Source organism: Micromonospora sp. NPDC020750, from assembly GCF_044334565.1.
Classification (GTDB): Bacteria; Actinomycetota; Actinomycetes; order Mycobacteriales; family Micromonosporaceae; genus Micromonospora.
This window is the reverse complement of the sequence record NZ_JBIRTH010000007.1, coordinates 56,819-113,447: the sequence shown is the minus strand read 5'-3', so window position 1 is coordinate 113,447 and position 56,629 is coordinate 56,819. Positions and strand designations below refer to the sequence as shown.

Here is a 56,629-nt window from a genome sequence, read left to right as displayed (position 1 = left end):
CGCGGCTCGGCGGCCACGATCGCGGCCGGCTCGACGACCACCACGTGGTCGTACTCCAGGCCCTTGACCAGGGTGGCGGGGACGACGGTGACCCGCGCCGCGGTCTCCACGTCGTCGGCGGTCGCGGTGTCGATCCCCGCGCCGGCCAGCGCCGCGCGCAGCCCGGCCACCGCGTCGTCGGCGGCGATCACGCCGACCGAGCCGTCGTGCGTCAGCGCCGCCCGCACCTCGGCCACCGTCGCCGCCGGCAGGTCGTCCACCGTACGCACGTCCAGCGCGCCGTCGCGGCGCAGCGACTCGGCCGGGGGCACGTCCACCTCCAGCGCCGGCAGCAGCCGGTTGGCGAACGCCACCACGGCGGCGGGGACCCGGAAGCCGATGCTCAGCGGCACCACCACCGCGTCCGGCTTGCCCAGGTGGGCCAGGGACTCCCGCCAGTCGCGGGCGGCCCACGGGGCGGTGCCCTGGGCCAGGTCGCCGAGCAGGGTGATCGAACCGTGCTCACTGCGCCGGGCGAGGGCCCGGCACTGCATGGGGGACAGGTCCTGCGCCTCGTCGACCACCACGTGCCCGAAGCCGGCGGGGCGCTCCAACAGCCCGGCGGCCTCGTCGACGAGCACCGCGTCGGCGGCCGTCCACTTCGTAGCCTTCGGGGTGCGCGCCGGTCTCGCCCAGGTCAGCAGCGCCTGCTCGGCGTCGGTGAGCACCCCGTCGGCGGCCGTCGCGAGCGCCGCCGGGTCGGCGAGCAGGGAGTACACCAGCCCCTCCGGGGTGAGCGCCGGCCAGGCCGCGTCCAGGAAGTCGGCGACCGGGCGGCACTTGCCCATCCGGCGCAGCCAGGCGTCACCCGGCGACTCGGCCCGGCGGGCCTCGGACTGGCGTTGTAGCAGGCCGACCACCCGGGCCCGGACCCGCTCCCGCCCGGTGGCGTACGGCAGCCCCTCCCGGCGGGTCTCCTCGACCAGCCGGTGCAGCGGGTCGAGGCCGATCCGCCAGCGGAACGACCCGTCGGAGACCATGATCGGCTCGGTCGGCGCGGCGATCCGCGACTCGACCGCCCGGCTCAGCACCTCGGCCATCCGCGGATCATGCTTGAGGATCGCCACCGCCGGGTCCTCGCCCGCCCATACCGGCATCCGGGCGATCAGGTCCTCCACGGTCGCCTGCTCGACCTCGACCTCGCCGAGCGCCGGCAACACCGCCGCGATGTACGACAGGAACGCCCGGTTCGGCCCCACGATCAGCACCCCGGAGCGGCGCAGCCGTTCCCGGTGCAGGTAGAGCAGGTACGCCGCCCGGTGCAGGCCGACCGCCGTCTTCCCGGTGCCCGGCGCCCCCTGCACGCAGATCGAGTCGGCCAGGTCGGCGCGGACCAGTTCGTCCTGCTCCGGCTGGATGGTGGCGACGATGTCCCGCATCGGCCCGACGCGGGGGCGCTCGATCTCGGCGGTGAGGATGCGGCTGGTCGTACCCAACTCCTCGCCCCGGTCCAGCCGCTCGTCCTCGAAGCTGGTCAGCGCGCCACGGTCGAAGCCGAAGCGGCGTCGCACGGTGACGCCCTGCGGGTCGCGGGCGCTGGCCCGGTAGAACGCCCGGGACACCGGCGCCCGCCAGTCCAGCACCATGGGCTCGCCGAGGTCGTCGGTGACGTGGCGGCGGCCGATGTGGTGCTCCTCGTCGCCGAACGTGAGCCGGCCGAAGAACAGCGGGGTGTCGGGTTGGTCGGCCAGTTCAGCGACGCGGCGGGACAGGGTGCGTCCCAGCATCTCGGCCGTGTACGCGTCTCCGGCGACGTTGTGGCCGGTGGCGAAGAGCGCCTCGGTCCGTTCGCGCATGCGGGCCAGCGCGGCGCGGGACACGTCCAGGTGGGCCCGTTCGGCGGCAAGTTCGGTGTCGAGTGAAACGGGTGCGTGCAGGGTCATCCGACGTACTCCTCGGCGCGGGGAACAAACGCTGCCGCTCGCGTTTCCGGCGCAAAGGCCGGCGCGGGGACGTCCGCTGCGGTGTTCGACACCGCGGCCGTCGGCGGGGCGAGCAGTCTACGCCCCGTCGGGCTGGCCCGGCAGGCGGTTTACCGGGACGAGTCATCGGTTGGCCGGGCCGCCCCTGCGCCGGGATCATGGGGCCATGACCGAGGCACGGCCCGAGCGGCAGCGGGTGACGATCAGCGATCCGCAGGTGATGCGGGCGTTGGCCCACCCGGCCCGGCTCGCGATCATGGAACATCTCGCCTCGCTTCCGGGTGGGGCCACCGCCACCGAGTGCGCGGAGCTGGTCGGGCTCTCGCCGAGCGCGACCAGCTACCACCTGCGCGCGCTGGCGAAGTTCGGCCTGGTCGAGCAGGCGCCGAGCCGGGGGGACGCCCGGGAGCGGGTGTGGCGGGCGTTCAGCCCGTCCTACTACGTGGAGGCGGGCCAGGCGGCCGACTCCGAGGCGCGGGCCGCCGTCCTGGCCCTCGTGGAGGCGCACATCGCGCGGGACACGCAGCGGACCCGGGACTGGCTCCGCCGGGCGCCCGAGGAGTCCCGGGAGTGGTACGCCGCCGGCTCGTTCAGCGACAGCGTGCTGCTGCTCACCGCCGAGGAGCTGGACGCGCTCAACAAGGCCGTCCAGGGCCTGCTGGCGCCGTACCGCCGCCGGCTGCGGTCGGACCCGCCGGCGGGAGCGCGCACCGTCGCGGTGCAGTGGCGGTCGGTGCCCATCGACTGAGCGGGGCACGGCGGGCGGTAGGGATTGCCAGCGGCAAGTGTGAAGGATTATTTTCGAAGCATGTCCTTCGCATCTGACCGGTCGCGCTGGTCCGACGTCTGGCTCGCCACCGTCGCCCGAGGCGTCTCCAGCTGCGGGGACTTCCTTGCGGCGAGCGCCCTCACCCTGGCCCTACAGTCCGCGGGGGCCGGCGGGACGGCCGTGTCGGGGCTGCTGATCGCGGCGACCCTGCCGCTGGTCGCGCTCGCCCCGCTGACCGGGCGGCTCGCCGACCGGGTGAGCTCCCGCACCCTGCTGGTGGGGGCCGGTCTGGCCCAGGCCGCGATCTGCCTGGCCCTCGCGTACACCCGGCACCCAGCCCTGGTGATCGGCTTGGTGGCGCTGCTCGCGGCCGGCCTCGCGGTCACCCAGCCGGTGCTCTCCGCGCTGGTGCCGGCGATGGTGCGGCCGGCGGACCTGCCCCGGGCCAGCGCCCTCAACCAGACCGCCGGCACCCTCGGCGCGCTCGCCGGCCCCGCGCTGGCCGGTCTGCTGGTCGGCGGGTTCGGCACCCGCCTGCCGCTGCTCGTGGACGCCGCCAGCTACCTCGTCCTGGTCGCCGCCGGCCTGCTGATCCGGACGCGCCGGGGCGGCGCCCGGTCCACCGCCCGGGTGAAGCCCGGGGCGGGGCCGACGCCAGGGGCGGAGCCGGCGACGCACGGGGCCGGGCCGACCGCAGAGGCCGGGCCGACCGCAGAGGGCTGGCGGCTGCGTCGGGACCGGCTGCTCGTCGCGATGGTGGCCTCGCTCGCCGGGGTGATCGGCGCGGTGGGGGCGATCAACGTGATCGAGGTGTTCTTCATCCGGGAGACGCTGGGTAGCTCCACCACGGTCTACGGGCTGGTCACCGGGTCCTGGACGCTCGGCGTCGTGCTGGGCGCGTGGGCGTTGACCCCGCTGGCCCGCCGGATCACCGACGACGGCCGGCTGCTCGGCACGGGCCTGCTCCTGCTCGGCGGCTGCTGCGTCGCGGTGCTGGTCTCCGCCGCGGTGCCGTCCGCTTGGCTGCTGGTCCCGGTCTGGCTGCTCGGCGGGGTGGCCAACGGCGGGGACAACGTCCTGAACAACGTGCTGCTGGCGCGTCGGGTGCCGCAGGTCGCGCTGGGCCGGGCGTACGCCGTGTTCGGGGCGGCCACCCAGGGTGCCTCGATGGTCGGGTTCGCGGCGGGCGGCCTGCTGCTGGAGCTGGCCGAGCCCCGACCGCTGGTGGCGGCGTGCGGCCTCGCGGGGACGCTGGCGGTCGGGGCGTTCGCCGTCCCGGTCGCCCGGGCAGCTCGCGCGGAGCGTGTCGCCGCCGCCCGGCGGGGCGGGGCGGTCCCGGGGGCGGATGCGGAATTGGCCACTTCGAGAGCCGCCCGCTGAGCCCCGGACGGGCTGCGGGGATACGGTCGCAGCATGGCTGACCGCATCGCCCGCCCCCGCGTCGGACACATCCAGTTCCTGAACTGCCTGCCGATCTACTGGGGTCTGATGCGCTCCGGTGCCCTGATCGACGTCGACCTGCACAAGGACTCGCCGGACCGGCTCAGCGCCGCGCTCGTCGCCGGAGACCTGGACATCGGGCCGATCTCGCACGTCGAGTACCTGCGCCACGCCGACGAGCTGCTGCTGCTGCCCGGCCTCGCGGTGGGCAGCGACGGCCCGGTGCTCTCGGTCAACGTGGTGTCGACCCGGCCGCTGGCCGAGCTGGACGGCGGTCGGGTGGCCCTCGGCTCGACCTCCCGCACGGGCGTGCTGCTGGCCCGGCTGCTGCTCGGCGAGCGGTACGGCGTGAACCCCGAGTACTTCCGCTGCCCGCCCGACCTGACCCAGATGCTGCTGGAGGCGGATGCCGGAGTGCTGATCGGCGACGTGGCGCTGCGGGCGCTCTACGAGGCGCCCCGGCGCGGCCTGGAGGTCACCGACCTCGGCCAGGCCTGGCGGGACTGGACCGGCCTGCCGATGGTCTTCGCCGTCTGGGCGGTACGCCGGGACTTCGCCGCCGCCCACCCCGGCCTGGTGAAGGAGGTGCACGAGGCGTTCCTGCGCTCGCGTGACCTCTGCCTCGCCGAGCTGGACCAGGTCGCCGAGGCCGCCGCCCGCTGGGAGCCGTTCGACGCCGAGACCCTGGCCACGTACTTCCGGGCGCTGGACTTCTCGCTCGGTGAGCGGCAGGTGGCCGGGCTGCGCGAGTTCGCCCGCCGGGCGGCCGAGATCGGCGAGGCCCCGGCCCTGCCCGAGGGCGGCCCGGAGTTCTTCGCCGGCTGACGGCGCGGCCTGTACGCGTGCGCGGCTACCCGTACGCGCCCGGCCTGGGCCGCCTCGGGCTCGGGCTGGTCTCGGCTGGGCCGGCTTGTGGCTCGGGTTGGTTTGGGTTGGTTTGGGACCGGCTCGGGTTGGTTTGGGGCTGGCTCGGGTTGGTTTGGGACTCGGCTCGGGCCGCCCCGGGCCGGCCAACCCTCCTCCGTTGCCGCATGTGGAGCTGCCCCGTTCGTGCTACCGCCGCCCCGGTAGCGCAAACGGGGCAGCTCCACATGCGGTGCCGAGCGGCACCCCGTGGTCCGGCCGCGAGGGGGCCGAGGGGCCCGCCGTCAGGTGGTCGAGCGCAGTACCGCCTCGGTGATCTTCTGACAGTTCTTCATGCCGTACTCGTAGCCCATGTTGATCGGGTAGCGGACCATCACGCCCATCGTCCAGTTGTCGCCGATGGCCAGGCAGTTGATGTGCATCTCCTGCTCCTTGGTCCGGTCGATCCAGCCGTTCTTGATGGCGATCTTCTTCCGTTCCGCCTCCGGGAACGCCTTGCGGATGCCGAAGTCACCGGCACCCCGGACGAGCCGCATCTCGTTGATCAGCCACTTCGTCCATTCCGGGCCGGCTGCGCGACCGTCGGAGATGCACGCGCCGAGTCGCGCGGTGTCCCGGGGGGAGAGGGCGGTCCGGCTCCAGCCCCCGTCGGCCGCGACGCTGCTGTCGGTGGTCTTGCAGATGGAGATCAGCCGCTTGATCGACGCGGACCGGCCGACGGAGTTGTAGAACTGCTCGGCCCGGGTGTTGTCGCTGTCCCGGATGATCCGGGTGGCGTCGGCGAGCTTCGCGTCGCTCGGCGCCTGCCCGGCCTTGTCGGCCAGGCGCAGGTAGTCGGCGACGATCCAGGCCTTGATCAGCGACGCGGTGGTGTTGGTCTCGTCCATGTTCTCCGAACCGATGATCTTCCCGGTCCGGGTGTCCAGCACGCTCCAGGCGTACCAGCCCTTGATGTCGAGGTCGATCTGCTTGTCGGCGAACGGCAGCGGCTCCGGCGACGGCGACGGCGACGGGCTGGCCGTGGGGCTGGGACGCGAGCTGCGGTCCGGTGCCTCGGCGGCCGCGCGGTCGACCGGGGCGGACGGGTCACCCCACTCGGCGGTGGCGGCTGAGGCCAGCGGGGAGCCGGGCATCAGCCGCAGCGACACCAGCACCAGCCCGATCAGGACGACGGCGATCACGATCAGCCGCAGCGGAGAGGCGTCCCCGTCGCGGGCCCGGCGGCTGCCCGCCATCAGAGCTTCCCGATCGGCTGCTGCGGCACCTTGAGCGCGGCACCCGGCTGCGGGGTGACCAGCTGGGTCGCCACGCCGGCGCAGACCTTCGCGCCGTAGGACAGACCGCTCTTCTGCGGGTAGCGCAGCATGACGGCGAGGCTCCACTTCTCGGTGACCGTGAGGCAGTTGACGTGCCAGTTCCCGTCGTAGTTCAACGGCGTCCAGCCGTTTTTGATGCTGACCGGGCCCTGCGCCTTGATCTCGGCGGGCAAACCGTCGACGATTCCCCACCTGCCGCCGCCGGACTTGAGCTGCTGCTCCTTGACGCTGCCGCGGACCTTGCTCATCTCGTCGAGCACCCACTTGGTCCACTTCGGCCCGGCCGCCTTGCCGTTGGCGATGCAGTCGCCGAGCCGGACGGCGTCCCGGGGGGACATCCGGGTGAAGCTCCAGTAGCCCTCGTACCCGGAGACGTTGCCGCGCTTGGTGTCGGTGAGGCCGCAGATGCTGATGGCCCGCTTGATCACCGGGTTCGGCTGGCCGTTCGGATACACCTTGTACGAGCCGCCCGCCGCGCGGTGGACGGCGTTCGCCGCGTCGTCGTTGCTGTCCCGGATGGCCAGGCTCGCCTGCTTCTTCAGCGTGGCGGAGGGCTCCTTGTCGCCGAGCTGGCGCAGGTAGTCGGAGACGATCCAGGCCTTGATCATCGACTCGGTGGAGTTGGTCGAGGCCAGGTTCTTCGAGCCGGAGATGGTGCCGGTGGTTCGATCCAGCAGGGCCCAGGAGAAGAACTCGCCGGAGAAGTTCATCGTGACCGGGCCGGCGGCCAGGGTCGGCGGCGGCGGGGCGGTCGGCTCGGGTGCCGCCACGCTCTGCGTGCCCCCGCCTGATCCGCCGGTGTCGTCGTCGGAGAACTGGGCGTAAGCGGCGGGAACCAGCATGGCGCTGCCGAGGAGGACCGCCACGACGGCGAGCACCATGGCCACGCGAGGTCGCATGAGTGGATGAGCTCCAGATGTCAGGGCCGGGGGGCCCGGTCGTTTTCCGAAAGGGTCGGCGTGATCGCCGAGGCCGGGGGAAGCGGCCTCCGTCTGGCGCTGGCAATCGTCGGCAGCCGATCGGTGTGACCGGCAAAGTCTACGTCCGGACGGCCCTGACGCCAGGATCCGACGCCTGTCAGGTTGCTATGAAGGCGGGATAATCGCCCGCTTTGCCGTCCTTGGTGGCTTTCACCTTCGTTTAGTGACCCATGTCATAGCCCCGATTCGACCTGCGCCGACACCGAAAGTGACAGTCCGTGACGGAAGGTGTCTTCGGAAACCTATGACACCCTCTGGTGCCAGAAGTTGCGAGCTGTAACACTTGCTGTCATGTATGGCAACGACTTCCCCGCCCCGGACGACGCGCCCGGCGGCAGCCTGCTCGGCGAGGTGGAGGCGGCGGAGGCGGCGCTGCGGGAGGCGGCGGCCCGGCGGCGCGGTGGCGCCCCCGGCCCGGACACCGACCTGGAGGCGTACTTCGCCGACGTGATCGACGCCGACCAGAAGATCGAGCCCCGCGACTGGATGCCCGAGGCGTACCGGAAGACGCTGATCCGGCAGATCGCCCAGCACGCGCACTCCGAGATCATCGGGATGCAGCCGGAGGGGAACTGGATCAGCCGGGCGCCCTCGCTCAAGCGCAAGGCGATCCTGCTTGCCAAGGTGCAGGACGAGGCCGGGCACGGCCTCTACCTGTACGCCGCCGCGGAGACCCTCGGCATCAGCCGGGACGAGCTGGTGCGGCTCCTCCTCGACGGGCGGCAGAAGTACAGCTCGATCTTCAACTACCCGACCCTGACCTGGGCGGACGTGGGCGTGGTCGGCTGGCTGGTGGACGGCGCGGCGATCGTCAACCAGGTCCCGCTCTGCCGCTGCTCCTACGGGCCGTACGCCCGCGCGATGATCCGGGTCTGCAAGGAGGAGTCGTTCCACCAGCGGCAGGGCTACGAGATCCTGCACATTCTGGCCCATGGCACCCCCGACCAGAAGGCGATGGCGCAGGACGCGGTCGACCGCTGGTGGTACCCGTCGCTCGCCATGTTCGGCCCGCCGGACGGCGACTCCACCCACTCCGCGCAGTCGATGGCGTGGAAGATCAAGCGGTTCTCCAACGACGAGCTGCGGCAGCGCTTCGTCGACATGTGCGTGCAGCAGGCCGAGATCCTCGGCCTCACCCTGCCCGACCCCGCCCTGCGCTGGAACGACGAGCGGCAGGCGTACGACTACACCCAGCCCGACTACGACGAGCTGATGCGGGTGATCAAGGGCCAGGGGCCGTGCAACCGGCAGCGGATGGAGCACCGCCGCCGCGCCCACGCCGACGGCGCCTGGGTGCGCGAGGCTGCCACGGCGTACGCCGCCAAGCAGGCGGAGAAGAAGGAGAAGGTAGCCGCATGACCGAGCAGTCCCCGCTCTGGGAGGTGTTCGTGCGGGCCCGGCGCGGGCTGGCGCACACCCACGTCGGCAGCCTGCACGCCCCCGACGCCGAACTGGCCCTGCGCAACGCCCGGGACCTGTACACCCGTCGCCAGGAGGGCGTCTCGATCTGGGTGGTGCCGGCCGGCGCGATCACCGCGTCCAGCCCGGACGAGAAGGACGCCTTCTTCGACCCGGCGGCCGACAAGGTCTACCGCCACCCCACCTTCTACGAGGTCCCGGACGGGGTGGCCCACCTGTGAACGGCCCCTTCGACTTCGCCCTCGCCCTCGGCGACGACGCGCTGGTCGCCGCGCAACGGCTCGGGGAGTGGACCACCCGCGCCCCCGAGATGGAGGAGGACATCGCGCTGGCCAACGTCGCCCTCGACCAGCTCGGCGCGGCCCGGCTGCTGCTCACGTACGCGGGCGAGCTGGAGAGCGCCGGCCGGGACGAGGACGCGCTGGCGTACCTGCGCGACGACCGGGAGTTCCGCAACTGCCTGCTGGTGGAGCTGCCCAACGGCGACTTCGCGGTGACCGTGGCGAAGCTGTTCTTCCTGTCGGCGTACCAGCTCCCGCTGTACGCCGCGCTGGCCGGCTGCGCCGACGAGCGGCTCGCCGCGATCGGGGCCAAGACGCGCAAGGAGTCCGCGTACCACCTCGACCACGCGTCGCTCTGGGTGCGGCGGCTCGGCGACGGCACCGCCGAGTCGCACCGCCGGATGCAGGCCGCCGTCGACCAGGTCTGGCCGTACGTCCACGAGCTGTTCGCGCCGTTCCCGGGCGCGCCGGTCGACCCGACCACCCTGCGCGCGACGTTCGACGCCGCAGTGGACCCGGTGCTCGCCGAGGCCACGCTGTCCCGGCCGGCGGACGGCTGGGCGCCGGCCGGCGGGCGGGACGGCCTGCACACCGAGCACCTGTCGTACCTGCTCACCGAGATGCAGGTGCTGCACCGCGCCCACCCGGGGGCGAACTGGTGAGCGCGAGGAGTGCAGCGAAGCGGAGCCCCGCAGTCGGGAACGGCGGGCGGCCGTGGTGAGCGCGAGGAGTGCAGCGAAGCGGAGCCCCGCAGTCGGGAACGGCGGGCGGCCGTGGTGAACGCGAGGAGCGCAGCGAAGCGGAGCCCCGCAGTCGCGAGCGAAGCGTGGCACCGGTGAGTCCGAGGGAGGCCGTGGCGGCGGTGGTGGACCCGGAGATCCGGGTGATCACCATCGACGAACTCGGCATTCTGCGGGCGGTCGACGAGGACCCGGCCACCGGCCGGGTGGCCGTCACCATCACCCCCACCTACACCGGCTGCCCGGCGATGGACGTGATCCGCGCCGACATCCGCCGGGCGCTCGCCGCCGCCGGCCACCCCGACGCCGAGGTCCGCACGGTCTACAGCCCGGCGTGGAGCACCGACTGGATCTCCGAGACCGGTCGGGCGAAGCTCGCCGACGCCGGCATCGCGCCGCCGGCCCCGGTCCCGTCCGGTCCGGTCGTGCCGCTGACCCTCGCCGTCCGCTGCCCGCGCTGCGGCTCCCCGGAGACCGAGCAGATCAGCCGGTTCGGCTCCACCGCCTGCAAGGCGCTCTGGCGCTGCCGTTCCTGCTCAGAACCCTTCGACCACCTGAAGGCGCTGTGACTGTCACGATCACCCGCCCGGCCCGTCGCCGGCCGGCCTTCCACCCGCTGCCCGTCGCCGCCGTCGACCGGCTCACCGCCGACGCCGTGGCGGTCACCTTCGCCGTGCCCGAGGAGCTTCGGGAGACCTTCGCGTTCCGCGCCGGCCAGCACCTCACCGTGCGGCGCGTCGGGGAGGACGGCGAGGACGTGCGGCGGTCGTACTCGATCTGCTCGACGCCCGACGATCTGGCCCGGCACGGCCGGCTGCGGATCGGGGTGCGGGAGATCCCCGGCGGCGCGTTCTCCGCGTACGCCTGCGGTGCGCTGCGGCACGGCGACACCGTCGAGGTGCTGCCCCCGCTCGGGCACTTCACCACGGCGTTCGCGCCGGACCGGGCCCGCCGCTACGGCGCGGTGGTCGCCGGCTCCGGCATCACCCCGGTGCTCGCGCTGGTCGCCACCGCCCTGGCCATCGAGCCGGCCAGCACCTTCACCCTGGTGTACGGCAACCGCTCGGCGAACTCGGTGATGTTCGCCGAGGAGTTGGCGGACCTGAAGGACCGGTACCCGACCCGGCTGCACCTGGTGCATGTGCTCTCCCGCGAGCGGGGCGAGTCGCCGCTGCTGTCGGGCCGGATCGACGCCGGGCGGCTGGGTTGGCTGCTGGAGACCATCGTGCCGGGCGACGCGATCGAGGAGTGGTTCCTCTGCGGCCCGTACGGGATGGTGGTCGACGCGAAGGCGGTGCTGGCGGAGCGCGGCGTGCCGGAGTCGGCGGTGCACACGGAGTTGTTCCACGTCGCCGAGGCCCCCGCGCCGCCGCGCCGCCCGGCCGACCGGCCCGGTGCCGGGGCGGAGGTGACGATCGTGCTCGACGGCCGGTCGTCGTCTTTCACGATGGGTCGTGAGGAGCGGGTCCTCGACGCGGCGCTGCGGGTGCGCGGCGAGCTGCCGTACGCGTGCAAGGGCGGGGTCTGCTCGACGTGCCGGGCGAAGGTCGTCGACGGCGAGGTCACGATGGCCCGCAACTACGCGCTGGAGCCGGACGAGGTGGCGGCCGGATACGTCCTGACCTGCCAGTCCAGCCCGGTCACCGACACCCTCACGATCGACTACGACGCCTGACCTGCTTGTCAGGTCGTCGCGAGAGCTGCGGTGGCCGACGGTCAGCTGCGGGCGGGTGCTGCAGCTCTCGCATCGTCAGGGGGAACGTGGTCGCTCTCGGTTTCCTCCCTTTCCCGCACTTGGGATGAGCGGATTGCCGTGATCGCTGCTGCGGATGCGGCGGCGAGGAGTGCGAGTGCCAACCAGGGCAAGGGTGGCGGTCAGCCGCCGTGGCGGACGTGGGCCGAACGGGGGCACGCCTCGGAACGATTGCGGGACCTGGCGGCTGCGGGTGGCATGGGGGTGCGAGTGGCTGGCGGGGGAACAGCAGTGCCCCGGCAAAGTCGCGGATTGTCCGCCCCGCCCTGCCCGCCCTCGCCGAACCCGCCCAAGCTGTCCATATTCTGGGAATTCCGTTCCGCAGTTTAGGATGACCGGAGATCTTGGTAGCAAATGGCCCCTCCAGGGGCCACTTCGTTCCAAGATCTCCCGCGCGGTCAGTCATGGCCTGGCCTGGCGTCGAAAGTGGGGCTCCTGGTCGTGGTGCATGGCATGAGGGCCTGGGCCTCGGTTCGAGAACTCGATGACCTTCTGGAGCGGTGCTGCCTGCGCTCCCATCGGGCGCACCGGCAGTCGGGGTTCTCGCACAGCCCGGACGGAACCGGTTCCGCCGGCCGACGATCTTCATCGATCCAGGGCCGAGGATGAGCATCCCTGAGCTGTCGGGCGCGACCTGGCGCAAGTCCACCCGCAGCGGCTGCAACGCCGACTGCGTGGAAGTGGCCACGCTGGCGCGCCCCGCCGCCGGTTGCGCTCAGGCCAGCAGCGGGGTGAGCAGGCGTGCCGGGTCGACGGTGGTGGGCCGGTCGCTCACCTGGCCGTCCCCCAGCTCGATCACCCGCCACACCCCGTCGTCGCGCAGCGCCAGGTCGACCGTGACGAAGGGCAGTCCCAGGCCGGCCACCAGCGGCGCGACGGCGGTCAGGTCGGGGTCGACGGCGGGGGGTCGGTCCGGGGTGTCCGGGTGCGGGCCGACCAGCACGCACCGGCCGTCCCGCCACCAGGTTCGCACCTCCGCCGAGGTGAACAGCTCGAAGCGGCGCAGCACGAAACCGCCCACGAAGTCGTCCTCGCGGAGCTGCCTGAACCGGCGGGCCACCGCCCAGGCGGCCTCGGGGTCGGCCAGATCGGGTACGAAGGCCGCCTCGTCCCAGTGGTGCTTCATCGACTTGCAGTAGTCGCGGAGCACGGCCGGGCCGTCGCCCAGCGTGGCGCGGGCCCGGTCGAACGCGCCCCGCCCGTCCCCCACGGTCCACGTCGTGGCCGGCGTCACGGGCCTCAGCTCCGGGTACCAGCCGGGCAGTTCGTGCGCCCGCCGGTACTGCTCGGCGCCGGTACGCAGCGTGACGCCCCGCGCGGCCAGCGCGTCCGCGAAGGCGGCGTACCGCTCGGAGCGGAGCATCCAGCCGCGGTAGACCGCCTCGGTCTCCTCGGGCAGTTGTCGCAGGGCGGCGTCGGCGTCGCCCCGGGCGAGCGCGTCGTGGTCGACGACCGAGACCGGCACGCCGGCCTCCCGGGCGGTCGTCGCCTCCGGCGCGAAGTGCGGTTCCGGCCGGCGGGGCCGGAGCGGGTCGGCGGGTACCAGCAGCAGCATCCCGCCATCCTTCCCGGGCCCCGCCCCCGCCTGGCGTCAGCTCGGGGCCTTGACCTGGCCGTCGAAGGCGATGCTGCGCCACAGGTCGAACTGGCGGTCGTTGCCGACCAGGGGGTTGCCGACCAGCGCGACGGCGGCGGTCACCTCCTCGTCGTTGCGGAGCTGGCGGAAGTAGCCGGCACCGACCAGTGCGATGCCCCGGCCGGGTGACTGGATCAGCCTCATGTCGTCCTTCCAGAGGTCGAGCGGGGGTGGGGTGGTCTGCCCGCGGGCCCGGGCGATGAGCGCCTGCGCGGTGGCCTGCGCGGCGTCGTAGCGGTCCGGGAAGGCGGAGCGCTGTACGCCCTGCGCCACCCGCCCGGCCGACCAGCCGGGGTTGGCGGCGGCCAGCGGGACGGCCCGGACGAAGAACGAGTTGGCCGCGTACGCCACGTTCATGATCTGCGCGGGGGTGCCCCAGCCCTGGGAGGGACGCTGCTGGAACACGCCCAGCGAGTCGGAGTCGCCACAGGGCAGGTTGTTCATCCGCGACTCCACCCAGCCGGCCTCGAAGCCGGCGAGCAGCACCCGATCGTTGACCGACAGCCCGGTGGCGACCTGGTAGACGGCGGTCAGGACGGCGTCGTCGGCGTTCGGTGGGATCGACGAGCAGGCGGCCTGGGCAGGCTCGCCGGAGGCCGCCTGGGACAGCCCGACGCCAGTGGCGACCAGGGTGGCTCCGCTGGACACCAGGGCGAGCGCCTGGCGGCGGGAGTATGTGTTCATCGTCGGTGTCAGGCCGACGGGGCCTTGACCTGGCCGTCGAAGGCGATGCTGCGCCACAGGTCGAACTGGCGGTCGTTGCCGATCAGGGGGTTGCCGACCAGCGCGACGGCGGCGGTCACCTCCTCGTTGTTGCTGAGCTGGCGGAAGTAGCCGGGGCCGACCAGGGCGATGCCCCGGTTGGTGGACTGGATCAGCCTCATGTCGTTCTCCGTGAGGTCGAGAGGTGGGTTGCCGGCGAGCTGGCGGGCCACGTCGGCGCGCATCGAGTCGAGGTCGATGAAGGAGGGGTCGATCTTGCCGCTGGTGCTGGTCTCCCGGTGGCCCCGGGCGTAGCTGGCGTCCCGGCCGAGCCGTCGCAGCACGGCGGCGGTCGCGAGCACCGAGGCGGAGTACTGGGCGTTGGTCATGGCCTGGTTGACCCCGTTGTAGTCGATCTCCCAACCGACCATCAGGGTGTTACCGTCGCCGGCCGGGATGGGGCCGCTGCCCCGGCTGACGCCGGCGTGGTTGGCCCGTCCGCCCGAGATGACGTGGAAGACGCCGTTGTAGTCGACCAGCGCCTGACAGAGCGGGCCGGGCAGGTCGGACCGGCCGTTGATGCAGATGTTCAGGGCGGGGTGCGGGTTGGCGGCGCTGGAGGTGGACGCGGTGTGGTGCCAGAGCACGCCGATCGGGGCGAACGAGCTGCCGGCGACCCGGCCGAGCCAGTTGCCGTGTTCGACCACGGTGACGCCGGCGCCGCGGAGCACGTCGGCGAGCCAGGGGATGGTGGCCATCAGGCCGTGATCAGGTCGGCGAGACACTCCGGGGCCGGGGTGGTCGCTGCCTGTGCCGGCTGGCTCACCGTCGCCAGGGCCAGCGCGGTCGCCGCGAGAGGCACGAGGGCGAGCAGCGTCCGGCGGGGTAGTGGGCGAGGGGCGGGGGGAGTCAGGTCCGTGATCATTCACGCATGCTAATTGATCGATCAATCCCGGGTAAGTCCCCCGCGCTTGCGGTCGCCCGGGGCGGGCTGTGTCCTGGTCGACAGGAGTCCGGTCCGGCCGGCCGGGGGCGGGGCGACGTAGGCTCGGGGGCGTGAGTGTGAGCCGGGAGATCGACGACATCCTGCAGCGCGGCGCGGACGGCGGGCGGATCACGCCCGAGGAGGCCCTGCTGATCTACACCGAGGCGCCCTTCCACGCCCTCGGTGAGGCGGCCGACGCGGTGCGTCGGCGGCGCTACCCCGACGACATCGTCACGTACCTGATCGACCGCAACATCAACTACACGAACGTCTGCGTGACGGCGTGCAAGTTCTGCGCCTTCTACCGCGCCCCCAAGCACAAGGAGGGGTGGACCCACCCGACCGAGGAGATTCTGCGCCGCTGCGGCGAGGCGGTCGAGCTGGGCGCCACCCAGGTCATGCTCCAGGGCGGCCACCACCCCGACTACGGGGTGGAGTACTACGAGGAGCTGTTCTCCTCGGTGAAGAAGGCGTACCCGCAGCTCGCCATCCATTCGATCGGGCCGAGCGAGATCCTGCACATGGCCAAGGTCTCCGGCGTCGGCCTCGACGAGGCCATCGCCCGGATCAAGGTGGCCGGGCTGGACTCGATCGCCGGCGCCGGCGCCGAGATGCTGCCGGACCGGCCGCGCAAGGCCATCGCGCCGCTCAAGGAGTCCGGCGCGCGCTGGCTGGAGGTCATGGAGCTGGCCCACCGGCAGGGCCTGGAGTCGACCGCGACGATGATGATGGGCACCGGCGAGACCAACACCGAGCGGATCGAACACCTGCGGATGATCCGCGACGTGCAGGACCGCACCGGCGGGTTCCGGGCCTTCATCCCGTGGACGTACCAGCCGGAGAACAACCACCTCAAGGGCCGCACGCAGGCCACCACGCTGGAGTACCTGCGGCTGGTCGCGATGGCCCGGCTGTTCTTCGAGACCGTCCCGCACCTCCAGGCGTCCTGGCTGACCACCGGCAAGGACGTCGGCCAGCTCGCCCTGCACATGGGGGTGGACGACCTCGGCTCGATCATGCTGGAGGAGAACGTCATCTCCTCGGCTGGCGCCCGGCACCGCTCCAACCTGCACGAGCTGATCGGCATGATCCGCTCGGCCGACCGCATCCCGGCCCAGCGGGACACCCTCTACCGCCGGCTCGCGGTGCACCGCACCCCGGCCGACGACCCGACCGACGACCGGGTGGTCTCGCACTTCTCGTCGATCGCCATGCCGGGCGGCGGGGCTGGCCGGCCGCTGCCGCTGGTCGAGGTCAACTGACCCACCGCGCACCGGCGGACACGCTGGGCGAGCGCTCACCGGCCGGTCGGCCGGTGAGCCGATCGGCGGTCCGGACAGTTCTGCTCGGCCTGTCGGACCTGGTGTGCGTCTTGTCGTCCGAAAGGGTCGCGCAGGCCAGCGCGGGTCGCTAACGTCCCCCGCGACGTGGTCCGAGGCTCAGTCCTCCATCGGCCCGTGGGGGCCGTTCACATAGAGCACGGCGGTGGGGGCGGGATGGTCGACCATCCCGCCCCCACCGTCTTGACGGCCGGGGCCGGACGGATGAATTGCCGTGCCAGCTCCTGGCGCAATCGATCTACCTCGGATAACGTCCGCTCGGTTCCGCAAAAACCCTCCTTCTTCCCTAACCCCGGGGGATCAATGACCTCGTTCCACCGTTCGGCCCTGGCCCGTGTCGGCGCCGTGGCGCTGCTGGCCGCCGGCGGCCTGGCCACCGTGGCGGCCCCGGCCCAGGCGGCCGACCAGGCCGACCTGGCGCTGGTCCCGCTCAGCCAGAACCTGGCCAAGGGCGTCGAGGCGGCCAAGGCCAAGCCGTTCAAGTTCACCGTCGACAACACCCGCAGCTCGGTCGCGGCCCGCGACGTCCGGGTCACCGTGGAGACGAAGGGCCTGACCAAGCGGGTCGGCTTCGTCGTCCCCGACGGCTGCGAGGTCTCCGGCACGGCCTTCACCTGCCTGCTCGGCGACCTGGCCGGCGGCACCAGCGAGGACTTCGGCATCCCGCTGTTCAGCGCCGGCGGCCGGGGCAAGGGCGGCGCGCTGAAGGTGACGGTCGCCTCGTCGACCGCCGACCCGGACACGGACGACAACAGCGAGACCGTCGACATCACCGTCACCCGCCCCGGCTACGACCTCACCTCCTGGGTGCAGGACGGGTACGCCAACGTCGTGGTCGACGGCGCGCAGAGCAACGAGCCGGACCTGAAGCCGATCCCGCGCGGCGCGACCGCCCCGCTGGACTGGGCGATCTACAACGACGGCAGTCGCCGGGCGACCGGCGTCTTCTACGCCATCACGCTGCCGGCCAAGGTCAGCTTCGCGAAGCTGCCCGAGAACTGCGTCGAGCAGGAGTTCGGCGGCCTGGCCCAGGCGTTCTGCGAGGACGCCGGCGCGGTGATCCGGCCGGGCGAGTACTACACCGACGACGTACGGGTGAAGGTCGCGGACGACGCCGACCAGCCGGTGCTGCGCATCGGCGAACTCTTCGCGTACGGGCTGGACGAGGCGCAGGGCGCTCCCGAGGAGGAGTCGCAGGTCGCCTCGGCGGCCCAGCGTCGCGCCTTCACCGAGACGGACGAGGTCGACAACCAGGCCGTCTTCGACGTCTTCGTGGACCTGTCCGCCCAGCCCACCCCCACCCCCACCCCGACGCCGACCGGCGCTCCGACCCCGGGCCCGTCCGCCGAGCCGAGCGCGACCACCTCGCCGGGCACCGGCGGTGGCGGTGGCGGGCTTCCGGTGACCGGCGTGCAGGCCGGGCTGATCGGTGGCATCGGCGGCGCCGTGCTGCTGGCCGGAGGGGCGCTGCTGGTGCTCTCCCGCCGCCGCCGGGTGCTGCTGGTGACCCCGGGGGACGAGAGGTCGAACGCCTGACCGTCGGGAACGACTGACGCGACGCGCCGGGACGGGCGGGGTGGGTGACCACCCCGCCCGTCCGCGTACCTCCGCCGTGCGCCGCCGCCCCGGAATCGGTGGGTGGGGTGTCGGCTGGCAGAGTGGAGGGGTGAGCCTTACCCCGCAGGGCCAGCGCGCCAGCCTGGACAAGCAGCCGCACGAGGTCGCCGCGATGTTCGACGGCGTGGCCGCCCGCTACGACCTCACCAACACCGTCCTCTCCTTCGGGCAGGACCGGTTCTGGCGGCGGGCCACCCGGGGGGCTCTCGGGCTCGGCCCCGGCGACCGGGTGCTGGACGTCGGCGCGGGCACCGGCGTCTCGACCGAGGAGCTGGCCCAGTCCGGCGCGTACGCGGTCGGCGCTGACCTCTCTCTCGGCATGCTGCACGCCGGCAAGCGGTCCCGCCCGACGATGCCGCTGCTGGCCGGGGACGCGCTGCGGCTGCCCTTCGCGGACGCCAGTTTCGACGCGGTGACCATCTCCTTCGCGCTGCGCAACGTGTCGGACACCGACGCGGCCCTGAGTGAGCTGGCCCGGGTCACCCGGCCCGGTGGCCGGCTGGTGGTCTGCGAGTTCAGCACCCCGGTCAACCCGGCGTTCCGCACGGTCTACCTGTCCTCCCTGATGCGTTTCCTGCCGGGGGTGGCCCGCACGGTGTCCAGCAACCCGGACGCGTACGTCTACCTCGCCGAGTCGATCCGGGCCTGGCCGGACCAGCAGGCCCTGGCGGCGCGGATCGGCTCGGCCGGCTGGGGCCGGGTGGCCTGGCGCAACCTCACCGGCGGTGTGGTCGCCCTGCACCGCGCGGTTCGGGACTGAGTCATTCCGACGCGTTTGTCGGATGCGCGTAATTAGTCCACTTTGCCCGATAGGCTTGCTCCGTGACGGGAGCAGAGCCGGCGCGCGCGACGCCGAGCGAGGACGCCGCAGAACTCGTCGCCCAGCTCAGGGAGTTGGCGGGGGTCGACCCGGCCGACGTCCGTCAAGTGGTGGCGGAGGTGCTGGCGGCCCTGGACCGCGCGGCCGGCGGCGCACTGCGTGACCACCTGCCGGAGGCCATCCGGGTCGATGCGGGTCTGGACGGACCCACCTCCGCGCCGCTTTGACCCCTTTGTGGATCCCGGCGGCTCCCACCTCGGCAAGTTAGGTCCACCTAACCCGGCAGGGAGGTAGCGCCGGTCATAGACTCCACCCGACCGGCTTGTGAAGGATTTCACGAGCACGCGGGAGGAGGCCCAGATGACCGCGGTGGAGAACGACGCCGACGTGATCGTCGTGGGCGCCGGTCCTGGTGGCTCGGCGACGGCGTACCACTTGGCGCAGCACGGTGTGCGGGTGCTGCTGCTGGAGAAGACCGAATTCCCACGGGAGAAGGTCTGCGGCGACGGGCTGACCCCGCGCGCGGTCCGGCAGCTCATCCGGATGGGCGTGGACACCTCGCCCGAGGCGGGCTGGCTGCACAACCGGGGCCTGCGGGTGATCGGCGGTGGCGTCCGCCTGGAGCTGGACTGGCCGGACCTGGCCAGCTTCCCCAACTACGGCCTGGTCCGCACCCGGCTCGACTTCGACGACCTGCTCGCCCAGCGCGCCGTCTCGGCCGGGGCGAAGCTGCGCACCAACGTCAACGTGATCGGTCCGGTGCTCGACGCCGACAACCGGGTGGTCGGGGTGGAGGCCGAGGTCGGCCCGGACAAGGAGCCCGCCACCTTCCGCGCCCCGCTGGTGGTCGCCGCGGACGGCGTCTCCGGCCGATTCCCACTCGCCCTCGGGCTTGCCAAGCGGGAGGACCGGCCGATCGGGGTGGCCGTCCGGCGGTACTACCGCTCGCCGGCCAAGCACGACGACGACTACCTGGAGTCGTGGCTGGAGCTGCGCAGCAAGGCCAGCGGCGACAACCTGCTCCCCGGGTACGGCTGGATCTTCGGTCTCGGCGACGGGCGGGTCAACGTCGGCCTCGGTGTGCTCAACTCCTCGACCGCCTTCGGCAAGACCAACTACCGGCGGCTGCTCACCGACTGGCTGGCCAACACCCCCGAGGACTGGGGAATGACCGACGAGTCGAACGCCGAGGGGCCGATCCTCGGCGCGGCGCTGCCGATGGGCTTCAACCGGGTGCCGCACTACACCCGCGGCGTCATGCTGGTCGGCGACTCCGGCGGCATGGTCAACCCGTTCAACGGCGAGGGCATCGCGTACGCGATGGAGTCCGGAGAGCTGGCCGCGGAGGTCGCGGTGCAGGCCCTCGCCCGGCCGGCCGGTGCCGAGCGGGAGCGGGCGCTGATGGCGTACCCGCAGGAACTGAAGGCCCGGTTCGGCGGCTACTACCGGCTCGGCGGGATCTTCGTGAAGCTGATCGGCCGTCCGGAGATCATGCGGATGGCCACCAAGCACGGCATGCCGCATCCAGCCCTGATGCGGTTCGTGCTCAAGCTGCTGGCCAACCTGACCGACCCGCGCGGCGGGGACGCGATGGACCGGGTCATCAACGCGATGACGAAGGCGGCGCCAGCCGTGTAGCACGAGGAGTGCGCGTGAGCCCGCAGGTCGCCGAGGAGTGCGGGGCTCCGGCCGGGCGGTCGACGAAGACCGCAGGCTGGACAGGGATCGACCCCGCCGACAGCCGTCGTGAGGGACGTGAATAGTGTGATTTTGGCCAACCACCGCCGAGGGCAGGGAAGGACGAGCAGGAGACCACAATGACGCTCTCGCCTTACGCACCCATCATCGGGCTGTTCGCCCTCGCCGCGGCGTTCTCGCTGTTCTCCGTGGCCGCCGCCCGCTTCGCCGGCCCGCGCCGGTACAACAAAGCCAAACTCGAGGCGTACGAGTGCGGCATCGAGCCCAGCCCGCAGCCCGTCGGGGGCGGCCGGTTCCCGATCAAGTTCTACCTGACGGCGATGCTCTTCATCGTCTTCGACATCGAGATCATCTTCCTCTACCCCTGGGCGGTCTCGTTCGACGCCCTGCCGATCTTCGGCTTCGTGGAGATGGTCCTGTTCATCGTCGCGGTCTTCGTCGCATACGCCTACGTGTGGCGGCGCGGCGGCCTGGACTGGGACTGAGGGAGACACGCAGATGGGTATCGAGGAGAAGCTTCCCGCCGGCATCCTGCTCACCTCCGTGGAGTCGCTGGTCAACTGGTCGCGGAAGACGTCCTTCTGGGGCGCCACCTTCGGCCTGGCCTGCTGCGCCATCGAGATGATGGCCGCCGGTGGCCCGCACTACGACCTGGGCCGCTGGGGCATGGAGGTGTTCCGCGCCTCGCCCCGGCAGGCGGACCTGATGATCGTGGCCGGCCGGGTGAGCCAGAAGATGGCACCGGTCCTGCGCCAGATCTACGACCAGATGGCCGAGCCCCGCTGGGTGCTCTCGATGGGCGTCTGCGCCAGCAGCGGCGGCATGTTCAACAACTACGCCATCGTGCAGGGCGTCGACCACATCGTGCCCGTCGACATGTACCTCCCGGGCTGCCCGCCCCGGCCGGAGATGCTCATCGACGCGATTCTCAAGCTCCGCGAGAAGGTCATGCACGAGCCGCTGGGCCCGAACGGGCGCAAGATGCACGAGGCCCGCTTGGCGCGGGGCGACCTGCCGGTCGTCCCGTACGGCTCGATGCCGTCGTCGTACCGCAGTGACAAGGCCCGCCGCGCCGAGTGGACCAAGGCGGTCCGCGAGGGGCGCGAGGAGCAGCTGCGGATCGAGAACTGGATGAAGGCCGAGAACCACCTCCACCCGCACGGGGGTATCAAGTGAGCGCGAGGAGTGCAGCGAAGCGGAGCCCCGCAGTCGCGAACGGAGGGCAGGCACGGTGAGCGCAGCTTCGAACACCGGCGGCCTGCCGGTGCCGGTGACGCCGGCCGGGGCCAGCAGCGGCGCGCCCGCCGAGCACCCGCCGGCCGGCCCGGCCGGGCGCGGCATGTTCGGTATCCACGGCTCGGGCGACGTCTCCGGCTTCGGGGGCCTGGTCCGCCCGCGTCAGCCGGTCGAGGAGACCCCCCGGCCGTACGGGGGCTACTTCGACGAGGTCCGCGACGCGCTGGAGGAGGCCTACCCGGCCTTCGGCGACGCGATCGAGAGGATCGTGGTCGACCGGGGCGAGCTGACCCTGCACGTCCGCCCGGAGCGGATCGCCGAGGTCTGCCAGGTGATGCGGGACGACCTCGCGCTGCGCTTCGAGCTGTGCTCCTCGGTGTCCGGGGTGGACTACCTCGGTGCGCACGAGCGCCGGCTGCACGTGGTCTACCAGCTCACCTCGATGACGTACCGCCGCCGGGTGCGGCTGGAGGCCGCGGTGTCCGCCGAGGACCCGCACCTGCCGAGCGTCACCAGCGTCTACCCGACCGCCGACTGGCAGGAGCGGGAGGCGTACGACATGTTCGGCATCATCTTCGACGGCCACCCCAACCTGACCCGGATCCTCATGCCGGACGACTGGGAGGGGCACCCCCAGCGCAAGGACTATCCGCTCGGCGGCGTCCCCGTCGAGTACAAGGGCGCGGAGATCCCGCCGCCGGACCGACGGAGGTCGTACCAGTGACGACGTCGAACTACGCGACCGAGCGCGAGACCACCGAGGGCAGGGTCTTCACCGTCACCGGTGGGGACTGGGACCAGATCGTCTCCGGCACGGACCCGATCAACGACGAGCGGATCGTCGTCAACATGGGTCCGCAGCACCCGTCCACCCACGGCGTGCTCCGGCTGATCCTCGAGTTGGAGGGCGAGACCGTCCGCGAGGCGCGGTCGGTCATCGGGTACCTGCACACCGGCATCGAGAAGAACCTGGAATACCGCAACTGGGTGCAGGGCACGACCTTCGTGACCCGGATGGACTACCTCGCGCCGCTGTTCAACGAGACGGCGTACAGCCTCGCGGTGGAGAAGCTGCTCGGCATCACCGACGACATCACCGAGCGGGCCACCACGATCCGGGTCCTGATGATGGAGCTGAACCGGATCGCCTCGCACCTGGTCTGGGTGGCCACCACGGCCATGGAGCTCGGCGCGATCAACATGATGCTGTACGGCTTCCGCGAGCGGGAGTACATCCTCGACATCTTCGAGAGCATCACCGGCCTGCGGATGAACCACGCGTACGTCCGGCCGGGCGGCGTGGCGCAGGACGTGCCGGACGAGGCGATCGTCAAGATCCACAGGTTCCTCAAGATGATGCCGAAGAGGCTCAAGGAATACGAGGATCTCCTCTCCGGCCAGCCGATCTGGATCGAGCGCACCACGAACGTCGCGGTGCTCGACGCGACCGGCTGCCTCGCGCTGGGCGTCACCGGCCCGGTGCTCCGCTCCGCCGGCCTCGCCTGGGACCTGCGCAAGACCATGCCGTACTGCGGCTACGAGACGTACGAGTTCGACGTGCCGACCCACACCGACGGCGACGTCTGGGGCCGCTACCTGGTCCGGCTCGCCGAGATCCGGGAGTCGCTCAAGCTCGTCGAGCAGGCGCTGGACCGGTTGAAGCCGGGCCCGGTGATGGTCGCCGACCGCAAGATCGCCTGGCCGGCGCAGCTCGCCATCGGCGTCGACGGCATGGGCAACTCGCTGGAGCACGTCGCGAAGATCATGGGTCAGTCGATGGAGTCGCTGATCCACCACTTCAAGCTGGTCACCGAGGGCTTCCGGGTCCCGCCGGGCCAGGTGTACGTCGGCATCGAGTCGCCCCGCGGCGAGCTGGGCGTGCACGCCGTCTCCGACGGTGGCACCCGCCCGTACCGGGTGCACTACCGGGAGCCGAGCTTCGTCAACCTCCAGGCCCTCCCGGCGATGTCCGAGGGCGGCCTGATCGCCGACGTGATCGCCGGCGGCGCCTCGCTGGACCCCGTGATGGGTGGATGTGACCGATGAGCTTCACCGAAACGACTCGTGAGCGGGCGCGGGAGATCGTCGCCCGGTACCCGGCCGACCGGTCCCGCTCGGCGCTGCTGCCGCTGCTGCACCTGGTGCAGTCGGAGGAGGGGTACGTCTCCCCGGCCGGCGTCGAGTTCTGCGCCGACGTGCTCGGCCTGAACAAGGCCCAGGTCGGCGCAGTGGCCACCTTCTACACGATGTACAAGCGCAGGCCGACCGGTGACTACCTGGTCAGCGTCTGCACCAACACGATGTGCAACGTGCTCGGCGGGCAGGAGGTCTACGACACCCTGGCCGAGCACCTCGGCGTCGGCCACGACGAGACCACCGCCGACGGCAAGGTCACCCTGGAGCACGCCGAGTGCCTGGCGGCCTGCGACTACGGCCCGGTGATGACCGTCAACTACGACTTCTTCGACGGCGTCGACCCGCAGACCGCCCTCGGGGTGGTCGAGGAGCTGCGTTCCGGTGGCCGGCCGATGCCGACCCGGGGCGCGCGGCTCTGCACGCTGAAGGAGATGGCGGTGCAGCTCGCCGGCTTCGCCGACGAGCGCGAGGGCGCGGTCGCCGACGGCGGCCCGGGCGAGCCCACCCTGCGCGGCCTGCGGCTGGCCGAGCAGCACGGCATCTCGGTGCCGGGCTACGACCCGAACACGCCGATCCGCAGCAAGGCGGAGGCGGACGCCGCCGCGGCGAGGGCGAAGGCCGCGGAGCAGGCGAAGCCGGCCCCCGCCACCACGGCGACCGGCAGCACCGCTCCCGACGTGAAGGCGCCGGACGCCAAGTCGCCCGAGGTGCGGGCCGCGGAGACCCGGCAGCCGGACGCCCGGACCGCCGTGCCGGACGCACCCGGCACCAAGCTTCCGGCCGACCCGACGCCCCCGGCGCCGCGCGACGCGCGGGAGGCCGAGGCCGCCGGCGTCGCCGCGAACACACCGGCCGGTGACGGCAAGCCCGCCGGCGACGAGGCCGGCGCGCAGGAGCGCTCGCTCAAGGAAGCGGCGGCATCCGCGGGTGCGAGGAGTGAGCTTGCGAGCCCCGATCGCCCGCGCGAGGAGCGAGCGGAGCGAGCCCCGCAGTCGCGGGCTGAGAACAGCGCAGTCGCGCGCGAGGAGCGAGCGGAGCGAGCCCCGCAGTCGCGGGCTGAGAACCGCGCAGTCGTGAGCGAAGGGGGAACCAAGAAGTGACCACTCCTCGGCCGGAGACCCTGGCCAAGCTCACCCCCGTGCTCACCAAGCGCTGGCTGTCGCCGGACGCCTGGCGGATCGGCACGTACGAGAGGCTGGACGGCTACGCCGCCCTGCGCAAGGCGCTCAAGGCCCACCCGGACGACCTGATCCAGCTCGTCAAGGACTCCGGGCTGCGCGGTCGCGGCGGCGCGGGCTTCCCGACCGGCCTGAAGTGGGGGTTCATCCCGCAGGGCGACGGCAAGCCGCACTACCTGGTGGTGAACGCCGACGAGGGCGAGCCGGGCACCTGCAAGGACCTGCCGCTGATGACCCACGATCCGCACTCGCTGGTCGAGGGCGTGATCATCGGGTCGTACGCGATCCGGGCCAGCCGGGCCTACATCTACATCCGCGGCGAGGCGGTGCACGCCGCCCGCCGGCTGCGCAACGCCGTGCAGGAGGCGTACGCCAAGGGCTACCTCGGTAAGAACATCCTCGGCTCCGGGTTCGACCTGGAGCTGGTGGTGCACTCGGGTGCCGGGGCGTACATCTGCGGCGAGGAGACGGCGCTGCTGGACTCGCTGGAGGGCTTTCGGGGCCAGCCCCGGCTGCGCCCGCCGTTCCCGGCGACCCACGGCCTGTACGCCAGCCCAACGGTGGTCAACAACGTCGGCACCATCGCCAGCGTGCCGTACATCGTGCTGGGCGGGGCCGACTGGTGGAAGTCCATGGGCACGGAGAAGTCCGCCGGGCCGATGATCTACTCGCTCTCCGGCCGGATCGCCGAACCGGGCCAGTACGAGTGCACGATGGGCGTCACGCTGCGCGAGCTCCTGGAGCTGGCCGGCGGGATGCAGCCGGGGCACAACCTGCGGTTCTGGACCCCGGGCGGCTCGTCGACCCCGCTGCTCGCCGCCGAGCACCTGGACGTGCCGCTGGACTTCGAGGGGGTGGCGGCGGCCGGCTCGATCCTGGGCACCACGGCCACTCAGATCTTCTCCGACCAGGACTGCCCGGTGTACGCGACGTACCGGTGGCTGGAGTTCTACCACCACGAGTCGTGCGGCAAGTGCACCCCGTGCCGCGAGGGCAACTACTGGATGGTCCGGGTCTACCGGCGGATCCTCGCCGGCCAGGGCACCCACGAGGACCTGGACACCCTGCTGGACACCTGCGACAACATCCTCGGCCGCTCGTTCTGCGGCCTGGGTGACGGTGCGACCAGCTCGGTGACCTCGTCGCTGAAGTACTTCAAGCAGGACTACCTCGACTACATCGAGGGACGTACCGCGCCGAAGCTGTCGGACAAGCAGCTGGTGGGAGCGCACTGATGCGAGCGCGAGGAGTGAGCGAAGCGAGCCCCGCAGTCGCGAGCGAAAGGCGAGCACTGTGACCGACGTAGCCAAGCAGACCGAGACCGTCACCCTCACCATCGACGGCGTCGAGGTCACCGCGCCCAAGGGCGCGCTGCTGATCCGGGTCGCCGAGCAGTTGGGCACCGAGATCCCGCGCTTCTGCGACCACCCGCTGCTGGCCCCGGCCGGCGCGTGCCGACAGTGCCTGGTCGAGGTGGAGGGCCAGCGCAAGCCGGTGGCCTCCTGCACCCAGACCGTCGCCGAGGGCATGGTGGTCCGCACCCAGCTCACCTCCGGCGTCGCCAAGAAGGCGCAGGAGGGGGTCATGGAGCTGTTGCTGCTCAACCACCCGCTCGACTGCCCGATGTGCGACAAGGGTGGCGAGTGCCCGCTGCAGAACCAGGCGATGTCCACCGGCCGCACGGACTCCCGGTTCCACGAGCACAAGCGGGAGTACGAGAAGCCGATGGCGATCAGCACCCAGGTGCTGCTCGACCGCGAGCGCTGTGTGCTCTGCCAGCGGTGCACCCGGTTCTCCGAGGAGATCGCCGGCGACAAGTTCATCGACCTGATGGGCCGGTCGTCCGCCGAGGAGATCAATATCTACCGGGACGAGGCGTACGGCGAGGAGGGCGACGCGGGCGACGTCCCGTTCAACTCGTACTTCTCCGGCAACACCGTGCAGATCTGCCCGGTGGGCGCGCTGACCGGCGCGCAGTACCGCTTCCGGGCCCGCCCGTTCGACCTGGTCTCCAGCCCGAGCGTGTGCGAGCACTGCTCGGCCGGCTGCGCCCAGCGCACCGACTGGCGGCGGGGCAAGGTGACTCGCCGGCTGGCCGGCGACGACCCGCAGGTCAACGAGGAGTGGAACTGCGACAAGGGACGCTGGGGCTTCCAGTACGCCCGCGCCTTCGACCGGCTCACCACCCCGCGGGTCCGCGACTCCGAGACCGGTGAGCTGCGCGAGGCGTCGTGGAGCGAGGCGCTGACCGTCGCCGCCGAAGGGCTGCGGGCCGCCCGGGACGGCGGCCACGGCACGGCGGTGCTGACCGGCGGCCGGCTGACCGTCGAGGACGCGTACGCGTACGCGAAGTTCGCCCGGGTCGCGCTGAACACCAACGACATCGACTTCCGGGCCCGGCCGGTCTCCCGCGAGGAGTCCGACTTCCTGGCCAGCACGGTCGCCGGGCGCACCGACGTCACCTACGCGGACGTGGAGAACGCGCCCGCCGTGGTGCTGGTCGGTCTGGAGCCGGAGGAGGAGTGCCCGATCCTCTTCCTGCGGCTGCGCAAGGCGTACCTGAAGAAGAAGCTCACGGTGTACGCCCTCGCGCCGTTCGCCACCCGTGGCCTGGAGAAGCTCGGGGCCAAGCTGGCCCGGGTGGTGCCGGGCGAGGAGGCGAGCGTCCTCGCCGAGCACGCGACGGTGGCCGAGGCGCTCAGCGCCCCGGGCGCGATCCTGATCGTCGGCGAGCGGCTGGGCGAGGTGCCCGGCGGCCTGTCGGCGGCGGCGGACGTCGCCCGGCGTACCGGCGCGAAGCTGGCCTGGGTGCCGCGGCGCGCGGGCGACCGGGGCGCGGTCGACGCGGGCTGCCTGCCCAACCTGCTTCCCGGCGGCCGTCCGGTCACCGAGCCGGCGGCCCGGGCCGAGCTGGGCGAGGCGTGGGACATCGCGGCCGGGGTGATCCCGAGCCAGGCCGGCCGGGACACCGACGGCATCGTCGCCGCCGCCGCGAACGGCCAGCTCGGCGCGCTGGTGGTGGCCGGGGTCGACCCGGCCGACCTGGCCGACCCCCGGTTGGCCGAGCAGGCCCTCGACGCGGTGCCGTTCCTGGTGAGCCTGGAGCTGCGCAACAGCGCGGTGGCCCGCCGGGCCGACGTGGTCCTCCCGGTGGCCCCGGTGGTCGAGAAGGCCGGCAGCTTCCTGGACTGGGAGGGCCGGCTGCGTCCCTTCGACGCGGTGCTGCACACCGCCGCGATGACCGACGGCCGGGTGCTGGACGCGCTCGCCGCGCTGCTCGACGTGCAGATCGGCACGGGCGACGTGCTCAGCATCCGGCGGGAGCTGGGTAGCCTGTCGCCGACCCGGGCCGACCGGCCGTCCGCGCCGTCGGTGGAGCCGGCCCCGGTGCCGCAGCCCGGCGCCGGCGAGGCCGTCCTGTCCACCTGGCACCAGCTCATCGACCTGGGCAGCCTCACCGACGGTGACGAGCACCTGAGCGGCACCGCCCGCCCGCCGGTGGCACGGGTGGGCAAGGGCACCGCGGAGGCGCTCGGCGTCGCCGACGGTGACCCGGTCACGGTGGGCACCGACCGCGGGGCGATCACCCTGCCGGCGGCGATCACCGAGATGCCCGACGGCGTCGTCTGGCTGCCGACCAACTCACCCGGCTCCACCGTGCGACGCGGCCTCGGCGCGACGTCCGGCACGGTGGTACGGATCTCCGCGGCGGTCGCCGCCACGGAGCAGGCCACCCCGGCGGTCGCCGCGGACGCGGCCGGCCACCCGGGTCCGCTCCTCAACACCGGGGGTGTTTCCCAGTGAACGCGGTCTACCTGGCCCAGGACCCGACGCTGGCCGACTTCGGCAAGGACCCGTGGTGGCTGGTCCTGATCAAGGTCGTCTTCGCCTTCGTCGTCGCCGTGCTGGCCACGCTGCTCGGTGTCTGGTTCGAACGGCGGGTCGTCGGCCGCATGGCGGTGCGGCCCGGCCCCAACCAGGCCGGCCCGTTCGGCCTGCTCCAGACCCTGGCCGACGGCCTGAAGATGGCCTTCAAGGAGGACATCCTCCCGAAGGCGGCGGACAAGGTCGTCTTCTTCTTCGCGCCGACCATCTCGGTGGTCTGCGCGGTCACCGCCCTGTCGGTGGTGCCGTTCGGCCCGATGGTGAGCATCTTCGGCCACCACACGCCGCTCCAGGTCACCGACGTGCCGGTGGCGGTGCTGGTGCTGCTGGCCTGCTCGTCGATGGGCATCTACGGCATCGTGCTCGGCGGTTGGGCCTCCGGATCGACGTACCCGCTGCTCGGCGGCCTGCGGTCCACCGCCCAGATGATCTCCTACGAGGTCGCCATGGGGCTGAGCATCGTGGCGGTGTTCATGACCGCCGGCACGATGTCCACCAGCGGGATCGTCGCCGCCCAGGGGGACGCCACCCAGCTGACCATCTTCGGCACCGAGGTCCCGGCCCCCGGCTGGTACGCGATCCTGCTGCTGCCGAGCTTCATCATCTTCTTCATCTCCACCGTCGGTGAGACCAACCGGGCGCCGTTCGACCTCCCCGAGGCCGAGTCGGAGCTGGTCGCCGGCTACATGACCGAGTACAGCTCGCTGAAGTTCGCGCTCTTCATGCTCAGCGAGTACGTCGCGATGGTGACCATGTCCGCGGTCACCACGACGCTGTTCCTCGGCGGCTGGCGGGCCCCGTGGCCGATCACCCTGTGGGAGGGCGCCAACTCCGGTTGGTGGCCGATGCTGTGGTTCTTCGGCAAGGTGATCGCCCTGGTCTTCGTGTTCGTCTGGCTCCGCGGCACCCTGCCCCGGCTCCGGTACGACCAGTTCATGCGCTTCGGCTGGAAGGTGCTGCTGCCGATCAACCTGGTCTGGATCCTGGTCCTGGCCGGCCTGCGGTCGATCGAGGACTGGCAGACCAGGGACCGGCTGCTCGCCACCGCGATCGGCGCGGGCGTGCTGCTGCTGGCGACGCTGCTCTGGCCGAGCCGCAAGCCGAAGCCGAAGCCGTCGCTCCAGGAGCAGGCCAACAGCCGGCCGCACGGCAGCTTCCCGCTGCCACCGATGGACCTGCAAGTGCCACCGAGCCCGCGCACCAAGCGTGTGGTCGCCGAGCGGGAGCCGGCCAACGTCGCCGCCGGCTCGGACTCCAGGGAGGTGTGACGTGGGCGCGATCACCGGAACGTTCAAGGGCTTCGGAGTCACCTTCTCGCACATGTTCAAGAAGGTCGTCACGACCGACTACCCGTTCAAGCCGCCGGTCCCGGCGCCGCGCTACCACGGGCGGCACGTCCTGAACCGGCACCCGGACGGCCTGGAGAAGTGCATCGGCTGCGAGCTGTGCGCCTGGGCCTGCCCGGCCGACGCGATCTACGTCGAGGGCGGGGACAACACCGAGGAGAACCGCCTCTCGCCGGGTGAGCGGAACGCGTCGGTCTACCAGATCAACTACGCCCGCTGCATCTTCTGCGGACTGTGCATCGAGGCCTGCCCGACCCGGTCGCTCACCATGAGCAACGAGTACGAGCTGGCCCGGGACAACCGGCAGGACCTGATCTTCACGAAGGAACAGCTGCTCGCGCCGCTGCTGCCGGGCATGGAGCAGCCGCCGCACCCGATGCGGCTCGGGGACAGCGAGAAGGACTACTACGTCGGTGCGCTGACCAACCCGGGCACCTCGGCCGGTGCCGAGCACGCGACCAACAGCCCGGGCCGGTACCAGGTCCAGGAGCACCCCGGGGTGACCTTCCCCGGCGCCGAGCAGCACGCCCAGCGGGCGGCGGCGGGGAAGGGGGACAAGGCATGACCACGCAGACGGTGCTCGCCGCGGCGGGCGGGGTGTCCGGCGGCGAGGAGGTCACCTTCTACATCCTCGCCCCGCTGGCGCTGATCGGCGCGATCGGCATGGTCGCCGCGCGCAACGCCGTGCACTCGGCGCTCTGGCTGGTGCTGACCATGCTCTGCCTGGGCGTGTTCTACGTCCTGCAGGCCGGGCCGTTCATCGGCATGGTGCAGATCATCGTCTACACCGGCGCGATCATGATGCTCTTCCTGTTCGTGCTCATGCTGGTCGGCCGGGACGCCTCGGACTCGCTGATCGAGACGCTGCGCGGCCAGCGGGTCGCCGCGGTGCTGCTCGGGCTCGGCTTCGCCGGCCTGGTGGGCGGCGGCCTGTACCGGGCGCTGCACGGCGTCCAGGCGGTGGGCCTGGAACAGGCCAACGCCGAGGGGAACGTGCAGGGCATCGCCCGGCTGCTGTTCACCAAGTACGTCTTCGCCTTCGAACTGACCTCGGCGCTGCTGATCACGGCCGCGGTCGGTGCGATGGTGCTGGCGCACGTCGAGCGGCGCAAGGAAGACAAGATGGACCAGGTCGCCACGATGAAGGCCCGATTCGCCCCGGGTAACTACCCCGGCCCGAAGCCCGGCCCGGGCGTCTTCGCCACCTCCTCCTCGGTGGCCACCCCGGCCCGCCTGCCTGACGGCCGGCTGACCGAGCGCGGCATCTCGGCGATCCTGCCGGTGCGGGAGCTGACCGACGAGGACACCTTGCTGAAGGGGACGGACAAATGACCCCGGACTTCTACCTGGTGCTCGCCGCGGTGCTGTTCACCATCGGCGCGGCGGGGGTGCTCATCCGGCGCAACGCGATCGTGCTGTTCATGTGCGTCGAGCTGATGCTGAACGCGGCCAACCTGACCCTCGTCACCTTCAGCCGGATCAACGGTGACCTGAACGGCCAGATCATGTCGTTCTTCGTCATGGTGGTGGCTGCGGCCGAGGTCGTGGTCGGCCTCGCGATCATCATGTCCATCTTCCGGACCCGGCGCTCCGCGAGCGTCGACGACGCCAACCTGCTCAAGTACTAGAGGGGCCAGCTGTGGGAGAGATTCTGATGAACGCCCCGGCCGAGCCGGCAGGTGCCGTCGCCTACGCTTCGGCGAGTGGGCTGCTCGGCAGCGTCTGGCTGCTGGTGGCGATCCCGCTGGCCAGTGCGGTGATCCTGCTGCTGCTGGGCCGGCGGGCCGACCGCTGGGGGCACTGGCTCGGGGTGGCGTCGGTCGGCACGTCCTTCGTGCTCGGCCTGACCTACTTCTTCCAGCTACGCAGCTTGGAGAACAAGTCGGTCGAGCGGAGCCTGTGGGACTTCATCGCCGTCGGTGACTTCAAGGTGGACTTCGGTCTGCTGTTCGACCCGCTGGCCGCGGTCTTCGTCCTGCTCATCACCGGGGTGGGCTTCCTGATCCACCTGTACGCGGTGGAGTACATGGCGCACGACGAGGGCCGGCGGCGGTTCTTCGCCTACTTCAACCTGTTCGTCGCCGCGATGCTCCTGCTGGTGCTCGGCAACAACTACGTGATGCTGTACTTCGGCTGGGAGGGCGTCGGCCTGGCGTCGTACCTGCTGATCTCCTTCTGGTACGGCCGGCCGAGCGCGGCCACCGCCGGCAAGAAGGCGTTCCTGATGAACCGGGTCGGCGACGCCGGCCTGGCCATCGGCATCTTCATCATGTTCGCCACCCTCGGCACCACCCAGTACGACGAGGTGTTCAACGGGGTCGGCTCGCTGACCGCGACCACTGTGCTGGTGCTCGGCCTGCTGCTGCTGCTCGGGGCGACCGGCAAGTCCGGCCAGTTCCCGCTCCAGGCGTGGCTGCCGGACGCGATGGAGGGCCCGACCCCGGTGTCGGCGCTCATCCACGCCGCCACCATGGTCACCGCGGGCGTCTACCTGATCGCCCGGTCCAACCCGATCTTCTCGGCCAACTCGACGCTCCAGCTCGTGGTGGTCAGCGTCGGCGCGCTGACCCTGCTGATCGGCTGCATCATCGGCGCGGCCAAGGACGACATCAAGCGGGTGCTGGCCTGGTCGACGGTGAGCCAGATCGGCTACATGTTCGTCGGCGTCGGCCTCGGCGGCGGGGCGTACGCGCTGGCCATCGTGCACCTGCTGGCGCACGGCTTCTTCAAGGCCAACATGTTCCTCGGCGCCGGCTCGGTCATGCACGGCATGAACGACCAGGTGGACATCCGCCGCTTCGGCGGGCTGGCCAAGCACATGAAGGTCACCTGGCTCACGTTCATGATGGGCTGGCTAGCCATCATCGGCATGTTCCCGTTCTCCGGCTTCTTCTCGAAGGAGCCGATCATCGTGGCCGCCTTCGAGCGGGAGGACTGGACGGCCTGGCTCTTCGGCGGGGCCGCGCTGCTCGGGGCCGGGCTCACCGCGTTCTACATGACCCGGCTGTTCGTGCTCACCTTCCACGGCCCGAAGCGGTGGACCGAGGACATCGAGCACCCGCACGAGTCGCCCAAGCTGATGACGATCCCGCTGATCCTGCTCGCCCTGGGCTCGGTCGGCGCCGGCTTCCTGCTCTCCACGTCCGTGCCGGAGTGGCTGGAGGCGACCGCCGGGCTGGGCGGCCACGAGGCGGGCCAGCACGAGGCCGTCCTCGCGCACTGGGTGATCACGGCGCTGTCGCTGCTGGTCACGGTCGCCGGGGCCGGGCTGGCCTGGTTCCTGTTCCGCAACGGCACGGCCACCGAGCCGCAGCCGGCGGGTGTGCTGGTCACCGCCGCCCGGCGCAACCTCTACACGGATGCCGTCAACGAGGCGGTCTTCGAGAAGCCGGGGATCTTCCTCACCCGGGCGCTGGTCTTCCTCGACAACCGGGGCGTCGACGGGCTGGTCAACGGCCTGGCCGCCGCGGTGGGCGGGGGCTCGGGCCGGCTCCGGCGGCTGCAGACCGGATTCGTCCGGTCGTACGCGACGTCCATCCTGGCCGGCGCGCTGCTGGTGGTGGCGGCGTTCATGGCCGTGCAGGCGGGGTGGCTGGCGTGATCGACCTCTCTACGGCCGCCCCCGCCGGCGGACCAAGCAGTGACGACGGAGGTAAGGCCGCATAATGTCCAACTTCCCGTTCCTCTCGGTGCTGACCGTGGCGCCGCTGGTCGGCGCGCTGGTCGTGGCCGTCCTGCCGCGCCGCCGGCCGGACCTGGCCAAGCAGGTGGCCCTCGGGTGGTCGCTGCTGGTGCTGGCGCTGTCGGTGGTCATGTGGGTCAGCTTCAAGACCGGCGGTGACCGGCTCCAGTTCCGCGAGTCCTACACCTGGATCCCGCAGTGGGACGCCCGGTTCACCTTCGCCGCCGACGGCATCGCGCTGGTGATGCTGATGCTGATCGCGGTGCTGGTGCCGCTGGTGATCCTGGCGTCCTGGCACGACGCCGAGTCGTCGAAGCGCTCGGTGCCGGTCTACTTCGCCCTGCTGCTCATCCTCGAGAGCACGATGATCGGCGTCTTCGCCGCCGCCGACGTCTTCCTGTTCTACGTGTTCTTCGAGGTCATGCTCGTGCCGATGTACTTCCTGATCGGCAGCTACGGCGGCCACCAGCGGCAGTATGCGGCCGTGAAGTTCTTCCTCTACTCGCTGGTCGGCGGCCTGTTCATGCTGGCCGCGGTGATCGGCCTCTGGGTCGTCGGCGGGAAGACCTTCGACTGGCAGGCGCTGACCCAGGTGGACATCTCCACCGGCACGGAGCGCTGGCTGTTCCTCGGGTTCTTCCTCGCCTTCGCGATCAAGGCGCCGTTCTTCCCGTTCCACACCTGGCTTCCGGACGCCGGTGGCGCGGCCCCGGCCGGGGCTGCCGCGCTGCTGGTCGGCGTGCTGGACAAGGTCGGCACCTTCGGCATCCTGCGGTACTGTTTGCCGCTGTTCCCGGAGGCGTCGAAGTGGTTCGCCCCCTGGGCGCTGGCGCTCGGGGTGATCGGCATCATCTACGCGGCGCTGCTCGCGGTCGGCCAGAACGACCTGAAGCGGCTGGTGTCGTACACCTCGATCGCGCACTTCGGGTTCATCGGGGTCGGCATCTTCGCCTTCACCACCCAGGCCGGCACCGGCGCGGTGCTCTACATGCTCAACCACGGCCTCGCCACCGGGCTGCTCTTCCTGGTGGTGGGGATGCTGGTGGCCCGGCGCGGATCGGCCCTGATCAGCGACTTCGGCGGCGCGGGCAAGCTGGTGCCGCTGCTGGCCGGGGTGCTCTTCTTCGCCGGTCTGGCCTCGCTGGCGCTGCCCGGCACCGCGCCGTTCGTCTCCGAGTTCCTGGTGCTGATCGGCACCTTCACGGTGAACAAGCCGGTGGCGGTGATCTCCACGCTCGGCATCATCCTGGCTGCCGCGTACGTGCTGTGGATGGTGCAGCGCACCACCCAGGGCACGCTCAATCCGGCCCTGGTCGAGATCGAGCCGATGCGCCGCGACCTCAGCCTGCGCGAGAAGTTCGTGGTCGCGCCGCTGATCGCGCTGATCGTGCTGCTCGGCTTCTACCCCAAGCCGGTCACCGATGTCATCAACCCCGCCGTCCGGGCCACCATGGAGGACGTCGGCAGGACCGATCCCGCCCCTGAGGTCGGCAGCGTCCAGGAGGCCGCGAAATGACCGAGCTGAAGTTGCCGTCGATCGACTACACGGCGCTCGCTCCGATCCTGATCATGCTCGGTGCCGCCCTGGTGGGCGTGCTGGTCGAGGCCTTCGTGCCCCGCAGGCAGCGTCACCTGGCGCAACTGTCCCTGGGCCTGCTGGCGGTGCTCGCCGCCCTGGTGATGGTGATGGTGAACGCCGACGAGCGGCTGCTCACCGCAGGCGGGGCGATCGCCGTGGACGGGCCGACGCTGTTTCTCCAGGGCGCGATCCTGGTCCTCGCCGCGATGGCGCTGCTGCTCATCGGTGAGCGTTCGGTGGAGCGGGGCGGGGCGTTCGTCGCCCAGGCTGCGGTCACCGCCGAGTCGCCCGACGACCGGCGGCAGGCCGAGGGCAGCAACGGGGCGACCGAGGTCTACCCGCTGACCAGCTTCGCGATCGGCGGCATGCTGATCTTCGTGGCGGCGAACGACCTGCTGACCATGTTCATCGCCCTTGAGGTCTTCTCGCTGCCGCTCTACCTGCTCTGCGCGCTGGCCCGCCGCCGGCGGCTGCTGAGCCAGGAGGCGGCCATGAAGTACTTCCTGCTCGGCGCGTACGCCTCGGCGTTCTTCCTCTTCGGCGTGGCCCTGGTGTACGGGTTCACCTCGGGCATCCCGGGCCGGACGGCGGGCGTCGACTTCGCCACGATCCACGCTGCGGTGAACGAGTCCCCGGCCAGCAAGGTGCTGCTCTTCGCCGGCATGGCGCTGCTCGCCATCGGGCTGCTGTTCAAGGCCGCCGCCGCGCCGTTCCACGTCTGGACCCCGGACGTGTACCAGGGCGCTCCGACGCCGGTCACCGGCTTCATGGCGGCCTGCACCAAGGTCGCCGCGTTCGGTGCCCTGCTGCGGGTGTTCCACGTGGCGTTCTCCGGGGCGGCGTGGGACTTCACCCCGGTCCTCGGCGCGATCGCGGTGCTGACCATGCTGGTCGGCGCGGTGCTGGCGGTGACCCAGACCGACATCAAGCGGCTGCTGGCGTACTCGTCGATCGCGAACGCCGGGTACCTGCTCGTCGGGGTGCTCGCGCCGAGCAAGGACGGGCTCTCCGGAACGATGTTCTACCTGGTCGCGTACGGGTTCTCGGTGCTCGCCGCGTTCGCGGTGGTGACCCTGGTCCGGGACGCCGACGGGGAGGCCACCCACCTGTCCCGCTGGGCCGGGCTGGGCCGGCGCTCGCCGTTCTTCGCGGCGATCTTCACCTTCCTCCTGCTGGCCTTCGCCGGCATCCCGTTGACCAGCGGGTTCATGAGCAAGTTCGCCGTCTTCGCCCCGGCGCTGGACGCCGGCCACGCGTGGCTGGTGGTGGCCGGCGTGCTGACCAGCATGGTGCTGGCGTTCCCGTACCTGCGGGTCGTGGTGATGATGTGGCTGTCCGAGCCGGGCGAGTCCACCCCGACGGTCACCACGCCGGGCGGGCTCACCTCGGCGGCCCTCATGATCGGCGTGCTGGCCACCCTGGTGCTGGGCGTCGTCCCGGGTCCGCTGCTCGATCTTGCCAACGGTGCCGCTGAATTCGTACGATGACCGACCTTTCCCGGCGACGGGGCCGGCACACGACAGTGTGCCGGCCCCGTCGCCGTATCCCCCGTCCGGAGCAGGTCGAACGGGTGTGGCATGGTGGATAGCGTGGTGATTTCGGCTGGCGAGCGTTCAGGTGCCACCGGCTCCGCTCGGCGGAGTCGGAAGAGCACTGGTCAGTTCGGCGCGCTCGGCCTGCACTTGGCCGATCCCCGCGTCGAGGCGTCCGTGCTGGGCCTGCTGGAGTCCGTCGAGGCGGAACTGCGGGCCGCGGTGGCGAGCGCCGACCCGTTGGTGACCGAGGCCGCCCGGCACCTGGTGGACGCCGGCGGGAAGCGTTTCCGCCCGCTGCTGGTCGCCCTGGGATCCCAGTTCGGCGATCCGACGAACCCGCAGGTCGTCCCCGCCGCCGTGGTGATGGAACTCACCCACCTGGCGACCCTCTACCACGACGACGTGATGGACGAGGCCGCCGTGCGCCGGGGCGCGCCGAGCGCCAACTCGCGCTGGACGAACTCGGTGGCGATCCTGGTCGGCGACTACCTGTTCGCCCGCGCCGCGGACCTCGCCGCCGACCTCGGCACCGAGGCGGTGCGCCTCCAGGCGCGCACGTTCGCCCGGCTGGTGCACGGCCAGATCGCCGAGACGGTCGGCCCCCGGGACGGGCAGGACCCGGTCGACCACTACCTGCACGTCATCGCGGGGAAGACCGGCTCGCTGATCGCCACCTCGGCCCGCTTCGGCGGGCTGTTCGGCCAGGCTTCCGTCGAGCACACCGAGGCCCTGGCCACATACGGCGAGACCATCGGCGTGGCCTTCCAGCTCTCCGACGACCTGCTGGACATCGCCAGCGAGTCGGTGCAGTCGGGCAAGACCCCCGGCACGGACCTGCGCGAGGGGGTGCCGACGCTGCCGGTGCTCTACGCGCTCGCCTCGGACGACTCCGACGCCGCCTCGGTGCGGCTGCGGGAGATCCTGGCCACCGGCCCGATCGTCGACGACGACCTGCACGCCGAGGCCCTCGGTCTGCTCCGCGAGTCCCCCGCCCTGAAGCGGGCCCGGGAGACGGTCCGCAGCTACGCCGAGGACGCGCGTGGGCAACTCGCCCCGCTCCCGGGCGGGGCGACCCGCCGGGCCCTCGAATCCCTCTGCGACTTCATCGCCGACCGCACGAGCTGACCCCCGTCAGCGGGCGCGCAGCAGGCGGGCCGCCGTGAGCATCAGGGCGGCCGAACCGAGCATGGCCGTCGCCGCCGCGAGCCACATCGACGGGTAGCCGAAGGCGGTGGCGGTCGCGCCGAGGGCCAGCGGGCCGAGGCAGCCGCCGGCGTACACCCCGGTCTGGGTGATCGAGGTGGCGGCGGCCGGGGCCTGCGGGTGCAGCCGGGCCACCGCGAAGGTCATCAGCCCGGGCCAGGCCCAGCCCAGGCCGAAGCCGAGCACCACGCCCGCCACGAGCGGCACCGGCCCGGTCAGCGCCAGCAGCATCAGCCCCAGGGCGCCGACGACGAGCATGCCGGCGATGACCGTCACGTGGCCGCCGTCCCGGCGATCGGCCAGGGCGCCGAAACCGATCCGGGCGGCCACGCAGACCACGCTGCCGAGGGTCAGGGTCAGCCCGGCCAGGCTCGGCGAGAGCCCCCGGCCGGCGGCCGAGTCGACCAGGAAGGTGCCCAGCGCGTTCGCGGCGGCCGCCGCCAGCGTCGCGGCCACCCCGACCAGTATCAGGGCCCCCGTCGCCCCACCGGCCCGCCGGCCGCCGGTCGGCCGCCCCGGACGGGCCTCCCGCGCCGGTACGAGCGGCAGCGCGGACAGCGCGGCGACCGTGCCCGCCACGAAGGCCCACCGCCAGCCGGCGGTCACGGCGACGGTCGGCACCGCCAGGCCGGCCAGCAGGGTGGAGAGCGGGACGGCCGCCTGCTTCACCCCGAACGACAGCCCCTGCCGGCGCGCCGGCACGTGCCGGACCAGCGCCGCGTTGCTGGCGAGCTGCCCCAGGGCGTTGGCGGCGGCGCCGAGCGCCAGCAGCACGACCAGCACCGGGTACGACCGGGCCAGCGCCGCCACGGCCAGCATGGACCCGGCGGAGAGCAGGATGCCGGCGCGGGCCACCACGGCCGGGCCGAGCCGCTCCACGAGGACACCGGAGGGCACCGAGGCGAGCGCGCTGACGCCGAAGTACACGGACACGACCAGGCCCAGCCCGGCCGGGGAGAAGCCCAGGTCCGCACCCATCTGCACGGCAAGGCCGCCGACCAGGAAGACGGGCAGGACGCAGGCGACGGTGGTGGCGACCGCCCCCGCGCCGGCCCGGAGGGGATGGCGGGCGGCGGCCGGTGACGCGGGGTACGGGGCGGTACGGGTCATGGTCCCGCAAACCTACGCGAGCCCACCTCGGACAACTCACCGTGTCGCTCGGGGCACTGACCGTTTAGGATGATCTGGCATCGTCGATCCGAACAGGCATTTCGCCGGACGCCTGGATTTCATATGGTGTAACTCCCCGGCGGCGGAGGTGGTTGTGCGCGACCCCTTGGCGGAACCTTCGGATCTCATCCGGAGTGTGTCCCGCGCCCTACGCGTGCTCGAATCGGTCGGTCGTGCCCCGAAGGGGTTGACCGTCAAGCAGATCGCGCGGCGCTGCGAGCTGACCGTGGCCACCACCTACCACCTGGTCCGCACCCTGGCATACGAGGGCTATGTGATCCGCCGGGAGGACGGCACGTACATCGTCGGGCTGGAGATCGCCGACCGGTACCGCGAGCTGGTCACCGCGTTCCGGGGGCCAGCGCCGGTCGGCGAGTGCCTGCGGCGGGCGGCCCTGGACACCGGGTACAGCCACTACCTGGGCCGGTTCGTCGGCGGCCAGGTGGCGATCACCGCCGTCGCCGAGGGGCACCGCTCGCCGTACCTCGAGGACATGGTCCCGGGCTTCGACGAGGGGGCGCACGCCACCGCGCTCGGCAAGGCCCTGCTGGCCACCCTCACCACCGAGCAGCGCTTCCGCTACCTGCGGGAGTACGGCATGCGCCCGTTCACCAACGCCACCCTGACCAGCCCCGAGGCGTTCGAGGCGGATCTGGCGGCCGGCGACCGGCGCGGGATGCAGCTCGAGTTGAGCCAGTTCCGGCAGGGCGTGGCGTGCGCCGCGGTGCTGGTCACCCCGGACAAGGACCTGGAACGCCGGATAGTGCTGGCCTGCGCGCTGCCGGCCAGCGAGATGATGACCTCCGCCCGGGTGGTCCGGGCCAAGCTGCTCACCGTCGCCCGCGCCGTCGCCGACGCCGCCGTCGTCGAGGGCTGAGACGACAGAACCCCCTCCCGGCTGGGAGGGGGCCGCCGTGCGCGCCGTCGCCGGTCAGCTGCCGATCGGGCCGCCGTCCAGCCGCCAGGTGACCACCACGCCGGGCTTGGCGTAGTCGCCGTCCGGCCAGGTGGAGGCCGGGTTCTCCACCGAGGCCCCGGTGATCTCACCCGGGTGCTGCACCGCCACGAACACCGACCGGTTGTCGCCGGTGATGAAGGGCCCGCAGGTCTCCGCGCCGAGCGGCACGGTCAGGAACTGCTTGAGGTGCCCCCGCTCCGGGCCCTCGACGGCGGTGGCGAACAGGCCGTCGTTGCTGCCCAGCGCGTTGCCGTCGGTGGAGATCCAGAGGTTGCCCGTGGCGTCGAAGGCGACGTTGTCCGGGCAGGAGATCGGGGAGACCTTCGCCTTGTCGTACCCGGCGAAGTGGGTGGACGGGTCGGTCGGATCGCCGCAGACGATCGGCAGCGACCAGGCGAACGTCTCCGCCGCGTTGTTGTTGCCGTCCTCGACCAGCTCCAGCACCTGGCCGTGCTTGTTGAGGTTGCGCGGGTTGGCCTCGTCGGCCGCCGCTTTGCCCGCCTTGCCGCGGTCGGTGTTGTTGGTCAGCGCCACATACACCTTGCCGGTGAGCAGGCTCGGCTCGACGTCCTCCGGGCGGTCCATCTTCGTTGCCCCGGCCTTGTCCCCGGCCAGCCGGGTGAAGGTGAGCACGTCTGCGGCGGTCATCCCGTCGACGTACGACCGGTTGCCGCTGACCAGCCTGATCCAGCGGCCCCGGCCGTTGAACGCCCCGTCGGCGGGCAGCGCGCCCGACCCGTCGATCTCGGCGGCCGAGTTGCCTTCGAGCTGGGCCACGTACAGGGTGCCGGACTCCAGCAGGGTCAGGTTGTGCCTGCGGGCCACCGACGAGTCGCCGGCCATGAACTTCCTGTCCGAGACGAACTTGTACAGGTAGTCGAACCGCTCGTCGTCCCCCATGTACGCGACCACACGGCCGTCGCGCGCCACGATGACGTTCGCGCCCTCGTGCTTGAACCGGCCCAGCGCGGTGTGCTTGCGCGGCCGGCTCTCCGGGTCGAACGGGTCGATCTCGACGACCCACCCGAACCGGTGCGCCTCGTTGGGGTGTTTCGCCAGGTCGAAGCGCTCGTCGGCGCGGTCCCACCTGCGGTTGCCACTCGGATACCGGTCGGTGGTGTTGATGCCGTACCGGGCCAGCCTCGGCCTCAGCTCCTCCGGCGCGCCGTCGCCGCCGACGAAGTATTGGTTGAAGTTCTCCTCGCCGGAGAGCACGGTGCCCCACGGGGTGACGCCGCCCGCGCAGTTGTTCAGCGTACCGACGACCGTGCGGCCCTTCGGGTCGGCGGCGGTCCTCAGCCATGGCGAGCCGGCGGCCGGGCCGGTCAGCTCGAACCTGGTGGCCAGCGCGGTGACCCGCCGGTTGTACGGCCGCCGGCCGCCCCCGACCGGCCGCCACTGCCCGGTGCCGTCGACCCGCTCCAGCTCGACCACGCTCATCCCGTGCGCCGCCATGGCGACCCTCACCTGCTCGACGGTGAGCGCGTCCAGGCCGGTGAAGCCGGGGAACATCAGGTCCTCGTTGGTGTACTCGTGGTTGACCACGAGCAGCGCCCGCCGGCCCCGCTTGTCCAGCGGCAGCACGCCGACGAAGTCGTTGTTGTAGCCGAACTGCTTCGCCTGCCTGGCGGCGGTCTGCCCGTGCGGGTCGAACTCCGGCGCGCCCGGCACCACCGGGTCGCCCCAGCGGATCACCACGGCGTGGTCGTACCCGTTGGGGACCACCAGCGTGTCGAGCTTGTTCGGCGGGATCGGCTTGAAGGTCAGCGCGCCGCTGCCCACGCCGCCCGGCGGCCGGCCGAACCCGGTGGCCTCCGGAACGACCGGGGCGGCCGGTGCGGCGGACGCGGCACCCGCCCCGGCCAGCGCGCCGACGGCGGTGCCGCCGAAGCCGAGGACGAGCGCACCCACCGCGCCGGCCCGGACCACGCCGCGCCGGGACACCTCGGCGTCGACCACGTCCCCGAAGTACGGGTTGCCGGAGGAGTTGGGCACCGGGTGGTCACAGGCGTTGCCGCACCGGTACAGACAGGTCATGGCGTCACGGCTGCCGTGGCGCGTGGCGCCCAGCAGGGGAAGCAGCCGGGGACGGTTGCTCATCGGGAGGTGCCTCCTGGAGGGAAGTGCGGGGCACGCCGGGATCAACCGTCCGACGTGCGTACCCGGCGGACGCTAGGAGGACGCGGTGAGCGCGGATCGGCCCGAACGTGAACCGGACGTGAACACCCGCGCCGGATGCGCCCTGTCGGCCCGTGGGTGAACCGATCGGGGCCGCTGGACGTACTTTCGGGCGAAGGCGCTGCCGGGCCACCCGACGGCGCGACCCGCTGGACTCCCCGACGCCCGAGGAGGCCGCCATCAGCGACCACGACGCCCGACTGCTGCGCGCCCTGCACGACGCGCACGCCGACGCGCTCCACGCGCACGCCCTGCGGCTGGTCAACGGCGACCGGACCCGGGCCGAGGACCTGGTGCAGGAGACGCTGCTGCGGGCCTGGCGGCACCCGGAAGCGCTCGACCCGACGCGCGGCTCGGTGCGGGCCTGGCTGTTCACCACCGCCCGGAACCTGGCCATCGACGCCTGGCGGCGGCGCTCCACCCGGGTCGGAGAGGTCTACACCGACGAGCTGCCGGAACCCTCGGAGGCGGTCGACGAGGCGGAGCGGGCGGTGGAGGCGTGGACGGTGGCCGAGGCGCTGAACCGGCTCAGCCCGACCCACCGGGAGGTGCTGATCGAGTGCTTCTACCAGGGACGCTCGGTGGCCGAGGCGGCGGCGCGGCTGGGCGTGCCACCCGGGACGGTCAAGTCCCGCACCCACTACGCGCTGCGCTCACTACGGCTGGCGCTGGCCGAGATGGGGGTGACCCGTTGACCCGCTGCGAGTTCGCGCACGACGACGGCGCGTACCTGCTGGGTGCGCTCGCCCCCGCCGAGCGAGCCGCCTACGAGCGGCACCTGGCCGGCTGCGCCTCCTGCCGGGAGGCGGTGGCCGAGATCGCCGTGCTGCCCGGGCTGCTCGGCCGGCTCGATCCGGCGGGGCTGGTGCCGTTGCTGGAGCCGGTGGCCGAGACCTCCCGGGTGGACGTGCTGCTCGCCGCCGCGCGGGAACGCCGCCGCCGCGACCGCCGGGCCGCCGGCCGCCGATACGTCGTGACCTCGCTGGCAGCCGCCGTGCTGGCGCTGCTTGCCGGGCTCGGCGCGGCCACGCTCCGGCCGGCCGCCGAGGTCACCCCGCCGCCGGCCCCGCGGGTGCCGATGGCCGCCATGCGGACCGTCGCCGGCGCGGTGCCGGTGCACGCCGAGATCGGGCTGACCGGCACCCCGTGGGGCACCGAGGTCACCATGCGCTGCGGGTACGACCGGCGGGACGGCCACCGCAAGGCGTACACCTTCCGGCTGGTGGCGTACGGCCCGGACGGCGCGACGGAGCAGATCGGCTCCTGGCTGGCCGCCCCCGGCGACGACCTGCGGTTCACCGGCACGACCCGCTTCACCGACGGCGAACTGGTCCGCCTGGAACTCCTCCGCGCCGACGGCACCCCAATCCTCGCCTACGACACCCGCTAACCCCGCGACCCCGCCCCCGCGATCTTGCAGTTGCGGCCCGGGCGAATCCGACTAACGCGGCGAATCGGGGGCCGCGAGTGCAAGATCGGCGGGGGTCGCGGCGCGGCGGGCGCGGCGGGAACGGCGGGCGTGGCGCAGGGCATCCGTGGTGAAGACCACCAGGGCCAGCCAGACCAGGGCGAAGCCGGCCAGGCGGGCCGGGGGCATCGGCTCGTGGAAGATCAGCACGCCGCAGCCGAGCTGGAGGATCGGCGCGACGTACTGGAGCATGCCCAGCGCGGTGAGCGGCAGCCGGTTGGCCGCGCCGGCGAAGAACAGCAGCGGGATCGCGGTCGCCGCCCCGGCGAGCACCAGCAGCGCGGTGTGCCCGGCGGAGACCTGGCCGAACGTGAGGTCGCCGGTGGCGGCGAGCCAGCCGAGGTAGCCGAGGGCGGGCAGGGCCAGCACCGCCGACTCCACGAACAGACCCTCCGCCGCCGGCAGCCCGAGCCGCTTCTTGACCAGCCCGTAGGCGGCGAAGCTGACCGCCAGGGTGAGCGCCAGCCAGGGCAGCCGGCCGTAGTCGACGGTGAGCACACCCACCGCCGCCGCGCCGATGCCCAGCGCCAGCCACTGGGTGGGGCGTAGCCGCTCGCGCAGCACGGTCACCCCGAGTAGCACCGACACCAGCGGGTTGATGAAGTAGCCGAGCGCCGTCTCCACCACCCGCTCGGAGTTCACCAGGTAGATGTAGGTGCCCCAGTTGAGGGCGATCAGCGCTGCCGCGGCGGCGATCCCGGCCAGGGCCCGGGGGCGGCGGGCCAGCGCGCGCAGGAAGCCGACGTTGCGCAACGCGGCGAGCAGCAGCGTCACGAACACCAGCGACCAGACGATCCGGTGCGCCAGGATCTCCAGCGGCCCGGCCGGCTGGAGCAGCTTGAAGTAGAGCGGGAAGAATCCCCAGAGCAGGTACGCGCCGAGGCCGTAGAGGTATCCGAGGCGGAGCGGGGTCACCTATCCACCGTAAGGGGTGAATCGGCCTCGGGTTCCTTTCCGGTGAGCTGGCTCACCCGCTCGTCGTACTCCATCCACCGGCCCGGGTCGACCGGGGTGAAGCCGACCTTCGCGTACACCTCGTGCGCGTCGGCGGTGGCCAGCACGATCCGTCGTACGCCGAGCTCGGCCAGGTGGTCGCGGGCCGCGCCGGCCAGCCAGGTGCCCAGCCCGTGCCCCCGGGCGACCCGGTCCACATAGACGTCGCAGAGCCAGGCGAAGGTCGCCCCGTCGGTGACCACCCGGGCCACGGCGACCTGACGGCCGTCCCCGGGGCGGTACACGCCGAACGGCAGCGAGCCGGCGAACGCCCGCCCCACGGTCTCCCGGTCCCGTCCGAGCGCCCAGTACGCGTCGGTGGAGAGCCAGCGGTGCACCAGGTCGAGGTCGAGCCGGGCCGGGTCGGTGCTGAGCAGGTAACCGTCGTCGCGGGTCAGGGTGATCATGTCCCGACGCTAACCCCGCAGCTGCGGCCCCTCGCCAGCCAATTCCCGCCAACTGGCCTCACCGGCAACGTTCAGTCGCGGTCGAGCAGGGCGCCCAGGAGCCAGGTGACGACGCCGACGAGGAGCGCGCCGAGCACCGCCGCCGGCCAGAAGCCGTCCACGTGGAACGGCAGCCCGGCCTCGCCGGCGATCCAGCTCGACAGCAGGAAGAGCAGGCCGTTCACCACCAGCGCGATCAGGCCCAGAGTCAGTAGGTAGAAGCCGCAGCCGACGGTCTTGATGACCGGCTGGAGCACGGCGTTCACGACGCCGAAGATCACGGCGACGAGGACCAGCGTGACGACCGCCTCGGTGGCCGAGCCCGTGTCGAGCGTGATGCCCGGGATGAGGAGGGTGGCCAGCCAGAAGGCCAGTGCCGTGCTGCCCAGCCGGATCAGTAGACCCTTCAGGAAACCCATGGCCACGGATGGTGCCATGGACCCGCCACCGACGGAACCCGCGACCGGCCGGGTGGACCACGGCGGTTCAGCCCCGTCCCGGCCGACCGACCAGTTGCGACTCGATCGGGGTGGGCGAGAGCAGCGCCCAGCGCAGCGCCCGCCGGTTCACCACCGCCACCATGTCCTCCCGGATCCGGGTCAGCCAGTCCGCCGATCCACCGAGGCCGAGCGCGGCCCCGGCGAGCGCGGCCTCGGCAGGGTTCAGCGGTTGCAGCACCACCAGGTCCGCCCGGCTCAACGGGTCGACGTCGGCCGGGGTGAGGTCGTCCCGGACCACCAGGGTGGACTGCCAGGCCGGCACCGGCCCGGCGGCCGGGGGCACCGGCCCGGCGTCCACCACGAGCAGCAACGGCCGCAGCGGAGAGGCGGGGCCGCCGCCCACCGGCCGGCCGGGTGGCAGCACCGGGATCGACCCGCCGGGCGTGCCGACGCCCCGGACGAACCGCTCCCATGCCCGCGGCCGGGTCGTCTGCACCGCCACCAGGGCACCCAGCGCCATCGCCCGCAGGGCCACCAGCTGGGCGGCCCGGACCCCGCCGACCAGCATCAACCGGGTGCCCTCCGGCCGGAACAGGCGGATCGTCACGGCCTCGCCACGCCGGTTGGCGCCCACCATCAGCCCGGCCTCGCCGACCGGCAGCTCCAGCGCATCCACGGCGACGGCGTCGACCGGGGTGCCCGGGATCGCCCACGCGAGCGGCAACGTGCCGGCCAACGCCGGGAGCTGCTGGCCGTCGAGCCGGTCCACGTCGCCGCCGGCCGAGTCCACCAGCCCTCGCAGGGCCTGCGCCGCCACCGACAGCTCGCCGGGCGTCCAGGCGGCCAGCCGTACGGTCAGCTCGGCCGGCGGCCCCGCGCCGTCGACGCCCGTGTGGGGGCCGACGCAGAGCGAGACCGTGGTCGCCGCCGCCGGCAGGACGAGCAGCCGGGGCACCAGCCGTCGCCCGCCGTCGGTGCGCACGTCCGGCACGCGGCACACCCGGAACGTGGTCTGCCACAGCGCCCCCGTGCGCACCGACGGCCAGGACTCCAGCACGGGGTCGCCGTCGTCACGATGAGCCAGGTCCGCGAGTACGCGCAGCGTGGCGTGCGCGCCGAGCGGGCGGGCGGTCACCGGCCCGAGCCGGCGGGCGATCCGCCGGACCACGCCGGAGAGGGCGACCCGGAGATCCTCGTCGGTCCACCCGACGACGCGCAGCACCCGGACCGCGAGCAGCGCCCGGTCCCGCCCGGCCAGCCGTCCCTCGGTGAGCTGCCGGTACGACGTCGCCACCGTGCCGCCGCCGGACGTGGCGGCCGGCGCGGGTGAGCCGCTGAACAGCAGCTGGAGCCGGACCGGGGGCAGCTCCGGTGAGACCGGCGGCAGCAGCGTCGACGGCGCGGGGAGGCCGCGGGGGCCGTCGCCGAGCAGGTCGCCAGGGTCCCCGATCTCCAACACGGCGGTCAGCCCTTCGGCGTCGTCGACCAGCGCGGCCGGGCCGCCGGCCAGCTCCGCCGCGCGTACCGCCGCGCCGGGGGAGAGTAGCCCCAACAGGCCGTCCGGGCCGGCGGTGGGCGCCGGGGCGTGTCGTCGGCGGAGATGGCCGCCGGCGACGCCGAGCCAGCTGAACAGCCAGCGGCCCCGGACCCGCACCCACGAGCCCGCCAGCAGCGCCGCGGCCAGCAGCATGGCGACCCCGGTCGCCGCCGTGCCCCGGCCGACCCCGGCGGCGACCAGCGCCACCGCCACCTGCGATGCGACCACCTGACCGGCCCGCCGCCCGGCCGACGGTCGCGAGCCGGCGGCGGGTATCCACTGTGGGGGCAGCGGCTGCCGGTGCTCCGGCGTGGCCGTGGCTGTGGTCGTGGTCGTGCTGGCCGTCACCGCGCCTCCCCAGCGCTCGCCCGGCGACGCCGGGCGGAGTCACGGCGTCGGTGCGGTCGGTGCCGCAGCGTCATCGTATGACTCCGGCCCGACGCGGGAGGCCCGTGGTTGTCCACAGGGGAGCGCGGCGGGGTAGCAGAACCGCCACTGGACGGCTACCGTCAGCGACGAGTTCGCTGAGTCCTCACCCGCACCGGCGCCTCCCGCCGGCGGGGCGAGCGGCGCGTCCGTCACGGGCGCGGCCGACGGCCAGCCACCCATCAAGGAGACGAGGTGACGTCCGGGGTGTCCCAGACCCAGGCAGAAGCCGCGGTGATGCAGCAGACCGCCGCGAAGTTCGAGCAGGTGGACCAGTCCCTGCAGGCCATGCTGACCGGCCTGCTGACCGAGCTGGAGGTGTTGCAGCAGGCCTGGAGGGGTGCCGGTGGGCGCTCGTTCGAGCAGGTGAAACAGCAGTGGTCGCAGGACCAGTCGGCGTTGCAGCGGGCGCTGCGGGAGACCGCGTCCGCCATCCGCACCGCAGGCCAGCAGTACGACGCCTCCGACAACGAGGCCGCCAGCCGGGTCGCCGGCACCAACCGCGGCATCCAGTTGCCGCTGTAGCACTCTCCCGGAAAGGGGATCATCCGATGGACCACGGTGTGCTGGTCGTCAACTTCGCCGCCCTGCATCAGGCCGGCGCGGACATCCAACGGGCGCTGAAGACGCTGGACGACCAACTCGGGCAGCTCGAACGGGACGCCGCGCCGCTGGTGGCGGGCTGGGACGGCGAGGCCCGGCAGGCGTACGAGCAGCGCCAGACCCGGTGGCGGTCCGCCTCGCAGGACCTCCAGGCGATGCTGCGCGACATCAAGCTCGCCGTCGACGACTCCGCGTCCGACTACCTCGACACCGAGAAGCGGAACGTCAACCTGTTCCAGTGAGCCGTCCCCGGTGGCGTCCGACGGATGCCGGGCGTCGCCGGGGACGTCCGGATGCCCTGCGGCGCCCCGGTTCGACGGGATGCCGGGTGGGGTCAGGGTGCCGGCCGCCACCGTCGGCGCGCGGCCCGGGGGAGCACCACGGCCAGCAGCACCACGCCCGCCACGGCGGCGCCGGTGACGGCGGCGACGGCCAGCGCCCGGTCCCGGGCCGCCCCGCGTCGGGCCTGCCGGGCGAGCAGAGCGGGATCGGTCCGGTCCGCCGGCAGCGCCCCGACGCCACGCTTCCGGCCCGCCGGGCCCGCGCCGGTCTCGGTCACCGCCCGGTACGGGTTGAGCACCCCGGCGCCGTACCCGTCGCCCGAGCCGTCGCCCGGGGCCGGATCGGCCGTCGCGACGATCCGCTGCGTCACCTGGGCGGCGGTCAGTTCCGGCCGGTACTCCCGGACGAGCGCCGCGGTGGCCGCCACGAACGGGGCGGCATAGCTGGTGCCCTCAACCCGGTGGTGGCCCTGCCCGGGCCCGGCCGTCAGCACCTCGCCGCCGGGGGCGACCAGGTCGACGTACGGGCCGGCCTGCGAGAAGTCGGCCCGCCGGCCGTCGGGGCCGATCGCGCCCACGCCGAGCACCCCGTCGTACGCGGCCGGGTACGGGCGGGGGTTCCCGCCGTCGTGCAGGTTGCCGGCGGCGGCCACCACGACCACGTCCCGGTCCACCGCGTAGCGGACCGCCGCCCGGACGGCGGGGTGGTCGACGTACAGCACGAGGGAGAGATTGAGCACGTCGGCGTCATGGTCGACCGCCCAGCGGATCGCCTGGGCGAAGGCCGTCGCGCCGACCGTCCGCCCCGCTTCGCGTCCCTCGACGACCTGCTGCTCGCTGACCCGCACCGGCAGGATCCGGGCGTGGGGAGCGAGCCCCTGGAACGCGACGCCGGCACGCGGCACGGCGGCGATGACGCTCGCCACGCCGGTGCCGTGCCCGGCGCAGTCCCGGCTGCCGTCGCCCCCCGGGTCGAGGAAGTCGGCTCCGTCGAGGACCCGGCCGGCCAGTTGCGGGTGCCCCCGGTCCACCCCGGAGTCGATCACCGCGACGGTGATCCCGGCCCCGGTGGCCAGTGCGGCGAGCCGCTCGGGGGCGTACCGGCGCTGGGGCCAGGGGGTGGCCGCGATGGGCCGGACGGGCGCGAGCGGGGTGGCACACCCCGGTGCCGCCGCGCCTCGGAAGCCCGCGAGGTCGAGCCTGTCCGCCGCGCCCGCCGGCTCGGCCACGCGCGGTCCGCCTCCCTCGCCCACCGGGTCGACCGTGCCCGACCGGTCCGGCAGGGGCCACGGGTCGGCCACGCGGGTCGCGGCGGACAGCATGATCAACAAAGCCGCCGCCGCGGCGGCGAGGACCGGTCGCGCGGTGGGCCGGGGCATCGATCGCCTCCGTATCGTGTCGGCTCCGGAACAGGATGTTAGTCCCACCCGGATCGCCCGGCGGGGCGTCACCGGCCAGCCATTGTGATCTTGTTACCACCTTGTAGGTTGTAGGCGATGCCTATGGCCTGTTCACGGGAGGAGAGGTGGCCGTGACCGACTGGGAGCCGGCTACCGAGGCCGAAGCGGCGATGCGGGACGCGCTCCGCGCCAACGACCAAGAGCTCTACTTCCGCGTGCTGGCCCGCACCGAACTGCTGTTGCCGGTCTCCACGCAGGCGCTGGCCGGGCAGGCCCCGATGGGCTGGGGGACCTGGACCACGGGCGGGCGCACGCACGTGCTGGCGTTCACCTCGCCCGCCGCGTTGCAGTCCTGCCTGGGCGGGAACCCGGCGGCCAACCGCCGCAGCGCGTACGCCGATCTCGCCGTCGACTGGCCCAACCACGAGTGGTGGCTGGCGGTCAACCCGGGCCTGCCCATCGAGGGGTACCTTCCCGCCTGGTTCGTGTCCCAACTGTCCCGGGGCGACGTACGGCTGCCCGGCCGCACCATGGGCGCCCGGGCCCGCCTGGAACGCGCGGAGAACGTCGCCAGGACCAGGGCCACCGCGGTGGTTCCCAACCGGGACGCCCCGACGTCGCCCGCGCCGAGCCTGCCGGAGCCGTCGGTCGCCGGACCGCCGCCGGGCCGGCCCACGACCGAGCTGTCCGCTGCCGCCGAGGCGCCCACCGCCCCGCTGACCACCGCCCCGCCGGAGCCGGTACTGCCCAACTCGGTCCTGCCCACGTCGGTCCCGCCCGGGCCGTCGTACCGGTCGCCCGGCGGCGCGGGCGAGCCCGCAGCCGGCGGGCCGTACCGGGCCGGAGACGTAGCCGGCCGACCGGGTCCCGCCGTGGCCGGAGGGCCGGACGGCGCCGAGGCGACCCGCGCCGACGCGGCACCGTCCGGATCGGCGTGGCTGAACGTCTCCCGGCGGCGGACGCCCGATGCGCCCCCCGTCGGCGAGGTGGCAGCGGGCGGGGGCGGAAATGGCCGATCCCCCGATCCTCCGGCGCCGCCCACCCCGCCCGCCTCCTTCTTCGAGCCGGCGTCCGGCCGGAGCCGAGCCGCCCGGCCGATCGGGGAGCCCCGTCGCCCCGCTGAGCGGGCCGCCCCGCCATCCCGGTTCGCCGGGGGTGGTCAACCCTTCCCGCGGCGACGTCCGGCCTCGGACCCGGCCACCGAGCAACCGCCGCATGCCTTCCACCCCGCCGCACCTGCGGAGCCGTCGACGGTGGCGTTTCCGCCCGCCGGTGCTGCCCCGTCCGCGTCGCAGCCCGAGCCGTTTCGCCCCGGTGGCGCCGCCCCCGACGAGGTCACCCGGGCGTTCCGGCCCGATGGTGGCGGCTCGGAGGAGGTGACCCGGGCGTTCCGGCCCGATGGTGGCGGCTCGGAGGAGGTGACCCGGGCGTTCCGGCCCGGGGACGTCGGGTCCGGAGAGCGGACGCAAGCCCTGCGTACCGGTGCCGTCGGGCCTGAGGAGGTCACCCGGGCGTTCCGGCCCGGGGAGGTGACCTCACCGGGTCCCGGCCCTGTCGGTGCCGAGGACCCCACCCAGGCCCTGCGTCCCGGCGGTGGGGCACCGCCGGAGCCCATCCGGGGGTTCCGGCCCGTCGCGCCGGGCGACGAGCCGACCCGTCCCTTCGGCATGCCGGGTGGCGTGGTGCCGGACGAGCCGACCCGTCCCCTCGGCCCGAGCGGTGGGGAGGAGCCGACCCGTCCCCTCGGGGCCGATGGTGCCGGGCACTCAGGCGGGCCGCCACGTCGTCGACCCGGGGCCGGCGCCGCCCAGGCGTTCCCGCGCCCCCGCCCCGGGGCGGACGGGGAGGAGACCACCCGGTCCCTTGCGAAGCAACCCGTCGCCGCACCGGTCGAGGAGATGGCGGAGGAGCTGCCGACGTCGGCCGTCGAGCCGGTCTCCGGGCCGCCCGCGTCCCGCCGTTCCTTCTCGCCCATCGTCATCGAGGGCACCATCATCGAGGCGCGTGACCTGCCGGCGACCGAGCCGGCCGCTGCGCCGGGCGTCGCCCCCGGCCCGTCTCTTTTCGGCGGCACCCCGCCGGCGGCCCCCGCCTCGACATCGGGGCCCGACCTCGGCGGGCTCGACCCGGTGCCCGAACTCGACCGGATCGACCCGGTCTCCGATCTCGGTTGGCCCGCACCGCCGTCCCTCCCCGACCACGCCGGCGCGGTCTCCGGACCGCCCGCCCCGGACGACCCGGGCCCGACAGCTCTGCTGTTCCCCCCGTCGACGCCACCCGCGCCGGACCCGTCGGCCGGGTCCCTGTTCCGTCCGGCCACGTCCGGCGTCGCCGACCCCGAGCCGGCCGGCAGCGCACTGTCGGTTGTGGAGCCCGAGCCAGCCGTGGACCCCGAGCCAACGGTCGATGCCGTGTCGACAGGGCCCCTGCCGGGCCCGCCGTCCACCGGCGATCCGGACCTGGGGACCGTTGGGGAGCCGGTGGCGGCCCGGGAGCAGGAACAGGCAGCGTCGGCAGCCCCTGTGGACGACTTCCAGCCGGCGAACGAGGTGGAGGAGGACCTGCTCGCCGCCGCCGGCACCGGCAGTACCGACAGCTTCCTCTCCACGCTGCTGCTGGCCCGGGTGCTGCTGCCGGTGGCGCCCGACTCGGCCACCGACAGCAGGCCGGGGGACCCGGGCTTCGTCTGGCGGACCGAGCGGCTGGACGGCGAGACGTACGTCGTGGTCCACACCTCTCCGGAGCGGCTGGCCGACCACGTCGACGAGCCGGTGGAGACGGTACGGGTCAAGTTCGTCCAGCTGATCCGCTGCTGGCCCGATGACGCCTGGTCATTCGCGGTGAACCCGAACACGCCGGTGGGCGCGAAGCTGCCCGGCGAGCAGATCGTGGCGCTGGCCAACTGGGCCGCCGAGGTGGGGCTCGGCGACGACGCCGGGAGCGAGCCGGAGCCCGAGCCGGAGCGGGCCGCCGAGGCGTCCACGGGTGCTGTCCGGCACGTCCCGCCGCCCGTGGACCCGAACCGACCCGTGGTGATGCAGAAGGCGATCGCCCCGAGCCAGCTCACCTACTACCTGGAGCGCGGCTACGACCGGGTCTCCGGCTTCGTGCACCGGGCCAATGAGCTGGCCCACCTGAACAGCCCCGCCCAGTTGCACGACGCGCTGGGTCTCGGGTACCCGGACTCGCCGTTCTCCCGGGACGCCGCGCAGATCTACGTGCTGCGCTGGCCGGCGCACCGGCCGAGCCTCTACCGGATCCCCTACGGCGGGCAGAACGAGGGCGCCATGCGGGCCATGGAGGGCTGGGTCATGGAGCGCCCACCGTTCCGGGGAAACGGCTTCGCCCCGGGCGACAGCAGCGACGTGGTGGCGGAGTTCAAGGTGGACAGCGCCCGGCTGCCGCACGGCGCGGAGCTGTGGCGGATCGGCGCGGACGGCACCGAGCGCGTGGTCGCGATCCTGGACACCGACGCCCTGCTCTGGCGACAGGTCGGTGAGTCCTGATGCGCGACGGTTACGTGGCCCGCTGGCGCGGGCGTGAGTACCAGGCCAGCCCGGACGGTGACGACGTCCGGCTGTACCAGCCGGAGCCCGGCGACGGGTTCGAGGAGATCCGCCCAGGCCGGTACGTCCGGGTGCTCCCGGTGACCGAGATCGAAGAGCTGGCATACGTCCGGACCACCTGCACCTGGCAGGGGCAGCCGTTCATCGTGCTGGCCGAGCACGACGGCTGGCTGCGGGTGGAATACACCGGCGGGCGCTGGCCGGTCGCTCGGGCGATGGGGCTGGAGGTCTTCGACTTCGGGGTGTACCAGGGCTGGGCCCCGGCCCGCGAGGTTGCCGAACTGCGCGAGCAGCGTCTCTGACCTGCCCGTGCGGGCGGCACCCCGACGAAGGCGACGCCCGAGCCGGTCAGGACTTGGCCCAGCGCAGGATCTCGCCGAGCACCACGTCCCGGGCCTCGACGTGCGGGAAGTGCCCCACGTCGCCCAGCAGCCGCCACTCGTAGGGTGCCACCACGTACCGGCCGGAACCCTGGGCGGTGCGCGGCAGGGAGGCGACGTCCAGCGCGCCGTGCAGTTGGAGCGTCGGGGTGATCAGGGGCTTCTGCATCAGCCGGACGAACCGGTAGCCGTGCAGCCGCAGCACCGACCGGAACGCCCACCGGTAACCTTCCAGCGCGCAGAACGCGGCCTGCGGGATCCGCATCGCCTCCCGGCAGCGCTCGGCGTACGCCTCGAAGTCGGGCCCGGCCACCCAGCGCGGCCCGCCCCAGCGGCGCAGCGCCTCCCCGACGGCCGCCGCGTCGTCCCGGGTGAGCACGTGCTCGTACCGGGGCAGCTGGAACTTCAGGGTGGGTGTCGAGGCGGTGAACTGGCCGCGCGGGTCGGCGAAGATCGCCGCCCGCAGCCGGAGCGGGTGCGGGGCGCCGAGCACCACGAGCCGGCGGACCAGCGACGGGTGGAACGACGCGACGGTCCAGGCGATCATGCCGCCGGCCCCGGTGCCCACCACGGTGGCGGAACGCTCGCCGAGGCCGCGGATCAGGCCGGCGACGTCAGCGGCGAGGGTGTAGCCGTCGTACCCTCGCGGGGGCTTGTCGCTGGCGCCGTAGCCGCGCAGGTCGACCGCGACCGCCCGGAAGCCCGCGTCGGCCACCGCCGGGAGGATGTCGTGCCAGGCCCACCAGTGCTCGGGGAAGCCGTGCAGGAAGAGCACCATCGGGCCGGTGCCGGCCTCGACCACGTGGAAGCGGCTGCCGTTCGCGCCGACGAACCGGTGCGTCCACGGCCCCTCGGTGAGGACACAGGTCTCGTCGACGGCCCCGCCACGCTGCTCGGTCATGCCCACAGCCTATGACCCCGGCGTGCCTGTCCGTTCCGGCGTTCCGGCCGGTCGGCTGGTTCCCCGACGGAAAGGGCGATGCCCGGGCAGTTGGACTGCCCGGGCATCGCGGTGGTGCGGTCGATCAGTGGATCAGGAGAAGCGGACCTTGACCGAGGTGCCGTTCTGCTCCAGCACCTTGATCTTGGTGCCGGTGGCCGGGACCTTGACGCCGTGGTTCGGCAGCTCCGGGTACCAGTACTGCTTGGTGTCGTCGAACAGCGGCTGCGCGGCCTGGCCCCGGATGTACTGGGCCTGACCGTTGATGTGCAGCGTGAACGAGTCCGCCTTCTTCAGGCCGAACGTCGCGTCGTAGACCTGGACGCGGGCCCGCCACGGGTTGCCGGTCAGGTTGTAGAGCGGCTGCGGGTGCGCGTCGATGATCATGTTCCGACCCTCACCCGGGTGCTCGAACGTGTCGTTGTCCGCGAACCGGAGGTTCCAGTACGAGATCAGCAGGCCCTCCTGGTACGCGTAGTGGTCCACGTAGTCCGGGCGGGTGTTCGCGTAGCCGAAGTAGTACGGGCCGGTCTTCAGGTACTTGTCGTACGAGACGTACGTCCGGTTGCCGGCGATGTAGTAGTTGTCGAAGAGCCGGGTGTAGCTCCCCGAGACGATGCTCCAGCCCTTGGCCGCCCAGTCACCGAGGCCGGTCTCGGCGCCGTTGGTGGAGAGGGTCTGACCGTCGGCGGTCACCGTGATGTTGTCGCCGAAGAAGCCGCCCTCGGCGACTCCCCCGTCGGTGAGGTAGTGGAAGCGGAACTGCACGACCTGGCCGGCCAGCGAGTTCAGCGGGATGTTGATGTCGGTCCACTGGCCCGCGCTGCTGCCGCTGAGGGCCGGCGTCGGGTCGGTGTTCGACACCGGCGGGATCGGCGAGCCGCCCACGGTGCCGGGAAGCGCGTCCCAGGTGGCCCCGCCGTCGGTCGACGCCTCGAAGAAGAGGTAGTCGTAGCCCGCCTCGATGTCGAACCGGCCCTTGAGCGACAGCGCCGCCGAGGTCTTCCCGGTGAGGTCGATCGTCCTGGTCAGCGCGGTGTCCAGGTCGTCGTCGTTGCCGGAGAAGAACTGCTTGGCACCCTCGAACGGCTGGCCGTAGTCGAAGGTGTACTCCCGCTGCGGGAGCACCACCACGGCGGCCTGCGGCTTGGCGGAGTTGTACTCCTGCGGGCCGAGCTCCAGGGTCTTCTTCTGGCCGGCCTTGACCACCTCGTAGTCGAGCCAGCCGAGCTGGAGCTTGTTCCAGGCGCCGAGGTCGCCGCCGCGGTCGCCGATGCCGGCGTCCTCCTTGGCGTTCAGCCGGCTCTGGGCCATCAGGGTCCAGTGCTCGTTGTTGTTGTCGCCGCCGTTGAGGTTGTTGTAGTCGTCCGGCAGGCCCAGGTCGTGCGCGTACTCGTGGTAGAAGACGCTCCGGCCGCCGTTCTCCGGCTGGACCGTGTAGTCGCGGATCCAGATGCCGGTGTTGCCGATCTGGGTGCCGCCGATCGGGAAGTTCACCGGGCCGGTGCGCGAGGTGTTGTACGCCGACCAGCGGTGGCTCCAGATGGCGTCCTCACCCTGGTGCGGGTCGCCGTCGGCCTGGTCGCCGCCGGAGTGGACGATCTGGAAGTGGTCGATGTAACCGTCCGGCTCGTTGAAGTCGCCGTCGCCGTCGTAGTCGAACCGGTCCCACTGGTCGTAGGACTGCATGTCGGCCTTGATCTGGGCGTCGGTGCGGCCCTTGGCCTTCTGGTCGGCGACCC

Annotated in this window: 51 protein-coding genes and 1 pseudogene (2 of these 52 cut by a window edge); 36 read left to right on the top strand and 16 right to left on the bottom strand. The window is 72.6% G+C overall.

Features of this window, described 5'->3' with window-relative positions:
- Positions 1-1,922, bottom strand: the 5' portion of a protein-coding gene (locus ACH4T9_RS21845; protein WP_396671568.1) for a HelD family protein. It extends 91 nt beyond the left edge of the window; the window shows 1,922 of its 2,013 coding nt (coding positions 1-1,922); its start codon is at positions 1,920-1,922; its stop codon lies beyond the left edge, outside the window.
- A 205-nt stretch (positions 1,923-2,127) separates the two neighbouring features.
- Here ACH4T9_RS21845 and ACH4T9_RS21840 point away from each other — a divergent pair, with 205 nt between their 5' ends.
- From ACH4T9_RS21840 to ACH4T9_RS21830, 3 genes are read left to right on the top strand one after another with little or no spacing between them, the layout of a single operon-like run.
- Entirely contained in the window at positions 2,128-2,709 is a 582-nt protein-coding gene (locus tag ACH4T9_RS21840) for an ArsR/SmtB family transcription factor (protein ID WP_396671567.1), read from the top strand.
- A 60-nt stretch (positions 2,710-2,769) separates the two neighbouring features.
- Positions 2,770-4,110, top strand: coding sequence for an MFS transporter (locus tag ACH4T9_RS21835; protein ID WP_396671566.1), 1,341 nt, complete (start codon positions 2,770-2,772; stop codon positions 4,108-4,110).
- 33 nt (positions 4,111-4,143) lie between these two features.
- Positions 4,144-4,995, top strand: a complete 852-nt coding sequence (locus ACH4T9_RS21830) for a menaquinone biosynthetic enzyme MqnA/MqnD family protein (RefSeq protein WP_396671565.1) — start codon at positions 4,144-4,146, stop codon at positions 4,993-4,995.
- Between the two features lie 323 nt (positions 4,996-5,318).
- Here ACH4T9_RS21830 and ACH4T9_RS21825 read toward each other — a convergent pair whose 3' ends face one another.
- Positions 5,319-6,269, bottom strand: coding sequence for a hypothetical protein (locus tag ACH4T9_RS21825; protein ID WP_396671564.1), 951 nt, complete (start codon positions 6,267-6,269; stop codon positions 5,319-5,321).
- Positions 6,269-7,249 (bottom strand): hypothetical protein, encoded by a 981-nt coding sequence (locus tag ACH4T9_RS21820; RefSeq protein WP_396671563.1) that lies wholly within the window; start codon positions 7,247-7,249, stop codon positions 6,269-6,271. The genes ACH4T9_RS21825 and ACH4T9_RS21820 overlap by 1 nt, the downstream gene beginning before the upstream one ends.
- A gap of 372 nt (positions 7,250-7,621) precedes the next feature.
- On the opposite strand from ACH4T9_RS21820, the gene paaA reads away from it, so the two are divergent.
- The 6 genes and pseudogenes from paaA to ACH4T9_RS21790 form a co-directional block, all read left to right on the top strand.
- Positions 7,622-8,689, top strand: a complete 1,068-nt coding sequence (gene paaA, locus ACH4T9_RS21815; protein WP_387020738.1) for a 1,2-phenylacetyl-CoA epoxidase subunit PaaA — start codon at positions 7,622-7,624, stop codon at positions 8,687-8,689.
- The gene (gene paaB, locus ACH4T9_RS21810; RefSeq protein WP_396671562.1) at positions 8,686-8,970 is read left to right on the top strand and encodes a 1,2-phenylacetyl-CoA epoxidase subunit PaaB; all 285 of its coding nucleotides are present in this window, start codon (positions 8,686-8,688) and stop codon (positions 8,968-8,970) included. The genes paaA and paaB overlap by 4 nt, the downstream gene beginning before the upstream one ends.
- Positions 8,967-9,692 carry a 1,2-phenylacetyl-CoA epoxidase subunit PaaC gene (paaC, locus tag ACH4T9_RS21805; protein ID WP_396671561.1) on the top strand — a complete coding sequence of 242 codons (726 nt, stop codon included), beginning with the start codon at positions 8,967-8,969 and terminating at the stop codon, positions 9,690-9,692. The genes paaB and paaC overlap by 4 nt, the downstream gene beginning before the upstream one ends.
- Before the next feature lie 173 nt (positions 9,693-9,865).
- Positions 9,866-10,339 carry a 1,2-phenylacetyl-CoA epoxidase subunit PaaD gene (paaD, locus tag ACH4T9_RS21800; protein ID WP_396671560.1) on the top strand — a complete coding sequence of 158 codons (474 nt, stop codon included), beginning with the start codon at positions 9,866-9,868 and terminating at the stop codon, positions 10,337-10,339.
- Entirely contained in the window at positions 10,336-11,445 is a 1,110-nt protein-coding gene (gene paaE / locus ACH4T9_RS21795; RefSeq protein ID WP_396671559.1) for a 1,2-phenylacetyl-CoA epoxidase subunit PaaE, read from the top strand. Before paaD ends, paaE begins: the two co-directional genes overlap by 4 nt.
- A gap of 683 nt (positions 11,446-12,128) precedes the next feature.
- Positions 12,129-12,218 (top strand): annotated as a pseudogene (locus tag ACH4T9_RS21790) (DUF397 domain-containing protein); the annotation flags it as partial.
- Between the two features lie 20 nt (positions 12,219-12,238).
- On the opposite strand, the gene ACH4T9_RS21785 reads toward ACH4T9_RS21790, so the two are convergent.
- The 4 genes from ACH4T9_RS21785 to ACH4T9_RS21770 are packed head-to-tail and all read right to left on the bottom strand — an operon-like array spanning position 12,239 to position 14,786.
- Entirely contained in the window at positions 12,239-13,078 is an 840-nt protein-coding gene (locus tag ACH4T9_RS21785) for an ATP-grasp domain-containing protein (RefSeq protein WP_396671558.1), read from the bottom strand.
- Between the two features lie 36 nt (positions 13,079-13,114).
- Complete coding sequence (locus ACH4T9_RS21780; protein WP_396671557.1) at positions 13,115-13,843, bottom strand: hypothetical protein; 729 nt, start codon at positions 13,841-13,843, stop codon at positions 13,115-13,117.
- Positions 13,844-13,851: 8 nt separating this feature from the next.
- Positions 13,852-14,619 carry an N-acetylmuramoyl-L-alanine amidase gene (locus ACH4T9_RS21775; RefSeq protein ID WP_396671556.1) on the bottom strand — a complete coding sequence of 256 codons (768 nt, stop codon included), beginning with the start codon at positions 14,617-14,619 and terminating at the stop codon, positions 13,852-13,854.
- Complete coding sequence (locus tag ACH4T9_RS21770; protein ID WP_396671555.1) at positions 14,619-14,786, bottom strand: hypothetical protein; 168 nt, start codon at positions 14,784-14,786, stop codon at positions 14,619-14,621. Before ACH4T9_RS21770 ends, ACH4T9_RS21775 begins: the two co-directional genes overlap by 1 nt.
- Positions 14,787-14,917: 131 nt before the next feature.
- On the opposite strand from ACH4T9_RS21770, the gene mqnC reads away from it, so the two are divergent.
- The 20 genes from mqnC (at position 14,918) to ACH4T9_RS21670 (ending at position 38,023) form a co-directional block, all read left to right on the top strand.
- Positions 14,918-16,108, top strand: a complete 1,191-nt coding sequence (mqnC, locus tag ACH4T9_RS21765; protein WP_396671554.1) for a cyclic dehypoxanthinyl futalosine synthase — start codon at positions 14,918-14,920, stop codon at positions 16,106-16,108.
- Positions 16,109-16,489: 381 nt separating this feature from the next.
- Positions 16,490-17,722 carry an LPXTG cell wall anchor domain-containing protein gene (locus ACH4T9_RS21760; RefSeq protein ID WP_396671553.1) on the top strand — a complete coding sequence of 411 codons (1,233 nt, stop codon included), beginning with the start codon at positions 16,490-16,492 and terminating at the stop codon, positions 17,720-17,722.
- Between the two features lie 130 nt (positions 17,723-17,852).
- Entirely contained in the window at positions 17,853-18,563 is a 711-nt protein-coding gene (locus tag ACH4T9_RS21755; protein WP_396671552.1) for a demethylmenaquinone methyltransferase, read from the top strand.
- A 62-nt stretch (positions 18,564-18,625) separates the two neighbouring features.
- On the top strand, positions 18,626-18,850 hold the full coding sequence (locus ACH4T9_RS21750; protein ID WP_396671551.1) for a hypothetical protein: 225 nt from the start codon (positions 18,626-18,628) through the stop codon (positions 18,848-18,850).
- Positions 18,851-18,983: 133 nt separating this feature from the next.
- Positions 18,984-20,261 carry a geranylgeranyl reductase family protein gene (locus ACH4T9_RS21745; RefSeq protein WP_396671550.1) on the top strand — a complete coding sequence of 426 codons (1,278 nt, stop codon included), beginning with the start codon at positions 18,984-18,986 and terminating at the stop codon, positions 20,259-20,261.
- Between the two features lie 179 nt (positions 20,262-20,440).
- Positions 20,441-20,806, top strand: a complete 366-nt coding sequence (locus tag ACH4T9_RS21740) for an NADH-quinone oxidoreductase subunit A (protein WP_043961418.1) — start codon at positions 20,441-20,443, stop codon at positions 20,804-20,806.
- Positions 20,807-20,819: 13 nt separating this feature from the next.
- Positions 20,820-21,497 (top strand): NuoB/complex I 20 kDa subunit family protein, encoded by a 678-nt coding sequence (locus ACH4T9_RS21735; protein ID WP_396671549.1) that lies wholly within the window; start codon positions 20,820-20,822, stop codon positions 21,495-21,497.
- Between the two features lie 55 nt (positions 21,498-21,552).
- Positions 21,553-22,281, top strand: coding sequence for an NADH-quinone oxidoreductase subunit C (locus ACH4T9_RS21730; protein WP_350883396.1), 729 nt, complete (start codon positions 21,553-21,555; stop codon positions 22,279-22,281).
- The gene (locus ACH4T9_RS21725; RefSeq protein ID WP_396671548.1) at positions 22,278-23,603 is read left to right on the top strand and encodes an NADH-quinone oxidoreductase subunit D; all 1,326 of its coding nucleotides are present in this window, start codon (positions 22,278-22,280) and stop codon (positions 23,601-23,603) included. Before ACH4T9_RS21730 ends, ACH4T9_RS21725 begins: the two co-directional genes overlap by 4 nt.
- Entirely contained in the window at positions 23,600-24,793 is a 1,194-nt protein-coding gene (nuoE, locus tag ACH4T9_RS21720) for an NADH-quinone oxidoreductase subunit NuoE (RefSeq protein WP_396671547.1), read from the top strand. Before ACH4T9_RS21725 ends, nuoE begins: the two co-directional genes overlap by 4 nt.
- Positions 24,790-26,106, top strand: coding sequence for an NADH-quinone oxidoreductase subunit NuoF (nuoF, locus tag ACH4T9_RS21715; protein ID WP_396671546.1), 1,317 nt, complete (start codon positions 24,790-24,792; stop codon positions 26,104-26,106). The genes nuoE and nuoF overlap by 4 nt, the downstream gene beginning before the upstream one ends.
- Positions 26,107-26,164: 58 nt before the next feature.
- Positions 26,165-28,675, top strand: a complete 2,511-nt coding sequence (locus tag ACH4T9_RS21710) for an NADH-quinone oxidoreductase subunit G (RefSeq protein WP_396671545.1) — start codon at positions 26,165-26,167, stop codon at positions 28,673-28,675.
- A complete protein-coding gene (gene nuoH / locus ACH4T9_RS21705; protein WP_396671544.1) occupies positions 28,672-30,024 on the top strand; it encodes an NADH-quinone oxidoreductase subunit NuoH in 1,353 nt (450 codons plus the stop codon). Before ACH4T9_RS21710 ends, nuoH begins: the two co-directional genes overlap by 4 nt.
- Before the next feature lies 1 nt (position 30,025).
- Positions 30,026-30,667 carry an NADH-quinone oxidoreductase subunit NuoI gene (gene nuoI, locus ACH4T9_RS21700; protein ID WP_350883384.1) on the top strand — a complete coding sequence of 214 codons (642 nt, stop codon included), beginning with the start codon at positions 30,026-30,028 and terminating at the stop codon, positions 30,665-30,667.
- Complete coding sequence (locus ACH4T9_RS21695; RefSeq protein WP_396671543.1) at positions 30,664-31,434, top strand: NADH-quinone oxidoreductase subunit J; 771 nt, start codon at positions 30,664-30,666, stop codon at positions 31,432-31,434. Before nuoI ends, ACH4T9_RS21695 begins: the two co-directional genes overlap by 4 nt.
- Positions 31,431-31,730, top strand: a complete 300-nt coding sequence (nuoK, locus tag ACH4T9_RS21690; RefSeq protein ID WP_350883381.1) for an NADH-quinone oxidoreductase subunit NuoK — start codon at positions 31,431-31,433, stop codon at positions 31,728-31,730. The genes ACH4T9_RS21695 and nuoK overlap by 4 nt, the downstream gene beginning before the upstream one ends.
- Positions 31,731-31,756: 26 nt before the next feature.
- Positions 31,757-33,703: an NADH-quinone oxidoreductase subunit L gene (nuoL, locus tag ACH4T9_RS21685; protein WP_396672043.1), complete on the top strand. Its 1,947-nt coding sequence runs from the start codon at positions 31,757-31,759 to the stop codon at positions 33,701-33,703.
- Positions 33,704-33,767: 64 nt separating this feature from the next.
- Positions 33,768-35,300 (top strand): NADH-quinone oxidoreductase subunit M, encoded by a 1,533-nt coding sequence (locus ACH4T9_RS21680; RefSeq protein ID WP_396671542.1) that lies wholly within the window; start codon positions 33,768-33,770, stop codon positions 35,298-35,300.
- Positions 35,297-36,850 (top strand): NADH-quinone oxidoreductase subunit NuoN, encoded by a 1,554-nt coding sequence (nuoN, locus tag ACH4T9_RS21675; protein ID WP_396671541.1) that lies wholly within the window; start codon positions 35,297-35,299, stop codon positions 36,848-36,850. The genes ACH4T9_RS21680 and nuoN overlap by 4 nt, the downstream gene beginning before the upstream one ends.
- Before the next feature lie 90 nt (positions 36,851-36,940).
- Positions 36,941-38,023, top strand: coding sequence for a polyprenyl synthetase family protein (locus ACH4T9_RS21670; RefSeq protein WP_396671540.1), 1,083 nt, complete (start codon positions 36,941-36,943; stop codon positions 38,021-38,023).
- Positions 38,024-38,029: 6 nt separating this feature from the next.
- Here ACH4T9_RS21670 and ACH4T9_RS21665 read toward each other — a convergent pair whose 3' ends face one another.
- Positions 38,030-39,211, bottom strand: coding sequence for an MFS transporter (locus ACH4T9_RS21665; RefSeq protein WP_396671539.1), 1,182 nt, complete (start codon positions 39,209-39,211; stop codon positions 38,030-38,032).
- 154 nt (positions 39,212-39,365) lie between these two features.
- Here ACH4T9_RS21665 and ACH4T9_RS21660 point away from each other — a divergent pair, with 154 nt between their 5' ends.
- Entirely contained in the window at positions 39,366-40,148 is a 783-nt protein-coding gene (locus ACH4T9_RS21660) for an IclR family transcriptional regulator (protein ID WP_396671538.1), read from the top strand.
- A gap of 54 nt (positions 40,149-40,202) precedes the next feature.
- On the opposite strand, the gene ACH4T9_RS21655 is transcribed toward ACH4T9_RS21660, so the two are convergent.
- Entirely contained in the window at positions 40,203-42,329 is a 2,127-nt protein-coding gene (locus ACH4T9_RS21655) for a PhoX family protein (protein ID WP_396671537.1), read from the bottom strand.
- Positions 42,330-42,607: 278 nt separating this feature from the next.
- Between ACH4T9_RS21655 and ACH4T9_RS21650 the strand changes: the two genes are divergently transcribed.
- Complete coding sequence (locus ACH4T9_RS21650; RefSeq protein WP_396672042.1) at positions 42,608-43,102, top strand: sigma-70 family RNA polymerase sigma factor; 495 nt, start codon at positions 42,608-42,610, stop codon at positions 43,100-43,102.
- On the top strand, positions 43,099-43,797 hold the full coding sequence (locus ACH4T9_RS21645) for an anti-sigma factor family protein (RefSeq protein ID WP_396671536.1): 699 nt from the start codon (positions 43,099-43,101) through the stop codon (positions 43,795-43,797). The genes ACH4T9_RS21650 and ACH4T9_RS21645 overlap by 4 nt, the downstream gene beginning before the upstream one ends.
- Before the next feature lie 51 nt (positions 43,798-43,848).
- Here ACH4T9_RS21645 and rarD read toward each other — a convergent pair whose 3' ends face one another.
- The 4 genes from rarD to eccE form a co-directional block, all read right to left on the bottom strand.
- Positions 43,849-44,790, bottom strand: coding sequence for an EamA family transporter RarD (rarD, locus tag ACH4T9_RS21640; protein WP_396671535.1), 942 nt, complete (start codon positions 44,788-44,790; stop codon positions 43,849-43,851).
- On the bottom strand, positions 44,787-45,275 hold the full coding sequence (locus ACH4T9_RS21635) for a GNAT family N-acetyltransferase (RefSeq protein WP_396671534.1): 489 nt from the start codon (positions 45,273-45,275) through the stop codon (positions 44,787-44,789). Before ACH4T9_RS21635 ends, rarD begins: the two co-directional genes overlap by 4 nt.
- Before the next feature lie 71 nt (positions 45,276-45,346).
- Complete coding sequence (locus ACH4T9_RS21630; RefSeq protein ID WP_396671533.1) at positions 45,347-45,733, bottom strand: phage holin family protein; 387 nt, start codon at positions 45,731-45,733, stop codon at positions 45,347-45,349.
- A 67-nt stretch (positions 45,734-45,800) separates the two neighbouring features.
- Complete coding sequence (gene eccE, locus ACH4T9_RS21625) at positions 45,801-47,639, bottom strand: type VII secretion protein EccE (protein ID WP_396671532.1); 1,839 nt, start codon at positions 47,637-47,639, stop codon at positions 45,801-45,803.
- A gap of 285 nt (positions 47,640-47,924) precedes the next feature.
- Between eccE and ACH4T9_RS21620 the strand changes: the two genes are divergently transcribed.
- Both ACH4T9_RS21620 and ACH4T9_RS21615 read left to right on the top strand, forming a co-directional pair.
- Positions 47,925-48,242: a WXG100 family type VII secretion target gene (locus ACH4T9_RS21620; protein WP_396672041.1), complete on the top strand. Its 318-nt coding sequence runs from the start codon at positions 47,925-47,927 to the stop codon at positions 48,240-48,242.
- A gap of 26 nt (positions 48,243-48,268) precedes the next feature.
- Positions 48,269-48,562, top strand: a complete 294-nt coding sequence (locus ACH4T9_RS21615) for a WXG100 family type VII secretion target (RefSeq protein WP_350883357.1) — start codon at positions 48,269-48,271, stop codon at positions 48,560-48,562.
- Between the two features lie 92 nt (positions 48,563-48,654).
- On the opposite strand, the gene mycP is transcribed toward ACH4T9_RS21615, so the two are convergent.
- Entirely contained in the window at positions 48,655-49,980 is a 1,326-nt protein-coding gene (gene mycP, locus ACH4T9_RS21610) for a type VII secretion-associated serine protease mycosin (RefSeq protein WP_396671531.1), read from the bottom strand.
- A gap of 152 nt (positions 49,981-50,132) precedes the next feature.
- Between mycP and ACH4T9_RS21605 the strand changes: the two genes are divergently transcribed.
- Together ACH4T9_RS21605 and ACH4T9_RS21600 are read left to right on the top strand one after the other, a co-directional pair.
- On the top strand, positions 50,133-53,507 hold the full coding sequence (locus ACH4T9_RS21605) for an SseB family protein (protein ID WP_396671530.1): 3,375 nt from the start codon (positions 50,133-50,135) through the stop codon (positions 53,505-53,507).
- Positions 53,504-53,869 carry a hypothetical protein gene (locus ACH4T9_RS21600; RefSeq protein WP_396672040.1) on the top strand — a complete coding sequence of 122 codons (366 nt, stop codon included), beginning with the start codon at positions 53,504-53,506 and terminating at the stop codon, positions 53,867-53,869. Before ACH4T9_RS21605 ends, ACH4T9_RS21600 begins: the two co-directional genes overlap by 4 nt.
- A 46-nt stretch (positions 53,870-53,915) precedes the next feature.
- On the opposite strand, the gene ACH4T9_RS21595 is transcribed toward ACH4T9_RS21600, so the two are convergent.
- Both ACH4T9_RS21595 and ACH4T9_RS21590 read right to left on the bottom strand, forming a co-directional pair.
- Complete coding sequence (locus tag ACH4T9_RS21595; RefSeq protein ID WP_396671529.1) at positions 53,916-54,848, bottom strand: alpha/beta fold hydrolase; 933 nt, start codon at positions 54,846-54,848, stop codon at positions 53,916-53,918.
- A 132-nt stretch (positions 54,849-54,980) separates the two neighbouring features.
- Positions 54,981-56,629, bottom strand: partial view of an immune inhibitor A domain-containing protein gene (locus ACH4T9_RS21590; RefSeq protein ID WP_396672039.1) — the 3' portion only. 772 nt of this gene lie beyond the right edge of the window; 1,649 of the gene's 2,421 nt are visible here — the last part of the coding sequence; its start codon lies beyond the right edge, outside the window — the gene reads right to left on this strand; the stop codon is at positions 54,981-54,983.

Excerpts from the sequence above, each read along its gene's own strand:
- ACH4T9_RS21840 (WP_396671567.1), top strand. The coding sequence starts at position 2,128 with ATGACCGAGGCACGGCCCGAGCGGCAGCGGGTGACGATCAGCGATCCG.
- ACH4T9_RS21835 (WP_396671566.1), top strand. The coding sequence starts at position 2,770 with ATGTCCTTCGCATCTGACCGGTCGCGCTGGTCCGACGTCTGGCTCGCC.
- ACH4T9_RS21830 (WP_396671565.1), top strand. The coding sequence starts at position 4,144 with ATGGCTGACCGCATCGCCCGCCCCCGCGTCGGACACATCCAGTTCCTG.
- ACH4T9_RS21825 (WP_396671564.1), bottom strand. The coding sequence starts at position 6,269 with ATGGCGGGCAGCCGCCGGGCCCGCGACGGGGACGCCTCTCCGCTGCGG.
- ACH4T9_RS21820 (WP_396671563.1), bottom strand. The coding sequence starts at position 7,249 with ATGCGACCTCGCGTGGCCATGGTGCTCGCCGTCGTGGCGGTCCTCCTC.
- paaA (WP_387020738.1), top strand. The coding sequence starts at position 7,622 with ATGTATGGCAACGACTTCCCCGCCCCGGACGACGCGCCCGGCGGCAGC.
- paaB (WP_396671562.1), top strand. The coding sequence starts at position 8,686 with ATGACCGAGCAGTCCCCGCTCTGGGAGGTGTTCGTGCGGGCCCGGCGC.
- ACH4T9_RS21785 (WP_396671558.1), bottom strand. The coding sequence starts at position 13,078 with ATGCTGCTGCTGGTACCCGCCGACCCGCTCCGGCCCCGCCGGCCGGAA.
- ACH4T9_RS21780 (WP_396671557.1), bottom strand. The coding sequence starts at position 13,843 with ATGAACACATACTCCCGCCGCCAGGCGCTCGCCCTGGTGTCCAGCGGA.
- ACH4T9_RS21775 (WP_396671556.1), bottom strand. The coding sequence starts at position 14,619 with ATGGCCACCATCCCCTGGCTCGCCGACGTGCTCCGCGGCGCCGGCGTC.
- ACH4T9_RS21770 (WP_396671555.1), bottom strand. The coding sequence starts at position 14,786 with ATGATCACGGACCTGACTCCCCCCGCCCCTCGCCCACTACCCCGCCGG.
- ACH4T9_RS21760 (WP_396671553.1), top strand. The coding sequence starts at position 16,490 with ATGACCTCGTTCCACCGTTCGGCCCTGGCCCGTGTCGGCGCCGTGGCG.
- ACH4T9_RS21745 (WP_396671550.1), top strand. The coding sequence starts at position 18,984 with ATGACCGCGGTGGAGAACGACGCCGACGTGATCGTCGTGGGCGCCGGT.
- ACH4T9_RS21740 (WP_043961418.1), top strand. The coding sequence starts at position 20,441 with ATGACGCTCTCGCCTTACGCACCCATCATCGGGCTGTTCGCCCTCGCC.
- ACH4T9_RS21735 (WP_396671549.1), top strand. The coding sequence starts at position 20,820 with ATGGGTATCGAGGAGAAGCTTCCCGCCGGCATCCTGCTCACCTCCGTG.
- nuoE (WP_396671547.1), top strand. The coding sequence starts at position 23,600 with ATGAGCTTCACCGAAACGACTCGTGAGCGGGCGCGGGAGATCGTCGCC.
- ACH4T9_RS21695 (WP_396671543.1), top strand. The coding sequence starts at position 30,664 with ATGACCACGCAGACGGTGCTCGCCGCGGCGGGCGGGGTGTCCGGCGGC.
- nuoK (WP_350883381.1), top strand. The coding sequence starts at position 31,431 with ATGACCCCGGACTTCTACCTGGTGCTCGCCGCGGTGCTGTTCACCATC.
- nuoL (WP_396672043.1), top strand. The coding sequence starts at position 31,757 with ATGAACGCCCCGGCCGAGCCGGCAGGTGCCGTCGCCTACGCTTCGGCG.
- ACH4T9_RS21680 (WP_396671542.1), top strand. The coding sequence starts at position 33,768 with ATGTCCAACTTCCCGTTCCTCTCGGTGCTGACCGTGGCGCCGCTGGTC.
- nuoN (WP_396671541.1), top strand. The coding sequence starts at position 35,297 with ATGACCGAGCTGAAGTTGCCGTCGATCGACTACACGGCGCTCGCTCCG.
- ACH4T9_RS21670 (WP_396671540.1), top strand. The coding sequence starts at position 36,941 with ATGGTGGATAGCGTGGTGATTTCGGCTGGCGAGCGTTCAGGTGCCACC.
- ACH4T9_RS21665 (WP_396671539.1), bottom strand. The coding sequence starts at position 39,211 with ATGACCCGTACCGCCCCGTACCCCGCGTCACCGGCCGCCGCCCGCCAT.
- ACH4T9_RS21655 (WP_396671537.1), bottom strand. The coding sequence starts at position 42,329 with ATGAGCAACCGTCCCCGGCTGCTTCCCCTGCTGGGCGCCACGCGCCAC.
- ACH4T9_RS21635 (WP_396671534.1), bottom strand. The coding sequence starts at position 45,275 with ATGATCACCCTGACCCGCGACGACGGTTACCTGCTCAGCACCGACCCG.
- ACH4T9_RS21630 (WP_396671533.1), bottom strand. The coding sequence starts at position 45,733 with ATGGGTTTCCTGAAGGGTCTACTGATCCGGCTGGGCAGCACGGCACTG.
- ACH4T9_RS21615 (WP_350883357.1), top strand. The coding sequence starts at position 48,269 with ATGGACCACGGTGTGCTGGTCGTCAACTTCGCCGCCCTGCATCAGGCC.
- mycP (WP_396671531.1), bottom strand. The coding sequence starts at position 49,980 with ATGCCCCGGCCCACCGCGCGACCGGTCCTCGCCGCCGCGGCGGCGGCT.
- ACH4T9_RS21595 (WP_396671529.1), bottom strand. The coding sequence starts at position 54,848 with ATGACCGAGCAGCGTGGCGGGGCCGTCGACGAGACCTGTGTCCTCACC.